Origin of the sequence: Actinomyces polynesiensis (assembly GCF_000820725.1) — a bacterium.
GTDB lineage: Bacteria > Actinomycetota > Actinomycetes > Actinomycetales > Actinomycetaceae > Pauljensenia > Pauljensenia polynesiensis.
The window spans coordinates 1-43105 of the sequence record NZ_CCXH01000090.1 but is presented as its reverse complement, the minus strand read 5'-3'; the positions used below and the strand labels follow the sequence as shown (position 1 = coordinate 43105).

The window sequence follows — 43105 nt, the reverse complement described above, 5'->3', positions numbered from 1 at the left end:
CCCCCGCGCGCGAGGTCGCCGGGGCGTTCGGGTGTGCGGGTGCGGTGGGGGGCGCGTCCAGGTCGACGAGGGCGCCCCCGGTGGAACCGTCGGACCTGCGGGTCTGCGTGCTCACAGCTCCCTCACCTTCTGACGCCGCACGATCCAGATGAAGAACGGGGCTCCGATGACGGCGGTGACGATGCCGACCTCGACCTCGGAGGGACGCGCCACCAGGCGACCGACGATGTCCGCGGCGACCAGCAGGCCCGCTCCCGTCACGGCGGAGAAGGGCAGCAGCCAGCGGTGGTCGGTGCCGATGAGGAGCCGGCACAGGTGGGGCACGACCAGCCCGACGAAGCCGATGGGGCCGGCCACCGCGGTCGCGGCCCCGCACAGGACCACCGCTCCCGCGGAGGCGATGAGACGTGTGCGTGCGACGTTCTCACCCAGGGATGCGGCCATGTCGTCGCCCAGGGCCAGGGAGTTCATACCGCGTGCGGCGGCGAGGCAGACCAGCGCGCCCGCACCCAGGACCGGCAGCACCGCCAGGGTGCGCTCCCAGGTGGCGCCGCCGACGCCGCCGATCTGCCAGAAACGGAAGGACTCCATGACGTCGACACGGGGCAGTAGGACGGCACTGGTCAGGGAGGTGAAGGCCGCGGAGATGGCGGCACCGGCCAGGGCGAGCTTGAGCGGTGTCGCCCCGCCTCCACCCAGGGAGCCCACGGTGTAGACGAAGGCCGCCGCACCGGCCGCGCCGAGGATGGCGACCAGCATGTACGCGTGGGGACTCGACATCCCGAAGAAGGCGATGCCGACGACGACCGCGAACGCGGCGCCGCTGGAGACCCCGAGGATCCCCGGGTCGGCCAGGGGATTGCGGGTGACGGCCTGCATGCTGGCGCCCGACATGCCCAGCGCCGCCCCCACCACCACGGCCAGCACGGTGCGCGGTATGCGGGCCACCACGGCGGCCCGGTCGACGCCCGTGGCGTCGCCCGCGAGGGCGGCGAGGATGTCCGAGGGGCCCACCGATCGCACACCGAAGGCCACCGATGCCATGCACAGCAGCGCCAGGCAGGCCAGGACGATCCCCATCCATGCCAGGCGCACCGCTGCCGGGCGTCGCAGGGGTGCGACGTCCGGCAGTGGCTGGCCCAGGGCGGGCGCGGTGGTGCTCATGGGTTCAGTCGGCCTGGTCGAGTGTCCCGGCGAGGAGGTCGAAGTACTTGTCGATCCCCCAGGGGATCGACAGGGGCGAGGGGTTGGCCGAGGCCGCCAGCGGCGTGGAGTCCTGGAGGATGGCCACGTGGCCGTCCTTGATCGCGGGGATCTGGGACAGCAGCGGGTCGGCCTGGAGCTGGTCGATGATCGAGCCGTCGGCGTCGCCGTAGGTGACGAACACGTCGACGTCGTCGAAGCGGTCGGCCTGCTCGGCGGACACGGTGGTGTAGAAGGCGTCGGTCTTGGCGGACTCCTCCTCCACGACGGAGGGCGCGGGCAGGCCCAGGGACTCGAGGAACCCGGGGCGGGTGTCGTGGCTGGTGTAGAAGCCGATCTGGCTGAAGTCCGTGGGGTCCAGGTAGGAGAAGAGGACCTTGGCGTCCTTCAGGGCGGGGTGCTCGTCCATGGCGGCCTCCACCGTGGTGTGCAGGTTCTCGATGAGTGCCTCGCCCGAGGCGGCCAGCCCGATGGCCTCGGAGTTCAGGCGGATCATGTCCTCGTAGGACGTCCCCCAGGCCACCCCGGGGTAGGCAATGGTCGGGGCGATCTTGGACAGCGTGTCGTAGTCCTCCTGGCTGAGGCCGGAGTAGGCCGCGAGGATGACGTCGGGCTGGGTGTCCGCGACGGCCTCGAAGGCGATGCCGTCGGTCTCGTCGAAGAGGACGGGCGTCTCGGCGCCCAGCTCCTCCAGCTTGTCCTCCACCCAGGGCAGCACGCCGTCCCCGTCGTCGTCGCCCCAGGTCGCCTTGCTCATGCCCACGGGCACGACGCCGAGGGCCAGGGGGACCTCGTGGTTGCCCCAGGCGACCGTGGCGACACGCTCGGGCTGGGACTCGATGGTGGTGGACCCGTATGCGTGCTGGATGGTGACGGGGAAGGTGCCGTCGGCCAGCGTGGTGGAGGACGCACCGGAGCTCTGGGTGTCCCCTGAGGCGGCGGCACCCCCCGACTGCGCGGCGCCGCCGGAACATCCGGCGAGGGCGAGGGCGGCCGTCGCGATGATCGCAGCGGTGAGACGGGCACGGAGCACGGGGACCTCCTGTGGGTGGTGACGGGGCCCTCAATTACGTGAGGGCAGGCTTACCTTAATGCCCCCGCCGCCTCCCGGGGAACCCCCGTGGCGACGTCGCGACCGTCCCCAGGAGGGGAGAACCCTCCTCCCGACCCCGACGGGGGACCACCGTCCGGGACTCGGGACCCCCACGCGTGGGGACGCCCCGGGGGACCCCGTTGCTCCTAGGATCTGGGGTGTGGCGGGGTCGTCGTCAGCCATGCCAACCGCTGGTGCACCCCGGTCCTGCGGGCCGGACGGCACCTGCCGCCCACCCGGATCCACCCGGGGTCGACGGGGATCGGAGGGACCGTGTCGGAAGCAGTGATCACCCTCCTCGTGCTCGCCGTGTGCGTGGCCCTGTTCATCTCCAACAGGCTGCCGGTGGGTGTTGTGGCAATACTCACGTCACTGTCCCTCCTCGCCCTGGGGTCATCGACCTCGGGGGCGGCCGGGAGGTCGAGATGCCACGGGGCACGGCCCGCGCAGCGGGGCACACGGGCCGTGCCGACCGACAGGTGACCACTCCCTGTTGCCGCCCCATGGACCCTGACCTACCGTTGACGTGTCAACGAAATCGTCGGTCCTGGTCCCGGGCGCACCCGCGCCCCGCGGTGGCCGAGTCGCGTGGCGGGGAGCCGTCGCGACGGCGTCGCCCTCGTTCCCGGGGTCGGGACACCAGGAGCGCACCCATGGCCTATGCCACCACCAACCCCCACACCGGGGAGGTCGTCGCGACCTTCCCCACCGCCACAGCCGAGGACGTCGATGCCGCCATCGCCCGCGCCGACGCCGCCTTCACCACCTGGCGCACGACCTCACCCGAGCACCGGGCCGACATCCTCCAGCGCGCCGCGGACCTCCTGAGGGGCGACCACACCCGCTACGCGGGCATCCTCACCCTCGAGATGGGCAAGCTCATCGGCGAGGCCGAGGCCGAGGTGGAGCTCTCCGCCAAGATCCTCGAGTACTACGCACGTCACGGGGCGGAGCTCCTCACCCCGCGCTACCTGCACGCCGAGGGGTTCGCGGACACGGACGTGGCCCTGGTCAACGACCCGATGGGCGTCATCTTCACCGTCGAGCCCTGGAACTTCCCCTACTACCAGGTGGTGCGTGTCGGGGCCCCACTGATGACGGCCGGGAACGCGATGCTCCTCAAGCACGCCTCCAACGTCCCCCAGTCCGCCCTGGCCATGCAGGGACTCCTCGAGGAGGCCGGCGCACCCGAGGGGCTGCTCACCAACGTCTTCATCCCGCACGAGGCCTCCGCCCAGATCCTCGCCGATCCCCGGGTCCGTGGCGTGGCCCTGACGGGTTCGGAGGGCGCGGGGGCCTCGATCGCCGCACTGGCCGCGCAGAACCTCAAGAAGTCGACCCTGGAACTGGGCGGGTCCGACGCCTTCGTGGTCCTCGAGGACGCGGACGTGGAGAAGGCCGCACACTGGGCCGTCTTCGGGCGCCACTGGAATGCCGGGCAGGTCTGCTGCTCCGCCAAGCGGCTCATCGTGGTGGACTCCGTGTACGACCACTTCCTGGAGGTCTACCGCGCAGGCGTCTCCGCCCTCGTGGCCGGGGACCCGATGGACCCCGAGACCACGCTCGCGCCGCTGTCCTCCGCCGGGGCGGTCGAGACGCTCAGGGCGCAGGTGGCGCACGCGAAGGAGGAGGGCGCCACCGTGGAGGAGATCGGACGGGAGGTCCCCGAGGAGGGCGCCTTCTTCCGGCCCACCCTGCTCACCGACATCCCGGTGGACTCCGACACCGCGCGCACCGAATTCTTCGGACCCGTCACCCAGCTCTACCGCGCCACCGACGAGGACGACGCCGTGCGCATCGCGAACTCCTCCCCCTTCGGTCTGGGAGGATCCGTCTTCTCCTCCGACATCGCACGGGCCCAGGCCCTCGCCCGCCGGCTGGACACGGGCATGGTCTACATCAACCAGCCCACCGGCGTGCGCGCGGACATCCCCTTCGGGGGCACCAGGCGCTCCGGCTACGGGCGTGAGCTCATCGACCTCGGCCTCACGGAGTTCGTGAACCAGAAGGTCGTGGTGGTCTCCGACATCGACGGGAGCTTCTGAGGAGGTCGCCCGCCCGCCGGGGTGGGTGAGCCCCTCCGGGGTCGGCCTCCGGCTGCAGCCACCTCACAGCCGGGGGACAGGTCCGTCACCGTCGCCACCCAGTCCCACCCACGACGATCGGTGTGCCGGTCCCGGGGAGGAAGTGGCGGACAGGTGCTCCGCCCGCCTCCGGGCAGCCACCCAAGCGTGGGACTTCCCCTCGACCGGACCACCCACCCGCCTCCGAAGGAGCCCCCGATGCCCCGACCTTCAGCCTTCGCCCGGCTGGGCGCCAGCGCCGGACTCGTCGTGCTCGCCACCGGCTGCACGACGACCGCCGCCGAGGAAACGGACACCGCCCCTCCCACCCCCTCGGCCAGTGACACGACCCCGACCACCGACAGCACGGCAGGGAGTTCCTCGGTCGGTGCGGCGACCGGTGAGTACTCCGCGACGGGCACCTACACCGGTCCCGGTGGGACCCAGACCGTCGAGGTCGACCTCACGGTCGAGGACGGGACGATCACCGCCGTCACCGTGACCCCCGGCGCCGTGGACTCCCAGTCCCTGCGCTACGAGGAGGACTTCGCGGACCACGTCGCCGAGCAGGTCGTCGGCAAGTCCCTGGACGAGGTCTCGGTGGGCACCGTGGCGAGTTCCTCCCTGACGGGCCAGGGGTTCAACGACGCCCTCGACCAGATCCGCGAGCAGGTCGGTGGGTGAGCCCGCATCGCCCCGGCCCGTCCCCGGTGGGACGGAAGGGACGCAGTGCCAGTCGCTCTCGTGCGCCGCTCCCGCGCCCGTGCGCCCGCCCTGCAGCGGAACGCCCGGTGGCGCCGAGTGTCCCACCGTCAACAGGTGCAGTGACGGGGACAGGGCCGACCGGGACATAATCGACGAGGGCGGCCGCGCATGGACGTTCTGGGCGATCGGCACGCGGTGGCGCCTCACCACGCCGGAGCCCCTGTCCATGGCCGTGCGTGGACGGGTCTCGGCAGTCATCGAGGACTACGACCGGGTGTTCTCCCGGTTCCGCGATGACTCGGTGGTCTCCGCGATGACCCGGAGCGCCGGCACCTTCGAGCTCCCGGACTGTGCCGGGGACCTCCTGGAGACCTGTGCGCGTGTGGGGGAGCTGACCCGGGGTGCCTTCAACCCGCTGGTCGGGGCCGCCCTCGTCCATCTGGGCTACGGGCCCGACTACCGACTGCGACCCTCCCCGGGGCACCTGCCCGCGCCCGCGTGGGACGAGGTGTGCCACTGGGACGGCAGGCGTCTGACCACGTCGGTGCCCGTCACCCTGGACGTCGGGGCGGTGGGAAAGGGGCAGTTGGTGGACCTCGTGCTCGCGGAACTGGAGGGGTGCGGCATCGGGAGCAACCCTGGGGAGGACCCCGGGGACGGCCCCGTGCCGCAGGGGGCCACGGGGATCGTGGTGGACGCCGGAGGGGACGTCGCCCACCGGGGCACCCTCCGCGTCGGCCTCGAGGACCCGGCCGATGCCGCCCGGGTCATCGGGGTCGTCACCTCCAGCGGTGGTGCCGTGTGCGGGTCCTCGACGAACCGGCGGACCTGGGCCCCCGGTGTGCACCACGTGCTCGACGCGCGCACCGGCCGACCGGTCGACGGTGTGCTGGCGACGTGGGCCGCCGCACCGAACGCGATGCTCGCCGATGCCGCGACGACCGCGCTCTTCTTCGAGGGACCCACCCGCGTGTCGCGTGCCCTGGGTGTGGATGCCCTGGTCCTGCACGAGGACGGCTCCGCAGCCTGGTCGCAGGACGGATCCCGCGAGTGGGAGGTCTTCGCATGAGGCGGGTCTCCGTGGACCTCGACCGTGTGCTGGGGCGCACCTCGATGTACGGGGTGCTGCTCGCGGTCCTCACCGCCCTGGCTGGCTGGGCGCTCCTCGGGTCCCTCGTCGGGGCCCTGTCACAGTCCGCGGGTGACCTCGTCGCATCCCTGGGCGTGTGCGTGGGGGTGTCCGTGGGCGCCAACTGCCTGGTCGGGGCAGCGGTGCGCGCCCCGTCGCGCCATGCCTCATCCGTCTCCACCGGCCTCCTGCTGTTCTTCCTGCTGTGGCCGTCCGTCTCCACGCGGGACGTGCTCGCGGCTGCGCTCGCGGCACTGGTGGCGACCGCGTCGAAGTACCTCCTGGTGGTGCGGGGCCGGCGGCTGGTCAATCCCGCGGCCTTCGGGGCGTTGGTGGTCGCGGCCCTCGGGATCGGTGCCCCGGTGTGGTGGGTGGCCACCCCGTGGATGCTCCCCGCGGTCTCGGTGGGGGGTGCGTTGGTCCTGCGGCGGGCCGGCGGGTGGGGTGTGGCGGGTCTGGTCGTCGTGACCGCCCTGTCCGGGACCGTCCTGCGCCTCGTCCTCGCCGGGGCGGCGCCGGGGCAGGCGCTCTCCACTGCGCTGCTGTCCTACCCGGTGGTCTTCCTGGCGGTGTTCATGGCGACCGAACCGCTCACGCTGCCGTCGCGCAGGTGGCAGAGAGGAGTGGTCGCCGTCCTCATGGGCGTCCTCGTGTGCCTGACGGTGACGGTGACGTTGGGGGCACACACGCTGACGACGGGCCCCGAGGCGGGGATCGTCGTGGCCAACCTCGTGGCCGCCGTCCTCGCGGGGCGGGGCGCTGCCGGTGACCTGCGGGTCGTGGAGGTCCTGCGCCCGACGCCGGGCATCGCCGAGGTCGTGCTCGCCCCACGGCGCCCCGTGCCGTTCCTGGCGGGACAGTACGTGGAACTGACCGTGCCCACCGCCCTGGACGTGCGCGGGAACCGACGGGTCTTCTCCCTGGCCGGCACCCCCGCACAGGCTCGCGGCGCCGAGCCGCGTCTGCGCGTCGCATTCCGCGTCCCGGAACGCCCCAGCGCCGTCAAGGCCGCCCTCGTGGCCATGCCGGAGGGGGCGGTGGTGCGCCGTGAGGGCATCCGGGGGGATTTCCTGCTGCCGGGGGACCCGCAGGTGCCACTGCTGCTCGTGGCCGGCGGGATCGGGGTGACACCCTTCCTCGCGCAGCTGGGGGACCTGCACGAGCGCGGGGAGGAACGGGACGTCGTGCTGGTCCACGTGGTCCGTAGTGCCGCGGACGCGGCGTGCTCCCGGGAGTTGGCGGGTCCGGGGGTGGAGGTGGTCACCGTGGTCGCGGGGCTGCCACCGTCTGCCGGGGAGGTCCTCGCACACTGCCCGGACGCCGCGCGGCGCTGCGCCCTCGTGTCGGGGCCACCCGGGTTCGTCGCGGCGGTCCGTGGCGCGCTGGGTGAGGTCGGCGTCCGCCGTGTCGTGACCGACTCCTTCACCGGGTACTGACCCAGGGCCCCACCGCGCGGGGTGTGGGCGCCCCGACGGCAGGGTGGTGCAGGACGGGGGAGCACCACGCGGGCGGGGGTGCGGGCCGGGGCGGTCAGCGGTCGGGCGTCTCCCAGATCGTGCGGAGGTGGTGGACCCTCAGCGACTCCACCGCGATCGTCCCCGACTCCGAGGTCAACTCCAGGGCGCGGGCGCCCTCGTTCGGGAAGCTGAAGGAGGTCACCGTCTCCTGGCCCCCGTTGACGAAGACCTCGATGGACCCGCGGTCCACCAGGACCCTGAGGCTCAGGTGGTCACCGGTGAACGGGGCGCCCCGGTAGCCACGGTCGCCCTTGCCGGAGTCCCGCCGGTCGATGACCACGCGGTGGGCCAGGTCGTCGTAGCAGACGAAGGTGTGGTGCCCGTCCGGGGTCTTGTGGACGTTGAGGCCCACACGCTCCGAGGTCGTGCGCGTGAGGTCCACCTCCAGCTCGATCTCGACGTCCTCGGCGTCCTCCAGGAGGAGCTTGTCCTCGTTCGCTCCGAGTTCGAAGGACCCGAAGTCGACCGTGTCCTCGCGCAGGGCAGTGAGCTCCCGGGCGGGGACGGCGTGCACGTGCAGGTCCTCGCCCAGGGTGAGTTCGCGGGGGACGGTGAGCTGCCCGCACCATCCGTCCTCCGCCTGGGTGGCCACCGGCAGCGTGAAGGACCCCATCCAGCCGAACACGAGACGCCGCCCGTCGGGGGCGAGCATGGTCTGGGGGGCGTAGTAGTTGTGCCCCCAGTCGCACAGCCGGTAGTCGGTCTCCTGGTGGAACTCCTTCCCCGGCTGCCACGAACCTACGACGTAGCCCGCGTTGTGGCCGTTGCGACCGACGTAGCCCTGGGGGCGCGGACCCATCGGGCAGTACCCGATGACCCACTTGTCCCCCAGGGGGAACATGTCGGGGCACTCGAGCATGAAGACGTCGGGGTCCGGGTCCTCGTAGACGACGCGGTCGAAGGCCCATGTGTGCATGTCCTGGGAGGTGTAGAGCCACACCTGGCCGCGCTTGTCGGCGGAGCAGGCGCCGAAGACCATGTACCAGGTGTCCCCCGTGCGCCAGACCTTGGGGTCCCGGAAGTGCAGGAGCCCGTCCGGGCACTCGACGATGGTGCCGAGCTTGTGGAAGTTGACGCCGTCATCGGAGACGGCCATGCACTGGACCTGGAGGTTGCCGTCGTCCTCGTTGACGCCGTTGCGCCAGCGGTGGCCGGTGTAGTAGACGACGAGTTTACCGTCGTCGGAGACCACGGCGGATCCGGAGAAGACACCGTCGCGGTCGGCCTCGATGCTGGGGGCCATGGCGATCGGCTCCCGCCTCCAGGTCACCAGGTCGGAACTGGAGACGTGGCCCCAGTGCATCGGTCCCCACTCCGTGCTGAAGGGGTGGTGCTGGAAGAAGACCTGGTAGCGGTCGTGGAAGTACGACAGGCCGTTGGGGTCGTTGATCCACCCCGCCTTGGCGGCGATGTGGAAGGTCGGGTACCAGCGGTCCCTGCGCGTGCGCAGCAGCGTGTCGACGCCCTGCTCCGCCCTCTCGAGCTGTTCCTTCATGGTGGTCATGGTGCTCCTGCCTCTCACTCCGTCGTGTGTGGTGGTCGTGTCGTTCGTGGCTCGGTGTCGTCGCGTCTAGGCGATCGTGGCGGGCTCCCTCACGAAGGGGTCACCCAGGACCTCGACGTCGTCCCTCTTCAGGACGAAGAACGCGTAGATCCCGGAGAGGAAGACGGTTCCCGCGATGACCAGGAAGGTCGGCTGGTAGCCGATCTGGTCGTGCAGCCACCCCAGGGGCGTCGACAGGATGACGTTGCCGACCTGCGCGGAGATCTGGAAGCCCACCATGTACAGGGTGGCGGAGAGTGCCGGATTGAAGTGGAGGGTGAAGTACCGGAAGATCGGGAGGATGAACAGAGGCACCTCCAGGGCGTGGAGCATCTTGACCGCGGACACGGCGATCGGGTCGCTGAGCACGGCGCAGCCGAGGATGCGCACGAACATGATGGTCACGCCCATGAGCAGGGCGTTGCGCACGCCGACCTTGCGCATGACGACGGGGACGACACCCATCATGGCGGCCTCGAGGAAGACCTGCGCGGAGTTCAGGGTCCCGTAGACCTGCTGGCCGCGTTCCTGGGTCTGGAAGAGGCTGGTGTAGAAGTCGGGGAACATCTGCTGGTCGAAGACCGTGTAGAAGGTCCAGGAGAACATGACGAAGACGATGATCAGCCACAGGGCGGGCATCTTCAGGAGGCCGACCATCTCGCGGATCCCGGGGGTGGAGGCGGGGACCTCGACCTCGTCCTCGACGTCCTCCGGACGGAGCGTCGTCGCGGCCTTCTCGCCGGGCTTCCAGAAGAGGAGGATCAGGAGGTTGGCCAGGCCGAAGGCGGATCCCAGCCAGAAGTTCAGGGCGGGGTTGATGACGAAGAGGAAGCCGGCGGCGAGGGCGACGAGGGCGTAGCCGAAGGAACCCCACATGCGGGCCTGGCCGTACTCGAACCCGTACCGGCGGCTGAAGCGTTCGGTCAGGGCCTCCAGGAGTCCGACACCGGCCATGAAGCCGGCAGACAGGACGATGGCGCCGAGGACCACGCCGAGCATGAACTGGTTCTCCAGCAGGGGTCGGTAGACCCAGATGCAGAAGGGGCCGACCAGAGTGGTGAGTGCGGCGACGAGGATCGCCAGGTGGCGTCTGGTCCCCAGCTTGTCCTGCAGGGTGCCGTAGAACAGCATGATGACCAGTGTCGCCAGTGAGTTGACCGAGTAGACGGTCCCGACCTGGGCGCCGGAGAGGCCCAGACCCGATTTCTCGTTCGTCAGCCAGATCTGGAAGAAGGACCACCAGATGCCCCACGATGCGAAGAACAGCAGCATCGTCAGGGAACTCTGGAGGTAGGCGGGGTTCTTGAGTGACTTCGTGAAGCTGGCCATCGTCGTCCAGCACTCCTCTCTGAGTGGACGGGCGCCGCTGTTGCGCCCGTGCGGTGCTTAATCGTTAAAGCACTGAGAGCAAGCTAGCACAGCGCGGGTGTCGCGCAAAGGTCCAAGGTCCCGGGTGACGCCCCGGGTGGTGCGGGTCGCCCGGGTGCCTCCGGAACCGGGGTCGGGGCTCGGCGAAGATCAGTGCGAATCACCCCGCGTACCGGGCGCCTCCGGAACCGGGGTCGGGGAGGTCCGGACGCGCCCCTCAGGCGCGGATGTCGCGGACCGACTCCCGCACGACCAGCGGCATGGGGACCAGGGTCTCGCCATCGGGCGCGGGAGTGCCCGGGGTGCCGTGCTCCACGTCGTCGAGCAGCATCGTCGTCGCGGCAGCGCCCATCTCCCAGTAGGGGAGTCGCAGGGTCGTGACCGGTGGTCGCAGGTAGGTGGCCAGCTGCTCGTCATCGAAGGAGATCACGGACAGGTCCCCGGGGATCGACATGCCCATCTCCTGCGCGGCCGAGTAGACGCCGAAGGCCACACGGTCGTTCGCCGCGATGACCGCGGTGACCCCGGACGCGGGCAGGATCGCCCGGGCACCGCGGTACCCCAGGTCGGGCTCCCAGTCGGCTCCCTCGTACTCGACGGCCAGCGGGAGGCCCGCCTCCGCCATCCGGTCATCGATGCCCGCCATGCGGCGGGTGATGGTGACCGACTCCGCGGGGTTCAGGTGCAGGGCAGACCGTCCGATGAGGGCGATGCGCCGATGTCCCCGTTCGATGAGGTGGTCCGCTGCCGTGCGGCCCGCCGTGTACTCGTCGGGCAGGATCGAGTGCCACCCGGCGGTCGCCCCGTTGACGAGGACGTGTGGGGGCAGCTCACCCAGGTCGGGCAGGTCGACGCGACGGGCGTGCATGAGCCCGAGGACGAGGGCGTCGATGCGTTGCGCGGTCAGCGCGTCCGTCGCCCGTGCGAGGCGGGTGACGCTGTGGTCGGTCTCCGCCATGAGCACCGCGTACCCGCGCTCGTCCGCGACGTCGAGGACCCCGCGGATCATGGCGGAGGCGAAGCGGGTGATCATCACCTCGTCCGAGACGAAGCCGATCGCGTGGCTGTGACCCGTGCGCAGGCTCCGGGCGGCCGCATTGGGCGCGTACCCGAGTTCGAGGGCGGCACGGCGGACCCGGTCCTTCGTCTCCTGGGGGATCCGTGAACCCGGGCGGTCGTTGAGGACCATGCTCACCGTCGCCACCGACACGCCCAGGTGTGCGGCCACGTCGGCCATGGTTGTTCGCTTCGCCACCGAGACCCCCGTTCCAGCGACATTCTACGGGGCCGGGCGCCGGGAGCCGGCCCGCGGGACCCGATCCCGGGTCTCTCACCCCTCGGCCAGTTCCCCGTCCAGGTAGAACCAGCGGCCCGCGCGACGGGCGAACCGGGAGATCTCGTGGACCTCCCCCGTGACGCCGTCGTCGCGTCTCCAGGAGGCGATGAACTCGACGGTGCCGGCGAGCTCCCCCTCCCCGCCGCCGGACGTGCGGAGGACCTGCAGACCCGTCCACGTGATGTCGGGAGCCGCGTACGGTCCCGGCGGGCGGGTGCGGGGGTGCCAGGTGCGGAACAGGTGGTCCTCGTCGCCCCGGACGAAGGCGCTGTACCGCGAACGCATCAGGGCCTCGGCCGTGGGGGCGGCGGAGCCGTCCAGGAACGGCCCGCAGCACCCGTCGAGGTCGCGACCGGATCCACAGGGGCAGGAGGACATGGGTGAAGGCTATCGCCCTCCGCGGAGCGCCCTCGTCGAGATGCCGTTCTCCTGCAGGAGCGCTGCGAGGACCCCGTCCCCGTCGCCGAGGGAGCCCGAGTGCGTGCCGTCGTAGATGCGGCCACACCCGCAGGAGGGGCTGCGCGCCTGCAGGACGGCCTCCTGCACCCCGTGCTCGCGCGCGACGGCGGCGGTCCGTCCGGCGCCCTCGAGGAACTGCGCGGTGATGTCCTCACCGGTGTCGGTGAGGACCCGGGCGTGTCCGCGCAGGACGTCGTGCCCGTCCCCACCCACGATCTCCGCAGGCGCGCGGGGAGTGCCCAGTCCGCCGAGCTGCTCGGCGCAGACCGGAATGGCCCCGCCCTCCTCGACGAGGGCGACGATCCCGGGATCGGGCTTCGACCGTCCGTCGTAGCGGCAGGGGAGTCCCGCCAGGCAGGCACTGACGAGGACGGGCGGGGTCGTCCGGGGTTCCCTCGTACCGTCCATGAACTCCCGTCCTCCCCTGTCATCGCCCCGGTCGCACCCGCAGTGTCGGTGCCGGGCCCAGCGGATGCACCTGTGGGGGTGCGCGCCTAGCGTGGACCCATGGACCGACCGTCAGCACCATCCTCCACCGTCACCCTCCCATCGGGCAGGACCGTCCCCCCACTGGGCCAGGGAACCTGGCACATGGGGGACAGGCCCGACCGCCGGGAACGCGAGATCGGCACCCTGCGCGAGGGCCTCGACCTCGGTCTCACGGTGGTCGACACGGCCGAGATGTACGGCGACGGACGCTCGGAGCGTCTGGTCGGGGAGGCGCTCGCGGGCAGGCGGGATGACGCGTTCCTGGTGACCAAGGTGCTTCCCTCCCATGCCACGCGCCGTGGCGTGCAGGACTCCTGCGAGGCCAGTCTGCGCCGTCTGGGCACGGACCACGTCGACCTGTACCTCCTGCACTGGCGGGGCCGGGTGCCCCTGGAGGAGACGATCGAGGGGTTCCGTGACCTCGTCGGTCGTGGACTCATCGGAGGGTGGGGTGTGTCCAACCTGGACGTCGATGATCTGGCCGACCTGCCGGAGGGACAGGTGCCGGAGGTCGACCAGGTGCTCTACAACCTGTCGCGTCGCTGGCCGGAACCGGCGCTGTTGCCCGAACTCCGTGCCCGTGGTGTCGCCATGATGGCCTACTCCCCGATCGAGCAGGGCCGGATCCTCGGCTCCGACGCCCTGGGGCGGGTGGCCGGGCGCCACGGAGTGTCCCCGGCGCGCGTGGCTCTGGCCTGGGTGCTCACGCACCCCGGCGTCATCGCGATCCCCCAGGCCTCCAGTCCTGGGCACGTGCGTGACAACGCCGCCGCGCAGGCACTGGCCGCCGAGCTGGATGCGCAGGACCTGGCAGTCCTCGAGGCGGACTTCCCCGCACCGACGGAGTCCGCCCCCGCCATGGAGGAGCTCTGAGCGGATGGGATGGCGGTCCGCACCGGACCCCGTGCCTGGTCTCCTGCGCCGGACCCCTCGGGTCGGTGACCCGGCAGTCCTCTCCGTGTGTCTCAGGCGGCGGGTGCTCCGCTGCGGGCCGGGATCTTCGCGACGCCGCCACGGTGCGCGCGGAGACCGAGTCACTGCTGGACTGCGTCCTCCTCATCGCCAGCAACGGGATGTGCAACCGTTTCTCGCGTTCTGACAACTGAGGGGGTGTGGCGGCGCGGTCTGGGGCTCGGTCCGCGTGGTGTTGGGGTCCGGGGTGGGTGTGGGGTGGTGTCAGGCGGCTGGGGCTCTGGTGTGGGGCAGTGGTGGTGGTCGGGTGGTGTGGGTGTGTCCGGTGGGTGTGGTCAGGGTGATGGTGCCGTCGGGGTGGGCGTGTGCGTCCCAGCCGGGTGCTTCCCTGGTCTGGTTGCAGTGGATGCACAGGCCTTGGCCGTTGGTGGCAGTGGTGGGGCCTCCGTTGCGTGCGGGCGTGACGTGGTCGATGTGGGCGATGGGTGCCCCGCACCAGGGCGTGCGGCAGGTGTTGGCGTCGCGGGTGGCGATGTAGCGGCGCAGGCCGGGTGGGAAGAGGCGGCGGGTGGATTCCATGGCGATGAGTTGGCCGGTTGTGGGGTGGGCGTAGAGGCGTCGGATCCACTGGCGGGTCTGGGTCTCGGTGTCATTGGGGGTGCCACTGCCGGTGGAGGTGTTCTCCGCTGCGCCGTCCAGGACGAGGAGGGTGGTGTCGTCGCCACTGCGGTTGCCACTGCCGGTGCCATTGTCGCGGTCGTCGCCGGAGCCACTGCCACTGGTGGTGTGGGTGAGGAGTCGTCGGGCGATGGTGGGTGGGACGGGTCCGTAGCCGATGAGGCGTGCGGGGGTGTCGCCCTGTCCCAGGAGGGTGTCGTCGGTGATGACGAGGCGGACCTCGATGGGGACTGTCTCGGGTCTGTCCTGTCCGGTGATGCGGGTGACGAGGGTGTCGGCCATGACCTGTGCGCGTGCGCGCGCGTCCCCTGTGGCGTGGGCGGATTCGGCGGCGCGCAGGAGGGCTGCGTGGACGGCGACGCCCTGGGCTGCGGGTAGGAGGGCGGTGATGAGGGCCATGCAGGCGGGGGCGGGGCGGATGGTGACGTGGCGGTCCCCCTCCGCCCGCTCGATGTGGGTGACCATGGCGTGGGGGTCCAGGGTGTAGGCGATGTGTCGGGCGTGGGTGGAGACTTCCCGGTTGGACCAGGAGGGGAGGCCTTCTGCGAGTTTCCGGTCGGCCACCCGCCGGTCCTGGGGGTCCAGGCAGGCGGTCTCGCGGGCCACGAGGGTGGCCCTGTACTCACTGATGCGCCCGGCGGCGAGGTGGGCGAGGGTGTGGGGGAGTTCGGTGTGCAGGGCGGTGGCGAGTCCGAGGAGGGTGCGGGCGCGGTGGGGGGACTCGCGGCGTGCCAGGGCGATCTCACTGACGACACTGCGGTGCGCGGCCTCGCGTTCCCCTGGGGTGGTGGCCCGGGTCTCGCGGGCGTCCTCCAGGGCGAGGGCCGCATGGGTCTGGGCCGCGCTGCACTGGTTCTTGATGTCCTCGAGTTGCCCGATGAGGTCAACGAGTTCCCTCTCACTGCACGCCTCCACCAGGGTGGCCCCGTCACGCAGGAGCGCGGAGATCCCCGCCAGGCTCTCCACTCCCGCCGGGCCCCCAGATCCCGTCGGGCCCTCCACTCCCGTCGGGCCCTCCACCCCTGCCGGGCCCCCAGATCCCGTCGGGCCCACCACCCCCGTCGGGCCCTTGGGGCCGGGCATCTCCCGGCCCGACACGGGCGCAGTGGACTCCCGCCCGGGCAGGGCCGAGGTGCTGGCCTGCCCCGGTGGGGCCACTGGGAGGGAGGTCGGTGCTTCCATGACCCCATCGTAGTAGAACACATGTTCGACCACCAGTGCTCCACAAAATCTGTGGACAACTTACTGGCCGCCCCATTCCCGTGGACAATCATTGACCCGGATGACGCCGCGAGCCCGTGCGGGGACCCGCGTCAGGAGTGGTTGACCAGCTCCACAGCGTCGCCGCTCCTCCTGGGATGCCGACGACGCGCGATCCCACGGTCGCGGATGCCGGCATCCGTGTGGATCACCACGTGGCGACCAGGTTGATCCCCTCCTCCTCGATCATCCGGTGCCAGTGGGGGTCCTCCAGGAGGCGCGCCTCCCACAGGCGTTTGCGCCAGGCCGGGCCCATGTGGGCCCGCGACCAGGGGGAGTCCGCGCCGGGGTGCAGGAAGATCTCGCTCGTCCCCTCGGGCAGCGAGCGGAGGAGGGAGACGTAGTGGGCACGCAGGTCCGCGTAGTCCTCGATCCGGTCGTGGGGGCGTGGATCGGTGGCGACCTCGACGGGGAGGGTCACCCCTGACGCATCCGCGGCGGCCACCGCCCGGGAATGGGCCAGGCGCAGGTGCTCGGGGGGCCGTGGTCCCGCGAGGAGACCGAGTGTGCGCGGCAGTCGCAGTCCCAGTCGGTGCTCGGCGCAGAAGGAGATGGCCACCCCCAGCATCGAGTTCCCGTGGAGTCCGTAGAGCGTGCCCGAGTGGGAGTCGAGCCGCACCGGAGTGAGCCCCGACGCGAGGAGGTGGGACATCTGCGCGTGCAGTTCCGCACTGATGACATCGGGTGTCGCCCGCTGCTCGGCGACGAGGGGGTCGTCGGGGAGGAGGCCGTCCGGATCGGCCAGTGCCGTGCCGGGCGACGACAGGGGGCGCCACGGGGCGGGGCCCCTGTCCGAGTTCGTCGCGGCATGGAGTCCGCAGCGGCCCTGCGTCACGTCGAGGAGCGGGGACACCTGGTCCCGGAGGTCCCCGGCGACGGCGAGGACGGTGGTCGCGGACACGCAACCCTTCTCCAACAGGGAGACGATGAGCGCGCTCGTCCCCGGGTCGTACCCGAAGTCATCGGCGGTGAGGACGAGGTTCCGCTGTCCCGCCGGCGTCGTGGCGTCCGGCGAGGTCGGTTCCACCCGGGTCATTGGGCACCTCCGTCCCACGGCCCGGAGGTGGCCACGCCTGGGCGCCCGGGATCCGCAGTGGGGTCGAGGGGCCCCGGGGGCCGGTGACCCGGGCAGTCCGGGGGAGTCGGGCGGTCCGGCTGAGTCGGGCAACTCGGAGGAGTCCGGGGACGCGTCCGCGGGAAGGTGGATGAAGCGGGAGATCAGGGAGCCCAGGGCGAGGAACGCGAAGGGGTAGAGGGACATGTAGACACGCCAGGCAGTCCCCGGATCCGCGCCCGGGACGTCCCCGGACCGGTACCCGAAGAACCATCCCAGGGACAGCAGCGCGACGGATGTGGGGATCGCGGAGAGTCGGCCCAGCACCCCGAAGGCCGACAGGAAGATGCCCTCGCGGTGGACACCGGTCCTGCGTGCGTCGTCGTCCAGCACCCGGGCCATGATGAGGTCGTTCGTGGCGAGCAGGCCCGCGTACCCGAACCCGACGCAGAGACCGGCGATGATCCCGGTGACGAGGTCCCGCGCCAGGAAGAGGGGAAGGAAGCTGGCCGCTGCGATGGGCAGTGCCATGCGCCACGTGCGGGCGGCGCCGAGCCTGCGAACGACCGCTGTCCACCCGACCAGGAATCCCACGGAGGCGAGGATGACGACGACCTGGAGGATGGTCGCGTCCAGTGCGGTGCCCCCGAGCGAATGCCGTACGTAGAACTGGAGGCCACCCAGGAGGAGTGCCATGGAGGCCCCGTAGAGCGCTGAGACCAGCCCGACGGTCCAGAAGTAGCGGTTGGTGACCACGTCCCTGATCGAGTGGAGGAACCGTGGCCTGACCGTGTCCTCGATCTGCGTGTTCTCGTGCACGCCCAGGGCCATGAAGATGATCACGCCGGCCCCCAGCACCCCGTAGACCAGGGACAGCCACCGGTACCCCACTGTCGGGTCCGAGCAGGTGACGTCCGTGACCTCGCAGCCGAGGACCTGCCTGGTGAGGAGGGGGGTCAGGCCGAGGGAGAGGACCATCGCCACGAGTTGGAAACCCTGGCGCAGGGAGTTGGCCAGGGCGCGACGCTTCTCCTGCGGGAACAGCTCCGGCAGGAGCGCCCCGTAGTTCGCGTTGATCAGGGAGTCGGAGGCCTCCGAGAGGATGGCGAACACCGCGAACCAGGCCACGAGGAGGGTCGTCGTGCGCGCGGTGACCGCGTCGGGGACCCAGAAGAGCGCCGCCATCGAGCACATGAGGACCAGGGCGCCCACGATCAGGTAGGGCTTGCGTCGTCCCCACCGTGACCGGGTGCGGTCGGAGATGTGCCCGAAGATCGGGTTGTCGATCGCGTCGATCACGCCGTAGACCGTGTAGACCGCGGCGTAGGCGCGCAGGTCCATGCCGAGGACCGACACGTAGAAGTAGAGCATCGATCCCTTGATGACGTTGATGGGGATCGACGTCCCGAACATTCCGACGGCGTACCGCGCCGGTGAGGTGGGGCGTCGGGACGCACTGTCGGGGGGTGCAGGGGTCATGGGACTTCTCGGTGTCCTTTCCGCGCGGCGCTGCGCGATCCAGCCCATGATGTCACCAGTGGTGGTGACCTCGTCGGTGATCCGCCGCAGGTTCGGGGTGGCGACAGGGAGGTGGACCGGTGCGCGCTGGATCAAGTCTCAGCAGGGTTGCGAAGTACAACGAGAACGTGGTGATCCACTCCCTGCGTCGACTCGGTCCCTCCAGCCAGGGGCCCATCGCGGAGATGTCGGGTCTCTCGGTGCAGACGGTGTCGGCCATTCTCCGTGGTCTCGCCGTGCGCGGTCTGGTCAGGGAGTTGACGACCGAGTCGGTCGGGCGCGGACGTCCCCGCGTCATCATCGACCTCGTGGCATCCGCACGTTATGCCATCGGCTTCCACATCGACCCGGCACTGGTGACGACGGTGCTCCTCGACATGAAGGGGACGGTGGTGGCCTCCTCCTCGCAGGACGAGGTCGACCTGGACCACCCCGGGCGCACGGTCGAGGACCTTGCGCAGGGTGCCACGAGGCTGGTGCGGGGCGCCGGGGTGGACCGCGGTCGGGTGGTCGGTGCCTGCGTCGCCTCCCCGGGCCCGATCGACCCCGTCACCCAGGCGCCCTGGCACTCGGTCTGGATGCCCGCCTGGACCGGCTTCCCCGTCGGGAGGGCCCTGGGGACCCATCTCGGCTTCCCCGTGCCGGTCGTCAAGGACACCCTCGCCGCCGTCATCGGTGAGAACTGGGTCCGGGGCGGGGAGTCGCTGGACGCCACCATGGTCTTCGTCTACCTCGGTGCGGGCACGGGTGTGGGGCTCTCCCTCAACGGGGAACCCGTGAGGGGGTTCTCGGGGAACGCGGGCGAGGTCGGCGCGATGCTGGTGGCGGTGGGGGCCCGTGACGACCGGCGTGCCGGTGGCATCGACAACGATCCCGCTGCCGTCGTCGCGAAGGCCCACGAGTCGGGGATCCTGGACGAGCCGGCGCCGGGTCCGCGGGACCGTCGTGGGGTGGACCGCGACTTCCGGCGGCTGTGCGCCATCGCGGCGCGGGACGGTGGTGACGCCGCCGACCTCCTCCAGCAGGCCGCCGTGCGCATCGCCGAGATGGTGCTGATGGCGACCGAGCTCGTCGATGCGGACATGGCGGTGTTCGGTGGTCCCTACTGGGAGCTCGTGCGCCCGTGGTACGAGCCGGTCGCGATCTCGACGCTGGCCGCGCCCTCGGCACGGGGGCCCCACCCGGTGCGCGTGTTCTCCACGGCCATGGGGGCGGACGTGGGTGCGATCGGTGCGGCATCGGTGGTCCTCGACCAGCGGTACGTTCCACGTGCGCCGCGCAGGGCCTCCCCGGTGGTGGGCGGCAGCGGTTCCTAGGTCACGGTTCGGTATCGAACGGTGGGAGATCTTGACCACAATAAATCCGAGCTTAGGATTTAAATGAGTGGTGGCCCCGGTGTCCCGGTGCCCGCCTCAGGTCCTCGATGTGGAGGTGCCCGATCTTGATCCTGTCCGCGAACGCGCCCGTCTCCTACGGAGTCTTCGCCCTCTCACGTCCCGACCGCGTCCCGCTGCCCGGCGGGGAGGAGTTGCTGGACCTGGTGCAGGGCGCAGGGTACGAGGGTGTCGACCTGGGACCCCACGGACTCCTCGGCACCGGGACCGCCCTCGTGGAGAACCTTGAGCGGCACGGACTGCGCCTGTGCGGGGGGTGGCTGGACTTCCCGTTCGCGGGATCCGACCGGGACTTCGACGCAGCCCTGACGCAGGCCCGTGCCGTGCTGGACGACTTCGCGACGGTCGCCTCCCGTCAGGACGGACCAGCCCCCCTCCCGACGATCGCCGACTCCGGTTCCGAGGAGCGCAGGCGTCACCCGGGGGGAGGTCCGGGCCTCTCCCTCGACCGCGAACGGTGGGACACCTTCGCGCGGCGGGTCGAGAGGGTCGCCGGGGAGGTCCGTGACCTCGGGCTCGAGCCCACCTTCCACCACCACGCCGTCACCCACGTGGAGACGCCCGTGGAGATCGACCGCCTGCTCGAGGACACCACGATCGACCTCACGCTCGACACCGGTCACCTCGTCCTCGGGGGTGGCGACCCCCTCGAGGCGCTGGAGCGGTGGCAGGACCGTGTGAACCACGTCCACCTCAAGGACGTCGACCGGGAGGTCATGGTGGCGGGGAGGGGGTCCGACGACCCCGTGCGCGACATCTGGGAGAGGCGCGTCTTCGTCGCCCTGGGCGAGGGAGACGTGGACGTGCCCGGTTTCATGGACCGGCTCGTGGAATCGGGGTACGACGGATGGGTCGTCGTCGAGCAGGACGTCGTGCTGATGGACGTCGCGGACGTGCGCCGCGCGGTCGAGGACCAACGCAGGAACCGTGACCGCCTCCGGAGGTGGGTCCCGTGACGGGGCTGGGGATCGCGGTCGTCGGACTCGGCACGATCGCCCAGACGGTCCACCTCCCCCTGGTCCGACGCAACCGGGAGACCTTCGACCTCACCGCAGTCGTCGACGTCTCCCCGTCCCGGCTGGCGACGGTCGGCGGACTGAACTGCGTGCCCGAGGCCCGGCGCTTCTCCTCGGTACCCGCCCTGGTCGAGGCGGTGGAGGCGGGAACCGCCCCGGTCGACGTCGCGGTCCTCGCCTCCACGGGCAGCCACGTCGAGGATGCCGCCGCCCTGGTCGCGGCAGGGATCAGGGTCCTGGTCGAGAAGCCCCTCGCCTACTCCCTGGAGGAGCTCGACGGCCTCGAGGAGAGGATCAGGGCCGGTTCCCGGGATCCCTCCCACTGGGTGCGTGTCGGCTACATGAAGGAGTACGACCCGGCAGTCCGCCGCGCCGCGGAACTGACCAGGGACCTGGACGTGCGTGCCGTACGGGTGGAGGTCCTCCACCCCGCCGATGCCCGTCAGCTCTCCTTCGCCCACCTCCAGCCGCCCACCGACGACATCCCTCCCGTGGTCGCCGCCCGTTCGAGGCGCTCGATGGACCTGCTGCTGGACCGCACGCTCGGCACTCCTGACCCGACGATGCGCGCCCTCTACACCAATGTCGTCCTCGGATCGGTGATCCACGACATCTCCCTCACGCGGGCGCTCGGAGTCCCCCTCGTGCGGGTCGACACCGCCAGGCGCACGGGTCCCGGCTTCCCCGGTTCCCTGACCGTGGTCGGGACGACGGTGGGCGACGGTGTCTGGACGATGGGGTGGCACTTCATCGCGGATTGTCCCGAGTACCGCGAGACCGTCACCATCCACCACGAGAAGGGGACGCTGGAACTCCTGTTCCGCACCCCCTACATCCTCAATGCCCCCACCGAGCTGCGCGTCAGGGAGGCCTCAGGACCGCTGGGCGCCGCCGAGACCTGCACCACGTGGCCCCAGGAGGAGGCATTCGAGCAGGAGCTCCGCATGCTCGCCGATCTCGGACGGGGGTCGGACCCCTCCGGTTCCGGTCCCGTGCAGGCGCGCGAGGACCTCATCACCGCACAGGCGCTGTGGAGGGCCTGCGCGGAGTCAGACGGGATCACGATCGATCCCCAGGGCGAAGTTGGAAGACAGGGGCGGGGCTGACCGGCCCCGCCCGACATCCGGGAACCGGTGCCGTGTCACCGGGGACGAGAAGGGAACGACGATGAAGTCGAAGAAGGCGTCGTGGGCCTGTGCGGCCCTCGCCGTGGGCACCGCAACCGCGCTGACCCTGACGGCATGCTCCTCCGGTGGCCAGAGCGGTGCGGCCTCGGGAGGCCAGGGTGGTGCCACGGTGCTCACCATCACCACCAACGCCATCTCCGGGGGCAAGAACGCCGCGGAGGCCGACTGGATCACCAATTGGGTCATCCCCAAGTTCGAGGAGGCCCAGAAGGCCGCGGGCAAGGAGGTCACCGTCAAGTTCGAGCCCCAGGGCGTCGATGACGAGGACTACAAGACCAAGGTCGCCCTGGACCTCAAGTCCGGCAAGGGTGCCGACATCCTCGGGCTGGACGGCATCTGGATCGGTGAGTTCGCCCAGGCCGGCTACATCAAGCCCCTCGACGAGGTCGCCGGTGACGCGGTGAACTCATGGGACGGATGGGACCAGATCCCCCAAGCCGTCCAGGACTCGATCTCCTTCGAGGGCAAGCGCTACGGCATCTCGCAGGGCACGGACGGCAGGGTGCTCTACTACAACAAGAAGCTGTTCCAGGAGGCCGGTCTCTCCACCGATTGGCAGCCCACGTCCTGGGACGACATCCTCACGGCCGCCCGGGCACTGAAGAAGCTCGACGGGGTCGTCCCGCTCCAGCTCAATGCGGGTACCGCGATGGGGGAGGCCACGACGATGCAGGGCATCCTCCCGCTCCTGGCGGGCACGGGGCAGCAGCTCTGGTCGGACGGCAAGTGGGCCGGTGACACCGAGGGGCTCCGCGAGGTCCTCTCCCTCTACAAGACGATCTACGTGGACGAGGACCTGGGCGACGCGGTCCTCCAGCAGGAGGCCTCCGGCCGGGACACCTCCTTCCAGGAGTTCGCCGACGGGCAGATCGGGATCCTCCTCGAGGGCGACTACTTCTGGCGCTCCGTGATCAACCCGGCGGAGGGCGTGGGAACTGCCCCGATGGCGGACCGCGACGAGGTCGTCGGCTACGCCAAGATCCCGGCCGTCTCGGCCGGGAAGGGCCTGAACGGTCAGGACTTCGTGTCCATGTCGGGAGGCACCGGGCGGGTCCTCAACCCCAACAGCGCCAACCCCGAACTGGCGTGGGACCTCCTCACCTTCATGAACTCCCCGGAGGCGTTCGAGGCCCGCGCGGCCGGGACCCTGTCGATCTCCCCGCGCGACGATGTCAACGAGAAGCTGCTGGCCTCGGATCCGATGCTGACGTTCGTCAGCAAGGAGGTCCTGCCGATCACGGCGTACCGTCCGGGCCTCGCGGAGTACCCGGAGGTCTCCTCGGCCCTGCAGCAGTTGAGCCTCGACGTCGTCACCGGGACCTCGGTGGACGACGCGATCTCGAGCTACGTCTCGACGCTCGGCGGGATCGTCGGCGCGGACAACATCGCGGGGAACTGAGCGCACCCGTGAGTACGCCTCAGCAGACCACGGTGCCGGGGACGCGCACGCGCTCCCGGCACCGTGCGGAGGACGTCGCCGGGCTCGGCATGACACGTGCCGGACTCTTCGTCGTCCCCGCCCTCGTCATCATCGGGTTCTTCCTGCTCTTCCCCGCCATATGGACCATCTACCTGGGTCTGACGGACTTCCGTCTGACCGGTCTGGCGGCGGCCGACACGAGCTTCGTGTGGTTCGACAACTACATCGGAGCCCTGAAGGACCCCTCCTTCTGGAACTCGTTGCGCCTCACGGTGGTCTTCGTCCTCTTCTCGGGCGTCATCGGTCAGTCCGTGCTGGGGTTCATCCTCGCGTGGAGCACCAGGCGGATCGCCGGATGGGCGCGCACGCTCCTGGAGTCGATCGTGCTGGCGGCCTGGGTCATCCCGGGCAGCGTCCACGCCTTCCTGTGGATCGCGCTCCTGGACCGACGCGGGGGCACGCTCAACGAGATCCTCAACACCCCCAACAAGGCCTGGCTCATCGAGCACCCGATGCTCGTCATCATCGTGTTCAACATCTGGATCGGCACCGCGTTCTCGATGCAGCTCTTCTCCTCGGCCCTCTCCGCCGTGCCGCCCTCGCAACTCGAGAGCGCCCAGATGGCCGGGGCGTCCGGGTTCCAGCAGCTCCGTGACGTCGTCATCCCGACGATCAGGGGTCACATCCTCACCAACACACTGATGATCACGCTGTGGACCTTCAACACCTTCACGCCCTACCTGCTCACCGCGGGCGGGCCGAACGGGAAGACGTCGATCCTGTCGGTCTACATCTACCAGACGGCGATCCCGGGCGGTCAGCTCGGCCTGGGCGCAGCACTGTCGATGATCATGCTGCTGATCAACCTCGTCATCGCGCTGTTCTACATGCGGGTGGGAAGGAGCAGGTCATGAGCACACGGCCCGGGATCGAGACCCCCCGGAGGACGGGCCTGGCGAGGCAGTTCCGGAAGGTGCTGGGAAGGATCCTCTTCGTCGCGGGCCTCACCCTCATCGGGGTGTTCTTCGCACTGCCCCTCGTCTGGCTCTTCGTGGCGCCCTTCGACGCGAACCCGACCATGGCGGTCAAGTGGCCGGACTGGACGTTCGGCAACTTCCAGAGGCTGGTGGACAATCCCTACGCGCTGCGCTCCATCGGCAACTCCCTGCTGATCGCCGCCGGGACGATGGCCGTCACGGTGGTGTTCGGCACCCTCGCCAGCTACGCGCTGTCCAGGGTGCGGATCCCCGGGAGGGACTCCCTGCTCTACGGGCTGCTCCTCCTCTCCTCGATCGTCACCGGCACCGCCGCGATGGTCCCCACCTTCCAGCTCATGAACGCGGTGGGGCTCATCAACACGCAGACCGGCGTGATGCTCGTCCTGTCGGGAGGGCTGCTCCCCACGGTCGTCTTCATCCTCAAGGACTTCATGGACTCCGTCCCGAAGTCCTACGAGGAGTCGGCGCGCCTCTACGGGGCCGGTCCGTTCCGGATCCTGCGCGATGTCGTCGTGCCGGTGGCCCGACCGGGGATCGCATTCGTCGCGATCTGGACCATCGTGCAGGTGTGGGGCAACTTCCTGGTGCCCTACCTCCTCCTGCGCGATCCCGACCGGCAACCGGCGGCGGTGCTCATGTACACCTTCTACACGGAGTCGGGACAGGCAGACCTCCGTCTGATCTCCGCCTTCTCCCTCGTCTTCGCGCTGCCCGTCATCCTCATCTACTTCTTCGTCAACAGGAAGTTCGGCTTCCGCTTCTACGGGGGGATCAAGTCATGACCGCTACCATCACCGCCACATCCCTGGTGAAGCAGTACCCGAACGGGGTACGGGGCGTCGACGGGGTGGACCTGCGGATCGACGACGGGGAGTTCTTCGCCCTGCTGGGCCCCTCCGGGTGCGGCAAGACGACCCTGCTGCGCTCGATCGCCGGGCTCGAGTCGATCACCGAGGGACAGCTCCTCATCGGGGACGAGGACATGACGGACCGCGAACCCGGCGACCGCGGGGTCGCGATGGTGTTCCAGGACTACGCGCTCTTCCCGCACATGGACGTCAGCGACAACATCGCCTATCCCCTGCGGGTGCGCAAGGTCCCCAAGGAGGACCGTCGCGCCGTCGCCACCGACACGGCCGCGAAGCTCTCGCTGGGCGCGCTGCTGGAGCGCCGCCCCGGTCAGCTCTCCGGTGGCCAGCAGCAACGGGTGGCCCTCGCCAGGGCGATCGCCACCAGACCGAGGGTCCTGCTCCTGGACGAACCCCTCTCCAACCTCGACGCTCGCCTGCGTCTCGAGGCACGGTCCTTCCTCAAGGAGCTCCAACAGGAGCTGGGCGTGACCTCGGTGTTCGTCACCCACGACCAGTCGGAGGCCCTGGCCCTGGCCGACAGGATCGCGGTCATGAAGGAGGGGCGGATCCAGCAGATCGGCACCCCGCGGGAGGTCTTCCACGATCCGATCAACACCTTCGTTGCCTCCTTCATCGGTTCACACCCGATGAACCTCGTCGATGCCCGCGTCTCGGGCGGCGCGGTGCGCACCGCCGACGGCACGGAGCTGCCCGTCCGTGCCGGGGTGCTGGAGGGGGTCGAGGACGGCCTCGAGGTCGTGTGGGGTGTGCGACCGGAGTACGTGGGGTGGTCCGCGCAGGCGGTGGACGGGGCCATCGGCTCGGAGGTCGCCACGGTGGAGAACCTCGGGGCCAGCGTCCTGCTGACCGCCCGTGTCGGTGGGGCGCGTCTGCAGGCCGTGGTCGCCGAGGACCCGCTCCCCGAGGTCGGTCAGCAGTGCTGGTTCACCATGCCCGTGTCGAAGACGCTCCTCTTCGACGCGGGGAACGGGACCAGGATCGGTGGTGGCGAGCGGTGAACGGTGCCTCCGAGCCCGGGTCGTCCGCTCCGGGCGCGGCGGCCCCCCCGGCGATGTGGCTCGTCCCCCACACCCACTGGGACCGGGAGTGGTACGAACCCCATGACGTCTTCCGGGCACGCCTGGTGGTCATGGTGGATGCGCTCCTGGACCTCCTGGAGTCCGAACCCGACTACCGGTTCACCCTGGACGGACAGAGCGCGGCCTTCGAGGACTACCTGGAGATCCGCCCCGAGGCGGCCGGTCGGCTGCGTTCGGCGGTGGAACGCGGCCAGTTGGCGGTGGGTCCCTTCCTGATCCTCCTCGACGAGTTCTGCTGCGACGGGGAGACCATCGTGCGCAACCTCGAGCTCGGGATCGAGGCCGCCCGGCGGGTGGGCACCGAGATGCGCGTGGGATACCTGCCGGACATGTTCGGGCACGCAGCACAGATGCCGCAGATCCTGCGCGGGTTCGGGATCGCGGACGCCGCGCTGTGGCGGGGTGTCCCCGACTCCGTGCGCGAGCACGCCTTCGAGTGGGAGGCACTCGACGGGGAACGCGTCAGGGTCGAGTACCTGTGGGACGGCTACGGGAGCGCGCTGAAGCTCTTCGACCCCCTGGACAGGGCACCGGAACTCATCGGCGAGTACCTGCGCACCAATGCCGCCTGGTTCCGGGGGGAGCCCGCCGCGGGCATGTTCGGCACCGACCACATGCTGCCTCGGCAGGACCTCGTCGAGGTGGTCGAGGGCGTCCACGAGGTCTCGCCCGGGCTCGCCCTGCGCATCGCGACGGTCGGGGAGGTCATCGACTCCAGGGACCACACCCCGGAGGCCCTCGGGGCACTGCCCCTCGTGCGCGGTGAGCTGCGCTCCCACGCCCGCGGCAACATCCTCCCCGGGGTCTTCTCCGTCCGGACGAACATCAAGGCCGCGATGGCTGCCGCGGAACGGGCCCTCACCACGGCGGAACGACTCGACGCGTGGGCGGGGGGCCCGTCACGGTCGGCCCTCTTCCGCAGGGGGTGGAGGATGGTCGTCGAGTCCACCGCCCACGACTCCGTCACGGGGTGCGGTGTGGACGAGACCGCCGAGGAGGTCGAGTCCAGGCTCCATGTGGCGACCCACACCGCCCGGGGTGCCATCGACACCTGTCTCCCCCGGCTCGCCGCGTGTGCACCCCGTGGCTCCGTCGCCGTCTTCAACCAGTCCGGCTGGGGGCGCACCGTCCTGACCGAGGTCGTCGTCGAGCGGACCGTGGACGACCTGCCCGCGGACACGCAACTCCTGGAGGAACTCGACACCGTCATCGGTGACGAGTCGATGACCTCGCGGGACCTCCCCAGGCTGCTGCGGCGCATCCACGGCCAGGAGCTGTTCGGGGGACAGATCAGGGGGTGGAGCTGGGAGGGTCGCGAGCTCGTCTTCGAGGTCGCGGAGTCCGCCGCCGGGGACTTCGACCTCGCGGAGTTCTCCGACGAGCTCTCCCGGCGAGTGGCGGGGACGACCGAGGACCACCTGTGGCACGTCCTCACGGTCACCCCGCCCCGGAGCCGGGTGCTGGTGGGCGCCGACGTGCCCGGGAACTCCGTGGTGCCCCTGGTCCCCGGCCATTCCAGGCCGGGGGGAGCACCGGTCGAGGTCGACGGGGCGTCCGCCTCGATTGGCAACTCCCTCGTCACGGTCCGTGTCCGGCCGACAGGTCTCGTTGAGGTGGAGGACCCGGTCAGCGGCAGGCGCATCACCGATGCCCTGGGCCTCGTCGACGAGGGGGACCGGGGGGACTCCTACAACTTCGGTCCCCTGGGGGGCGGAACCGTCCGGGAACCGGTGTCCGTCGACGTCGACATCGTGGAGTCCGGCCCGCTGCGGGGACGGATCCGCGTCCGCAGGCGCTACCGGCTGCCCCGTGGGCTGGACCCGTCCGATCGCTCACGGCGTTCCTCCGAGACGGTGGAACAGGAGGTGGACACGCACCTCGAGCTCCGCGTCGGCGAACCGTTCCTGCGCGTGGAGGTGGAGCTCGTCAACACCGTGCGCGACCACCGGCTGCGGGTGCTCGTGCCGACAGGAGTGGCGGCGGTGGCCGAGTCCTCCTCGGCAGGACAGTTCGGGGTGACCACCCGTGGACGCGGTGCCGAGGGCGGGTGGGGGGAGTTCCCCCTCCCCACCTTCCCCGCCACACGATTCGTCCGGGCCGGGTCGGCCGGCGTCCTCCTCGACAAGCTCACGGAGTACGAGCTCGTCGACCGCCCCGGTGGGGGCACGACCGACATCGCGCTGACGGTGCTGAGGGCCGTGGGGCTCATGAGCGTCAACGTCCATCCCCTGCGCGACGAGCCGGCGGGGTCCGAGCTGGCCGTCCCGGGGGCCCAGTACGTGGGGGTCCACGTGCGCGCCTCCTTCGCCCTCGACCTCTCCGCCGGTGACGGGTCGGGACCCGGTGTCGTGGAGCACTCCGACGTCTTCCGGTTCGACCCCGTCACGGTCGCGGGCAGTGCGGCGTCCGCTGGGGCAGCGGGTCCCGGGCAGTCCTCCGGTCCACTGGTCACGGAGGGCCGCGTCGCCCTGGAGTCCCTTCGACGGGTGGGGGAGACAGGTCTGGAGGCCCGTCTCGTGAACTACGGTCGCGAGCCGGAACCGATGCGCGTCAGGGCAGTGGGGTCGTGGTCGCCCACGGACATGGAGGGACTGGGTGCCACCGGCCCGGTCGATCTCTGGGACCACCCCGTGCCCGCCGGGGCGGTCGTGACGCTCCGCTCCGGGGACGCGCTGGTGGCACCTGACATCACACGGGCAGGACCAGAGGAGGAATCATGACGCAGACCGTCACCGAGATGCACGTCGACCTGTCCACCCAGGCGACGGACCGCTATCCGCGCGTTCCCTTCGACCTCCGTGAGGGGGACACCTCCTTCGAGGTGTTCCTCGAGGTCGACGACGTCGAGGGCGCGTGCATCGACCTGGGGTGCGAGGGCCCCGACGGCTGGAGGGGCTGGTCGGGAGGCGCGCGTCGCTCCTTCGTGGTGTCGCAGGAGGACGCGACCCCCGGTTACCTCCCCGGGGGTGTCCACGCGGGGCGGTGGTGGGTGGTCCTCGGCGTGCACACCGTCCCGGCCGCGGGGGTCGACCTGAAGGTGCGCGTGGTCAGCCCTGCGGTCGACCGACCCGACCACGGCCCGGTCGAGGACCCGGTTCCCAGGGAGCGCCGCGGGAGCGACCGGGACCTGCCCGCACCTGCGGGCATGCGGTGGTACGCGGGCGACACGCACAGCCACTCGCTCCACTCCGACGGGGCGCTGAGCCTCTGGGAGCTCGCCAACGAGGGTGTGCGTTCGGGACTCGACTTCCTGTGCGTGACGGACCACAACACCACCAGTCACCACGCACACCTCGCCGCCGTGGGGGAGCGCCAGGGAATCACACTCGTCGCCGGCCAGGAGGTCACGACGCACATGGGCCACGCCAACGCCTTCGGACGCATCGGGTTCATCGACTTCCGCAGACCGGCGCGCGAGTGGGTGGAGGACGTGGCCGGTCGGGGTGGGATCCTCTCCGTCAACCACCCGGTCTCCGGTGACTGCTCCTGGATCCACGAGTTGGACCGTGTGCCCCGGGGCGTGGAGCTGTGCCACAGCACGTGGTACCAGGAGCCGCACGGCCGTTCCGTGATCGCCTGGATGCTGCGGTGGGAGAGGGACGTCGTGGTGCTGGGGGGAGGCGACTTCCACAACCGCTCGACGCCCGTGCGTCCGGGCCTGCCGACCACGTGGGTGGCAGCCGAGGAGTGCTCGGAGGAAGCCATCCTCGAGGGGATGCGGGAGGGACGCACGACGGTCACCACCAGCGGCATCCTCGAGGGCGGGGTGGGGCGGCCCGTCCATGCGGGGGTCCCGGTCCTCATCCGGGAGGGGGCCCGGTTGCGCCCCATCGACGCGGAGGGGACGGTACTGGTCTCGCTCGACGGCCGCCGCCGGATGGTGCGCTCCCGTGACGAGCTCGTGACCGCACCCGAGGAGGACGGGCCCTACAGGCTCGAGGACGCGAGCAGGACGGTCCTGGCCGTGTGCTCGTGACCCCCACCGGGGGCGGGCGCCGCCTCCGCCACCTCCGCCACCTCGCGCCGAGGGCGCGACCCCGGACTAGGGTTGTGATCCCCGGCACATGTCCGGGGCCCTGTCCCTCCGTCGCACCGGGAGTCCGCCATGGTCCAGGAGATCGTCCCCCACCTCTGGTTCGACCACCGGGCCGGTGAGGCCGTGGACACCTACGTCCGGGCCTTCGCCCAGCTGGGGGAGTCGCGCGTCGACTCGTCCGTCGTCCTGCCCGGCACTCCCTCCGGGGACGCGCTGAGCCTCGCGTTCACCCTGGCCGGCCACCGGTTCATGGCCATCGACGGCGGTCCGTACTTCCACCCGAATCCCTCGATCTCCTTCTTCGTCAACTTCGACCCCTCGCGAGACCCGCAGGCGCGCGAGCACCTCGACGAACTCTGGGAGGTCCTCTCCGAGGGCGGTGAGGCGCTCATGGAGCTGGGGGAGTACCCGTTCTCCTCCCACTACGGGTGGGTCCAGGACCGTTTCGGGGTCTCCTGGCAGCTCATCCTCACCGACCCGGACGGCGACCCACGACCGGTCATCGTCCCCTCCCTGCTGTTCACGCGGGAACGGGCCGGCCAGGCGATCGAGGCCCGTGACTTCTGGATGTCGGTCTTCGAGGACTCCCACGAGGGCCTGACTGCGCCCTACCCCGCCGGAATGGAGCCTGACGCCGAGGGCACCCTGATGTTCGGCGACTTCACCCTGGCCGGGCAGTGGTTCGCCGCGGCCGACAGCGCCCTCGACCACTCGTTCTCCTTCGACGAGGGCGTCTCCCTGCTGGTCGAGTGCGAGGACCAGGCCGAGATCGACAGACTGTGGGAGGCACTCTCCGCGGTCCCCGAAGCCGAGCAGTGCGGATGGTTGAAGGATCGCTTCGGGGTGTCCTGGCAAATCGCGCCAGCGGAGATGGCGGTGATGACGGCGACGGGGACTCCCGAACAGCTCGCTCGCCTCACAGAGGCATTCCTGCCGATGCACAAGTTCGACCTGGCCGCGCTGCGCGCCGCCTGGGAGGGTGAGGGGGACTGAGCGGGTCGTTCTCACCCCGCGGGGCGTTCACCTGAGCCACGTACCACCAGGCTGACGGGGAGGACGACCGTCTCGGCCTCCCGCTCCCGCGCACCCAGGCGGTCGATGGCGAGCCGTGCGGCGCGCCGACCCATCTCCACGGGGTCGTGGGCGATGACGGTCAGTCCGACCACTTCGGCCCACTCGACGTCGTCGAACCCGACCAGGGCGGGTCCACCGCACCGCGGGTGGCGCGAGGAGAGCTCCTGGAGGAGACCGAGGGCGGAACGGTTGTTGCCCGCCACCAGTGCCGTGGGCGGGTGCGGGCCGTCGAGGAGCTCGGCCGCCACCTTCCGCGCGGAGGTGGCGTCGTGGGCGTCGGAGCACACGAGGGACCTCCACTGCTCCACCCCGGAGCGCTCCATCGCGGCGCCGAAGCCCCGGATCCTGTCCCGTTGGGTGGGCAACCACTCGAAGTCCCCGACATAGGCGATCCTGCGGTGCCCCGCGCCCAGGAGGTGCTCCGCTGCGAGTCTCCCACCGGTGACGTTGTCCAGGACGACGGAGTCGGCGTCGAGCCCACGTGCGCGGCGGTCGACGAACACGACGGGCGTTCCCCCCTGCCGGATGCTCTGGTAGCAGGCGTGGTCCTCCATCGCCGAGACGACGATGATCGCCTGGCAGCGTTGGGAGGCGAGGCCTTGTGCGAGTGACCACTCGGCCTCCGGGGACTCCGCGGAACTCGCGATGCTCACGTGGAGGCCGTGGTCCCGGGCGCCGTCCTCGATCCCCTGGGCGAGTCCCGCGTAGAAGGGATTGGTGAGGTCTCCCGTGATGACGCCGATGTAGTCGACGGACCGTCCCGCCGCGAGGAGGCTGGCAGCGGAGTTGCGCTGGTAGCCGAGCTGCTGGGCATGGGCGAGGACGCGTCGTCGGGTCTCCTCGCGGACATGGGGCTCACCGGCGAGGACGCGCGAGGCCGTCTTGAGGCTCACCCCCGCGGCGGCCGCCACCTGGGCGAGTGTGGGGCGGCGGGGAGCGGGAGAACCGGGCCGATCGTCTTCTGCCATGGACACATTCTCGGGTATCGACCGGTTGGCACCACCGGGTTTGGGACAGGTGCTAATCTGTCGAGGTGCTGTGACAGCGATGTCAACACACATGTGGTCCCTCCTGCAGAGCCAGGGGTGCAGTCCTCCCACCGGTGGAAGGACGGCGCAGGACCGAATCCCTCAGGACAGTCATCCAGTGGAGACGAAGGAGACCCCATCCATGGCACACCAATCCCCGAGACGGCGAGGGGCCCGTGCGCGAACGCCGCGGCTCACGGCGCTGGCTCTCACAGGCATCCTCGGGCTGACACTTGCTCCGACGGCGGGTCTGGCGGCCCCGGCGGAGAACCCCCAACCGGGGTTCAGCTCCTCCTTCGAGGCGTCCGACCCCCGACCGACTCCCTCCACGCCCTACGGCGACGAACTCTCCAACATCACCGGTCAGGCATTCCGCGACGGGAGCCTCCTGCCCCTGGTGGCGCAGGTGACCGCCTCGAACGAGAACCCGCCCAGTGAGATCGCCGACTCCCTCAAGGACGCCCAGCCCTCCACCAAGTGGCTGACCCGCGAGTCCACCGGCTGGGTCGTCTACCGGCTCTCCGAGGCCGCCCCCATCACGAGCTACACCCTGACCTCCGCGAACGACGCGCCTGAGCGCGACCCGAAGGACTTCACCCTCGAGGGGTCGAACGACGGATCGAAGTGGGAGGTCCTGGACACCCGCAGCGCTCAGGTCTGGAAGACCGACAAGGACAACCGTCTGGTCACCAAGGAGTACTCCCTCGCCTCGAGGACGGCCGCGTACTCCCAGTACCGGCTGAGGATCACCGCCAACAACGGGGCGAGCCTGCTCCAGGTGGCGGACTGGGAGCTCCTCGACTCGCAGAGACCCACCACGTCCTCGCCGATGAGCACCGTCATCGACAAGGGCCCGACCGCCTCCGAGACGGCGAAGACGGGGGTCGGGTTCACCGGACTGGCCGCCCTGCACTACCAGGGTCGCCAGATCACGGCCGGCGAGGCGAAGGCCACCAACCAGCTGTTCTCGACGGACGTCAAGGTGACCCAGGGGATGCAGCTGTCCTACAAGGTGTTCCCGGTCCTGGACTCCGACGTCACCTACTCCGCCACCCATGTCGCCATTGACCTGGTCATGGACGACGGCCAGAGGCTCTCCACCTCCGACGCGACGGACGCCTACGGGTTCGCGGCCAACGCGGCGGCCCAGGGGGAGGCCGACATCCTGTGGCCCGACCAGTGGAACTCGGTGACGGTCGACCTGAGCGCCTTCGCGGGGCGGACCGTCAAGGAGATCCTCCTCCAGTACTCCAACCCCGATGCTGCGGCGGGGACCGCCTTCACCGGATGGGTGGACGACGTCACCCTGGACCAGGCGCCCGAACGTGACACCTCGGACGGACTCGTCAGCTACGTGGACACCCGTCGGGGCACGAACTCGACGGGCGGGTACTCCCGGGGCAACAACCTCCCGGCGACGGCCTGGCCGAACGGGTTCAACTTCATCACGCCCATGACGAATGCCGACAACTACGGCACCGTCTACCACTACCAGCGCACGAACAACTCCGAGAACAAGCCGGGACTCAACGGCATCGGCTTCTCCCACCAGCCGAGCATCTGGATGGGCGACCGCAACCAGCTCGCGGTGATGCCCGCGGCCGGAGACCAGCCGACCTCGAACCTCAATGACCGGCGACTGACCTTCAGCCACGACAACGAGGTCGCACGTCCGGACATCTACTCCGTGGACTTCGACAACGGAATCAGGACCGAGGTGACGCCCACGGACCACGGTGCGGTGTACCGCTTCACCTTCACAGGGGACAAGGGCTCGGTCCTGGTGGACCAGTTGGTCGACAGCTCCAAGCTCTCCGTCTCCGCGGACGGGACCGTCAGCGGATGGGTCGACGGTGGGTCCGGGTGGCCCGGGCGCACGCGCATGTTCATCCACGGCGTCTTCGACACGACCCCGACGGCGGCCGGGAACACCCCCAAGGGGGACCGCTCCACCGCCCGCTACGCGGCGTTCGACACCTCCTCCGACAAGACGGTGGAACTGCGCATCGCCTCCTCCTTCATCTCGGCAGACCAGGCGAAGAAGAACTACGACCTCGAGCTGAACGGCCTCTCCTTCGAGAAGGCCCATGACGCCGCCACGGCCGCCTGGAACGACCGCCTCGGTGTCATCACCGACGTGCAGGGTGCCTCTGACTCCCAACTCGTCACGCTGTACTCGAGCCTCTACCGGCTCAACCTCTACCCGAACTCGCAGTTCGAGAACGTCGGCACCGCTGCGTCGCCCTCGTACGAGTACGCGAGCCCGGTGGCCGCCACGAGCGGCAGCGCGACCGACACCACGACGAACGCCCAGGTCAAGTCCGGAAAGATCTACGTCAACAACGGGTTCTGGGACACCTACCGCACGGCCTGGCCCGCCATCTCCATGCTGTACCCGGACCTCAGCGAGGAACTCGTCGACGGGTTCGTCCAGCAGTACCGTGACTCGGGGTGGATCGCCCGCTGGTCCTCCCCCGGCTACGCCGACCTGATGACGGGCACGAGCTCCGACGTCGCATTCGCCGAGGCATACGCGGACGGCACACTGAGCAACAAGACCGCCCTGGAGGCCTACGACGCGGCCGTGAAGAACGCCACCGCGCTCCCGGCCTCCAATGCCGTGGGCCGCAAGGGCCTGGACACGTCGATCTTCCTCGGGTTCACCCCTGAGACGACCCACCAGAGCGCCTCGTGGGGCCTCGAGGGCTTCATCAACGACTTCGGCATCGCGGAGATGGCCAAGAAGCTCGCCGCCGATCCCGAGACCCCCGCGGACCGCGTCGACCAGTTGAAGGACGAGGCCGAGTACTTCGAGGCCCGGTCGAAGCACTACGTCGAGATGTACAACCCCGAGGCGGGGGTGTTCACCGCGCGCAATGCGGACGGCACCTGGCCCGACGGGGCGGACTTCGACAAGAAGGCCTGGGGAGGTGCGTTCACCGAGGCCAGTGGGTGGACCTTCGCCTTCCACGCACCCTTCGACGTCGACGGTCTCGCGGCGCTGTACGGAGGCCGCCAGGGGCTGGTGGACGAACTCCACCAGTTCCTGACCACCCAGGAGCGTGCCGCCTACTCCGGCATCCACGAGGCGCGCGAGGCGCGCGACGTGCGTCTGGGCATGCTCGGCATGTCCAACCAGGTCGCCCACCACATCCCCTACGTCCTCGCAGAGGCGGGTGACCCCTCCGGCGCCCAGGAACTGATCCGCAACATCACCCAGCGTCTGTTCGCCGGTTCCGACATCGGTCAGGGCTACCCGGGCGATGAGGACAACGGTGAGATGTCGGCGTGGTTCATCTACTCCGCGCTGGGCTTCTACCCCCTGGAGGTCGGCTCCGGGAACTACACCATCGGTTCCCCGCTGTTCGACTCCGCCAAGGTCCACATGGGTGGCAAGACACTCACGATCACGGCCCCGGGAGCCTCCGAGGGAAAGGTCTACGTCGCCGGCGTCAGGGCGAACGGCAAGGAGATCACGGACACGACCTTCGACGGTGCCCTCGTCCGCAGCGGCGGAACGCTGGAGTTCACCATGAGTGACACCCCCAGCACCTGGGGTGCCAAGGACATGACGGAGGAGCTCGAGGTGCCCCAGACCCTCGTCGACGCGACCAAGTCCGGTTACGGGACCTTCGTCGCCGAGGACGGCACCGGCGTGTCCAAGCTGGTCGACGACAACATGACGAGCTCGGTCGTCTTCGGTTCGGACTCCGCCTCGCTCACCTGGAAGTCGGCCTCGGGACCCGTGGCCGTGCACCAGTACACGCTCACCTCCACGAAGGATTCAGGGGCCACGGCTCCGTCGTCGTGGACCCTGCAGGGATCCCTGGACGGGGAGAACTGGACGACACTGGACGAACGCGAGGGGCAGACCTTCCCCTTCGGCACCCAGACGCGTCCCTTCTCCGTCGGGGGTGACCCCGCTGCCTACACGAGCTTCCGCCTCGTGGTGCACTCCGCCGCGGGCACCCGGGTGGGTCTGGCCGAGGTGGAGCTGTTCGCACATGCGGCGGACGCCTCCGGTCTCTCCGTGACCTCCTCGGGTCAGCAGGAGGTCGCGGTCGGGCAGGAGTTCTCAGGGACGCTCGCGACTGTCGTCGGTGCCGGGACCTCGGCCTCGGACTACACCGTCCTCGTCTCCCACGGGGACGGTACCGAACCGACGGCGGGCAGGCTCACCGCCAACGGCCTGGGCGGGTGGGCGGTCAGCGCGCCGCACACCTTCGCCAAGGCCGGGACGTACACGGTGACCGTCAGTGTCACGGACGGCTCCGGCGGGGCGGCCTCGGCCACCACCGACGTGGTCGTGTCGCGGGACTCGACGCTGCAGGGGTCCTTCAACAACACCTGCATCGCCGACGCATCTCATGGTGCGAGCTGCGACGGACAGGGATCCGGCTACAAGCGCGATGACCTGGCGACGTCCGGGTTCAGGCAGGGGGAGACCCTTCCCGTCACGGGGACGGACCTGACCTTCGACCTGCCGGCGGTGGAGCCCGGCCAGCCCGACAACGTCACCGGGGAGGGACAGACCATCGCCCTGGACCTCGGGACGGGCGCGACGAAGATCTCGGTGATCGGCACGGCCACGGAGTCGGGCAAGGACCTCACGGGCACCCTGACCTTCTCCGACGGCACCACCCAGACGATCCCGTTGCGGTTCGGTGACTGGGTGGGCGCGGCGAAGAACCCGGTCCACGGGAACGTGGTCGTGGGCGTCTCGAACGGTCGCCTGATCGGGACCACCCCGGAGTCGAGCATCAAGGTGTCCGCCGTGTTCGCGACCACGCCCGTGGCCCTGGACAAGGACGAGTCCGGCGCCCCCAAGACGGTGGTCAGCCTGACCCTGCCCCAGGAGGAGGGCTCCCTGGTCGCCAAGGGTCGGATCCACGTGTTCGCCATCGCCTCGGACGGCGACCGCACCCAGGACCACTCCTTGGTCGTGACCCCCGCCGATGACGTGACGACCACGGTCGGCACCGAGTTCAGTGGCACGCTGGCGTCCGTCGAGGGTGGGCGCACCGGCGCCGATCTCACGGCGACCGTCAACTGGGGCGATGGGACCGCCGTCGCCGACTCCGACGTCGACGACAACACCGTCGCGGGTTCGCACACCTACGCGAAGGCCGGCACCTACAAGGTGACGGTCACGGTCGATGACGGAGTCACGTCGGCATCGGCACAGGTGGGCGTGACGGTGGACGAGCAGGACGTCGTCTACGCGCCGACGCTGTCCGTGAGCGGCGACGCCGTGCTGCCGGGAGCGGGGGTGCAGGTCGTGGGCGAGGGCTTCGCCCCCGGCGAGTCGGTGACGGTGACCTTCGGGGGCGACACCACCTCGGTGGAGGCGGACGTGGCCGGTGGCTTCACCACTGAGGTCACCGTGCCGGAGGACGCCACACCGGGCGTCCACGCGATCAGCGCGGTGGGTGAGGTCTCCCAGGTCGAGGCCACTGCGTCGGTCACCGTCGGTGCCCCCGTCCCGGGACCCGCCGCCACCACCCTGGACCTGAAGGCCCCCGACGGGCAGATCCTCGTCGACCAGTCCTTCGGGCTCACGGCCACCGTCTCCCCCGCGGAGGCGGCCGGAACGGTGCGCTTCCTCGAGGGTGACGTGCAGATCGGTGAGGCGACGGTCTCCGGCGGCGTCGCCGTCGCGGACGTCAGGCTCGCGACCTCGGGTGACCACGAGATCCACGCGGTGTTCGTGCCGGACGCCCCGGACTCCTTCTCCGGGTCGACCTCGGACTCCGTGACCATCACGGTCGGGAGCGCCCCGGTCGGTGAGGCAGGACTGGTCCTGTCCCACTCCAGCCGCGCTCCGGGCGAGGTCCTGGGAATCACGGGTCGCGGGTTCACCGCAGGTGAGAAGGTCGTGCTCACGCTCGAGTCCGACCCGATCACCCTCACCACGGTCACCACGGACGACAACGGTGGCTTCAGCGTCACCGTCACCGTCCCGGCCACCGCGACGGCGGGCGACCACACGGTCGTCGGTGTCGGGCAGGACTCGGGCCTCAGGGCCAGTGCACCCCTGTCCGTCACCGAGCAGGGCGCACCCTCCGAGCCGGGGAACGGTTCCGAGCCGGGCAACCCGGGCCACGGTGGCGGCCTCGCGATCACGGGTGCGTGGGGTCTCGGCCTCGTCTCCCTCGCGGCTGCCGTCCTGCTGGCCGCGGGTGTCGGGATGAAGGTCACCCGTCGACGTCGCGCGGGCGTCGAGGGTGCCGCGCACGGGGAGGAGTGAGCCGGACCTGATCGGGTGGCCGGTGCGGGGCGGGCGCGACGTGCGCCTGTCCCGCACCGGCCATTTCCGTGTGGGGCGCGGTACCGGGGGGACCGTCCGCCCGCGGGCACCTGCATCCTGTGGCCGGGTCCTCGGTGGGAGCCCGTCACGGGGGCCACCGGGTGGCGGTGGCGGGGCGGGCGACGAGGGCGGCCCGGCGCCGCGGATGTCAGCGGGAGGCCCCGGGCGACCCCGTGCCGGTCCCGACCTCGACCCCGGCGGCCAACCGGTAGGGCCGGGTGTCCAGCAGTCCGGGGATCGCCGTGCGGATCCTGTGGATCTCGGACCGGACCGTGACCTCCGAACCGCCCTCGCCGTAGACCTCCCGGGCCAGTTCCAGGGCGCCGAGTCCCTCGGGGTGGCGGGCCAGGCAGGCGACGATGGCCGACCGGCGCCCGACCAGCACGTGGTTCCAGGTGTGTCCGGCCACGACCACCCCGACCTCGCAACGTGCGCCCTCGAGGCGGACGCGGATCCCCTCGGCGCCGTCGTCGGTCCCCGGTCGGGTCACCAGGAGCCACCCGCCGCGCACTTCGCGTGCCTCCACGGCACCGAGCCCCTCCACGACGGCGGTCCCGACGGGGTGGGCGGGCAGGGCCAGACGGTCGGGCAGTGCCACACCACCGGAGTCGGCCACCCACCCCCAGGGATCGACCAGCGCCCAGGTTCCGCCGCCGGGTGCTGCGGTCACGGAGTCGCGCAGGCGTGAGAGGCTGCGTCGGTGGGCGTCCCGCATCACGAGTTCGGCCTGCGCGGCCAGGGACGTCGCCAGGGCCACCACGCTGGGGTGGACGGCCCGGGCGGGGAAGGACAGGTCGATGGCTCCCAGGACCTGTCCGGTGCGGGGGTCACGCACCGGCGCCGCCGCGCAACTCCAGGTGTGCTGGGAGAGACAGAAGTGTTCAGCGGCATGGACGTGGACCGGCGCCCCGGTCACCAGCGTGGTCCCGATCGCGTTGGTGCCCACCGAGGCCTCCGACCACTCACAGCCAGCCCGGAAGCCGAGCTCGTCGGCACCCCGGGTGATCCCGCGAGATCCCGCCCGGGTCAGGACCCTCGCGTCCCGGTCGGCCAGCACCAGCAGCAGGTCACCGTCGCTGAGCAGGGGATCCAGTTGTGCGGAGAGGACCTTCGACACGGCCAGCAGGGCGACCCCTCCGTGCTGGGCGGGGTCGGACTCCCGGGCCCGGGTCATGTCCCCGCCGTCGACGGGCACGCCCCCACGGACGGGGTTGAGCCCGCTGCGGCGCACGCGTGTCCAGGAGTCCCGGATGACGCGTCTGGGCTGGGCCGGGGGGCGTCGACCCTCCAGGAAGGCGGCGTGGACCTGGCTGAGCAGACGCATCTGGCGCTCAGGGCTGAGCCCGTGGCCCATCGCCATCTCGTAGCCGCGCACCCTGCCTCCCCTGAGCACCATTGCCTCCGGTCGGATCATTCCAGTCTAGTGCGGGGCGCTCCCCCTGGGGAGGGCAACGTTGCACCACGTGGCATGTGCTCCGGATCCGCATGATCCCGCGGTTGCGGAGAAGCAGGAGGGGCGATGGCGACGCTGCCCGGGACCTTCGTGCCTACCGTGGGGTCAGGTCCGGCCAACGGGGGTCGGATGCCGGCACGACGTCGGCAACACGAGTCGATGAGGATGCGTGTGAGATGAGTACGACGACCAAGCGTCGGTCGACCCGCAAGTCGGGTGCGGCCGCGTTCCCCGTGGAGGAGCTCAAGGACGCCTATCGCCGCATGAGCGAGATCCGCGCCTTCGAGGACCGACTCCACCTCGAGAACATGACCGGGGACATCCCCGGCTTCATCCACCTCTACGCAGGGGAGGAGGCGATCGCCGTGGGCGTCTGCGACAACCTCAGGCCCACCGACATCATCGCCTCCACCCACCGGGGCCACGGGCACTGCCTGGCCAAGGGCTGCGGGATCCGCCCCATGATGTGCGAGATCTTCGGCAGGGACGAGGGCCTGTGCCGCGGCAAGGGCGGCTCCATGCACATCGCGGACCTGTCGGTGGGCATGCTGGGCGCCAACGGCATCGTCGGCGGCGGCCCGCCCCTGATCATCGGTGCGGGCCTGTCCGCGAAGGTGCTGGGCAACGGTGGGGTGGGCGTCTCCTTCACCGGGGACGGCGGATCCAACCAGGGCCTCACCTTCGAAGCGCTCAACATGGCGGTGGTGCTCCAGCTGCCCGTCGTCTTCGTCTTCGAGAACAACGGCATGGGTGAGGCCACGGGCGCCGCCTTCGCGGTGGGCTCCGGGGACGTCGCCGGGCGTGCGGCGGGCTTCGGCCTGCCGGCCACGGTCGTGGACGGCACCGACTACTTCGCGGTCCGCGAGGCCGCGGCGGAGGCCGTCCAGCGTGCGCGCGAGGGCGGGGGCCCCTCCGTCATCGAGGCGAGTGCCATCCGCTTCTACGGACACTTCGAGGGCGACGCGGGCCTGTACCGCACGCCCGAGCAGCTCCAGACCTACAAGGACGAGCGCGACCCGCTGAAGATCTTCCGCGAGAACACCGAGGGTGTCATCGACCCCTCCGAGCTCGACGCGATCGACGAGGCCGCCACCACCGAGGTCGACGAGGCCGTGGCCTACGCCCGGGCCGCCGAATGGCCCGCCCCCAGCCAGGTGCTCACCGACGTCTACAAGACGTACTGAGCCCACACACGTGAAGGAGGATCGACGATGACGTCGAGGAGTTATCGCGAGGCCATCCGCATGGGGATGGCAGACGCAATGCGGGAGGACGACAAGGTCGTCCTCATGGGTGAGGACCTGCGCGGGGGGAGGGGAGGGACCAACCCCGACCCGACCGTGGAGGCCTTCGGTGGCGTCTTCGGCGTCACCCTGGGCCTGTGGACCGAGTTCGGTGACGACCGGGTGATCGACACGCCCATCACCGAGTCCGCGATCCTGGGCATGGCGGCCGGGGCGGCGGCCACCGGCCTGCGACCGGTGGCGGAGCTCATGTTCATGGACTTCTTCGGGGTCGCCTACGACATGGTCTACAACCAGGCCGCGAAGTTCCGCTACATGTTCGGCGGCAAGGCCACCACCCCCCTGGTGGTGCGCGGCATCATCGGGGCGGGTGTGGGCGCGGCCGCCCAGCACTCGAACTCGCCCTACCAGATCTTCACCTCGACCCCCGGGGTGAAGGTGGTGGCGCCCTCGAACCCCTACGACGCGCGCGGGCTGCTGCTGGAGTCCATCCGGGACGACGACCCGGTGATCTTCTGCGAGCACAAGGCGATCTACGACGTCAAGGGCGAGGTCCCCGACGAGCCCTACACGATCCCTCTCGGGGTCGCGAACTACACCCGCCAGGGCAGCGACGTGACGATCGTGGCCCTGTCGAACCTGGTCAACGCCGCCAACAGGGTGGCCGACAAGCTCGCGGCGGAGGGGATCTCCGTGGAGGTCGTCGACCCGCGCACCACGAGCCCCCTGGACGAGGAGGGGATCCTGGAGTCGGTGGCCTCCACCGGGCGTCTGGTCGTCGCCGACGAGTCCGCGGCGCGCTGCGGATTCGGCCACGACGTGGTCGCGCTCGCGGCCACCCAGGCCTTCGACTCCCTGAAGGCCCCGGTCCAGCTGGTCACGCCTCCCCACACGCCCGTCCCCTTCTCGCCGGTCCTGGAGAAGGAATGGGTCCCCTCCGACGCCCGCATCGGGGATGCGGTGCGCAAGGTCCTGGGGGCATGAGATGAGCGAGATCCACCCCATCGAGGTCCCCAAGTGGGGGATGACGATGGAGGAGGGCACCGTCGGCGAGTGGCAGGTCGCCGAGGGGGAGTCCTTCTCCAAGGGAGCACCCCTGTGCACCATCGAGTCCTCGAAGATCAGCAACGAGCTGGAGGCCCCCTTCGACGGGTTCCTCCGTCGCATCGTGGTCGGCATCGGGGACACCCTGCCGGTGGGTGCCCTCATCGCGGTGAGCGCCGACCCGTCGGTCCCCGACTCCGAGGTCGAGGCCTTCATCGCCGAGCACACCCAGCCGGGCCCCGCCCCCGCGGCACCGGGCGCGTCCGGGGAGACAACCGGCGAGCCAGCCGGGGCGGCACCGTCCCCGGTGGCGCAGTCCTCCCCCGCACCCGTCCCCGCGGGCACCTGTGCCACCGACGAGGGCGGCCCCGCGACCTGCGCCACCTCGGGCCCGGCACCGACCGACACGGGTGGCGTGGTGGTCCCGGAGTCCCTGCGCGGGAGCACGGACGACTCCGTGTTCGCCACACCCCACGCCCGCGCCTTCGCGGACGAGCACGGCATCGACCTGGGTGCCGTCACCGGCACGGGTCGGGCCGGGCGCATCAGCCTGGCCGACGTCGGCTCGGCGGTCACCACCGCCGGGGGGCGCATGCCCCACCGGGAGCCCGCGCGCCGCAGCGAGG

Annotated in this window: 30 protein-coding genes; 19 read left to right on the top strand and 11 right to left on the bottom strand. The window is 70.5% G+C overall.

From position 1 onward, the window contains the following. Positions 1-111: 111 nt before the first annotated feature. Positions 112-1164: a FecCD family ABC transporter permease gene (locus TA90_RS03640; RefSeq protein ID WP_043534656.1), complete on the bottom strand. Its 1053-nt coding sequence runs from the start codon at positions 1162-1164 to the stop codon at positions 112-114. 4 nt (positions 1165-1168) lie between these two features. Continuing rightward, positions 1169-2236, bottom strand: coding sequence for an iron-siderophore ABC transporter substrate-binding protein (locus tag TA90_RS03635; RefSeq protein ID WP_043534655.1), 1068 nt, complete (start codon positions 2234-2236; stop codon positions 1169-1171). Between the two features lie 713 nt (positions 2237-2949). On the opposite strand from TA90_RS03635, the gene TA90_RS03630 reads away from it, so the two are divergent. The 4 genes from TA90_RS03630 to TA90_RS03615 all read left to right on the top strand — a co-directional run bounded on the left by TA90_RS03630 (position 2950) and on the right by TA90_RS03615 (position 7629). Then, entirely contained in the window at positions 2950-4341 is a 1392-nt protein-coding gene (locus TA90_RS03630; protein WP_043534654.1) for an NAD-dependent succinate-semialdehyde dehydrogenase, read from the top strand. Positions 4342-4578: 237 nt separating this feature from the next. Continuing rightward, positions 4579-5043 (top strand): hypothetical protein, encoded by a 465-nt coding sequence (locus TA90_RS03625; RefSeq protein ID WP_043534653.1) that lies wholly within the window; start codon positions 4579-4581, stop codon positions 5041-5043. Continuing rightward, a complete protein-coding gene (locus TA90_RS03620) occupies positions 5036-6133 on the top strand; it encodes an FAD:protein FMN transferase (protein ID WP_331394249.1) in 1098 nt (365 codons plus the stop codon). The genes TA90_RS03625 and TA90_RS03620 overlap by 8 nt, the downstream gene beginning before the upstream one ends. Further along, on the top strand, positions 6130-7629 hold the full coding sequence (locus tag TA90_RS03615) for a ferredoxin--NADP reductase (RefSeq protein WP_043534652.1): 1500 nt from the start codon (positions 6130-6132) through the stop codon (positions 7627-7629). The genes TA90_RS03620 and TA90_RS03615 overlap by 4 nt, the downstream gene beginning before the upstream one ends. Before the next feature lie 94 nt (positions 7630-7723). Here TA90_RS03615 and TA90_RS03610 read toward each other — a convergent pair whose 3' ends face one another. The 5 genes from TA90_RS03610 to TA90_RS03590 all read right to left on the bottom strand — a co-directional run bounded on the left by TA90_RS03610 (position 7724) and on the right by TA90_RS03590 (position 12824). Beyond that, positions 7724-9214, bottom strand: coding sequence for a glycoside hydrolase family 32 protein (locus TA90_RS03610; protein WP_052450465.1), 1491 nt, complete (start codon positions 9212-9214; stop codon positions 7724-7726). 66 nt (positions 9215-9280) lie between these two features. Beyond that, positions 9281-10582 (bottom strand): MFS transporter, encoded by a 1302-nt coding sequence (locus tag TA90_RS03605; protein WP_043534650.1) that lies wholly within the window; start codon positions 10580-10582, stop codon positions 9281-9283. Positions 10583-10838: 256 nt separating this feature from the next. Next, positions 10839-11876, bottom strand: coding sequence for a LacI family DNA-binding transcriptional regulator (locus tag TA90_RS03600; protein WP_147513355.1), 1038 nt, complete (start codon positions 11874-11876; stop codon positions 10839-10841). A 75-nt stretch (positions 11877-11951) separates the two neighbouring features. Beyond that, on the bottom strand, positions 11952-12335 hold the full coding sequence (locus TA90_RS03595; RefSeq protein WP_052450464.1) for a YchJ family protein: 384 nt from the start codon (positions 12333-12335) through the stop codon (positions 11952-11954). Between the two features lie 9 nt (positions 12336-12344). Further along, positions 12345-12824 carry a 2-thiouracil desulfurase family protein gene (locus tag TA90_RS03590; RefSeq protein ID WP_043534648.1) on the bottom strand — a complete coding sequence of 160 codons (480 nt, stop codon included), beginning with the start codon at positions 12822-12824 and terminating at the stop codon, positions 12345-12347. A 99-nt stretch (positions 12825-12923) separates the two neighbouring features. Here TA90_RS03590 and TA90_RS03585 point away from each other — a divergent pair, with 99 nt between their 5' ends. Next, the gene (locus TA90_RS03585) at positions 12924-13778 is read left to right on the top strand and encodes an aldo/keto reductase (RefSeq protein WP_043534647.1); all 855 of its coding nucleotides are present in this window, start codon (positions 12924-12926) and stop codon (positions 13776-13778) included. Between the two features lie 303 nt (positions 13779-14081). Here TA90_RS03585 and TA90_RS03580 read toward each other — a convergent pair whose 3' ends face one another. Next, positions 14082-15677: a DUF222 domain-containing protein gene (locus tag TA90_RS03580; protein ID WP_147513354.1), complete on the bottom strand. Its 1596-nt coding sequence runs from the start codon at positions 15675-15677 to the stop codon at positions 14082-14084. Positions 15678-15903: 226 nt separating this feature from the next. Beyond that, positions 15904-18222 (bottom strand): MFS transporter, encoded by a 2319-nt coding sequence (locus TA90_RS13690; RefSeq protein ID WP_197067833.1) that lies wholly within the window; start codon positions 18220-18222, stop codon positions 15904-15906. Positions 18223-18407: 185 nt separating this feature from the next. On the opposite strand from TA90_RS13690, the gene TA90_RS03570 reads away from it, so the two are divergent. From TA90_RS03570 to TA90_RS03525, 10 genes are all read left to right on the top strand, one after another. Continuing rightward, a complete protein-coding gene (locus TA90_RS03570) occupies positions 18408-19643 on the top strand; it encodes an ROK family transcriptional regulator (protein ID WP_147513352.1) in 1236 nt (411 codons plus the stop codon). A 125-nt stretch (positions 19644-19768) separates the two neighbouring features. Next, positions 19769-20677: a TIM barrel protein gene (locus tag TA90_RS03565; RefSeq protein WP_197067832.1), complete on the top strand. Its 909-nt coding sequence runs from the start codon at positions 19769-19771 to the stop codon at positions 20675-20677. Beyond that, a complete protein-coding gene (locus TA90_RS03560; protein WP_187120085.1) occupies positions 20674-21843 on the top strand; it encodes a Gfo/Idh/MocA family protein in 1170 nt (389 codons plus the stop codon). Before TA90_RS03565 ends, TA90_RS03560 begins: the two co-directional genes overlap by 4 nt. A 61-nt stretch (positions 21844-21904) precedes the next feature. After that, positions 21905-23323 (top strand): extracellular solute-binding protein, encoded by a 1419-nt coding sequence (locus TA90_RS03555; protein ID WP_052450461.1) that lies wholly within the window; start codon positions 21905-21907, stop codon positions 23321-23323. Positions 23324-23331: 8 nt separating this feature from the next. Beyond that, on the top strand, positions 23332-24258 hold the full coding sequence (locus tag TA90_RS03550; protein WP_197067831.1) for a carbohydrate ABC transporter permease: 927 nt from the start codon (positions 23332-23334) through the stop codon (positions 24256-24258). Beyond that, the gene (locus tag TA90_RS03545; RefSeq protein ID WP_078062442.1) at positions 24255-25124 is read left to right on the top strand and encodes a carbohydrate ABC transporter permease; all 870 of its coding nucleotides are present in this window, start codon (positions 24255-24257) and stop codon (positions 25122-25124) included. The genes TA90_RS03550 and TA90_RS03545 overlap by 4 nt, the downstream gene beginning before the upstream one ends. Beyond that, positions 25121-26212 (top strand): ABC transporter ATP-binding protein, encoded by a 1092-nt coding sequence (locus TA90_RS03540; protein WP_043534643.1) that lies wholly within the window; start codon positions 25121-25123, stop codon positions 26210-26212. The genes TA90_RS03545 and TA90_RS03540 overlap by 4 nt, the downstream gene beginning before the upstream one ends. 53 nt (positions 26213-26265) lie before the next feature. After that, positions 26266-29013 carry a glycoside hydrolase family 38 N-terminal domain-containing protein gene (locus TA90_RS03535; protein WP_147513351.1) on the top strand — a complete coding sequence of 916 codons (2748 nt, stop codon included), beginning with the start codon at positions 26266-26268 and terminating at the stop codon, positions 29011-29013. Further along, the gene (locus TA90_RS03530) at positions 29010-30269 is read left to right on the top strand and encodes a CehA/McbA family metallohydrolase (protein ID WP_052450459.1); all 1260 of its coding nucleotides are present in this window, start codon (positions 29010-29012) and stop codon (positions 30267-30269) included. The genes TA90_RS03535 and TA90_RS03530 overlap by 4 nt, the downstream gene beginning before the upstream one ends. Before the next feature lie 129 nt (positions 30270-30398). Beyond that, entirely contained in the window at positions 30399-31322 is a 924-nt protein-coding gene (locus TA90_RS03525) for a VOC family protein (RefSeq protein ID WP_043534642.1), read from the top strand. 11 nt (positions 31323-31333) lie between these two features. Here the strand turns inward: TA90_RS03525 and TA90_RS14515 are convergent, their stop codons facing one another. After that, complete coding sequence (locus TA90_RS14515) at positions 31334-32371, bottom strand: LacI family DNA-binding transcriptional regulator (protein WP_043534641.1); 1038 nt, start codon at positions 32369-32371, stop codon at positions 31334-31336. A gap of 202 nt (positions 32372-32573) precedes the next feature. Here TA90_RS14515 and TA90_RS13060 point away from each other — a divergent pair, with 202 nt between their 5' ends. Then, on the top strand, positions 32574-38678 hold the full coding sequence (locus tag TA90_RS13060; protein WP_187120084.1) for a GH92 family glycosyl hydrolase: 6105 nt from the start codon (positions 32574-32576) through the stop codon (positions 38676-38678). A gap of 208 nt (positions 38679-38886) precedes the next feature. Here TA90_RS13060 and TA90_RS03510 read toward each other — a convergent pair whose 3' ends face one another. Further along, positions 38887-40152, bottom strand: coding sequence for a GAF domain-containing protein (locus tag TA90_RS03510; RefSeq protein ID WP_147513350.1), 1266 nt, complete (start codon positions 40150-40152; stop codon positions 38887-38889). A gap of 215 nt (positions 40153-40367) precedes the next feature. Here TA90_RS03510 and TA90_RS03505 point away from each other — a divergent pair, with 215 nt between their 5' ends. The 3 genes from TA90_RS03505 to TA90_RS03495 form a co-directional block, all read left to right on the top strand. Next, entirely contained in the window at positions 40368-41375 is a 1008-nt protein-coding gene (locus tag TA90_RS03505) for a thiamine pyrophosphate-dependent dehydrogenase E1 component subunit alpha (RefSeq protein WP_052450456.1), read from the top strand. A 27-nt stretch (positions 41376-41402) separates the two neighbouring features. Next, a complete protein-coding gene (locus TA90_RS03500; RefSeq protein WP_043534639.1) occupies positions 41403-42419 on the top strand; it encodes an alpha-ketoacid dehydrogenase subunit beta in 1017 nt (338 codons plus the stop codon). Position 42420: 1 nt separating this feature from the next. Next, positions 42421-43105: biotin/lipoyl-containing protein (locus TA90_RS03495; protein ID WP_043534638.1), on the top strand; the 685-nt coding region annotated here is incomplete at its 3' end.

Coding starts and splice junctions, on each gene's coding strand:
- TA90_RS03605 (WP_043534650.1), bottom strand. CDS start 10,582: ATGGCCAGCTTCACGAAGTCACTCAAGAACCCCGCCTACCTCCAGAGT.
- TA90_RS03625 (WP_043534653.1), top strand. CDS start 4,579: ATGCCCCGACCTTCAGCCTTCGCCCGGCTGGGCGCCAGCGCCGGACTC.
- TA90_RS03530 (WP_052450459.1), top strand. CDS start 29,010: ATGACGCAGACCGTCACCGAGATGCACGTCGACCTGTCCACCCAGGCG.
- TA90_RS03630 (WP_043534654.1), top strand. CDS start 2,950: ATGGCCTATGCCACCACCAACCCCCACACCGGGGAGGTCGTCGCGACC.
- TA90_RS03585 (WP_043534647.1), top strand. CDS start 12,924: ATGGACCGACCGTCAGCACCATCCTCCACCGTCACCCTCCCATCGGGC.
- TA90_RS03505 (WP_052450456.1), top strand. CDS start 40,368: ATGAGTACGACGACCAAGCGTCGGTCGACCCGCAAGTCGGGTGCGGCC.
- TA90_RS03640 (WP_043534656.1), bottom strand. CDS start 1,164: ATGAGCACCACCGCGCCCGCCCTGGGCCAGCCACTGCCGGACGTCGCA.
- TA90_RS03545 (WP_078062442.1), top strand. CDS start 24,255: ATGAGCACACGGCCCGGGATCGAGACCCCCCGGAGGACGGGCCTGGCG.
- TA90_RS03510 (WP_147513350.1), bottom strand. CDS start 40,152: ATGATCCGACCGGAGGCAATGGTGCTCAGGGGAGGCAGGGTGCGCGGC.
- TA90_RS03500 (WP_043534639.1), top strand. CDS start 41,403: ATGACGTCGAGGAGTTATCGCGAGGCCATCCGCATGGGGATGGCAGAC.
- TA90_RS03590 (WP_043534648.1), bottom strand. CDS start 12,824: ATGGACGGTACGAGGGAACCCCGGACGACCCCGCCCGTCCTCGTCAGT.
- TA90_RS03555 (WP_052450461.1), top strand. CDS start 21,905: ATGAAGTCGAAGAAGGCGTCGTGGGCCTGTGCGGCCCTCGCCGTGGGC.
- TA90_RS03525 (WP_043534642.1), top strand. CDS start 30,399: ATGGTCCAGGAGATCGTCCCCCACCTCTGGTTCGACCACCGGGCCGGT.
- TA90_RS03610 (WP_052450465.1), bottom strand. CDS start 9,214: ATGACCACCATGAAGGAACAGCTCGAGAGGGCGGAGCAGGGCGTCGAC.
- TA90_RS03615 (WP_043534652.1), top strand. CDS start 6,130: ATGAGGCGGGTCTCCGTGGACCTCGACCGTGTGCTGGGGCGCACCTCG.
- TA90_RS14515 (WP_043534641.1), bottom strand. CDS start 32,371: ATGGCAGAAGACGATCGGCCCGGTTCTCCCGCTCCCCGCCGCCCCACA.
- TA90_RS03580 (WP_147513354.1), bottom strand. CDS start 15,677: ATGGAAGCACCGACCTCCCTCCCAGTGGCCCCACCGGGGCAGGCCAGC.
- TA90_RS03540 (WP_043534643.1), top strand. CDS start 25,121: ATGACCGCTACCATCACCGCCACATCCCTGGTGAAGCAGTACCCGAAC.
- TA90_RS13060 (WP_187120084.1), top strand. CDS start 32,574: ATGGCACACCAATCCCCGAGACGGCGAGGGGCCCGTGCGCGAACGCCG.
- TA90_RS03595 (WP_052450464.1), bottom strand. CDS start 12,335: ATGTCCTCCTGCCCCTGTGGATCCGGTCGCGACCTCGACGGGTGCTGC.
- TA90_RS03535 (WP_147513351.1), top strand. CDS start 26,266: ATGTGGCTCGTCCCCCACACCCACTGGGACCGGGAGTGGTACGAACCC.
- TA90_RS13690 (WP_197067833.1), bottom strand. CDS start 18,222: ATGTTCGGGACGTCGATCCCCATCAACGTCATCAAGGGATCGATGCTC.